This is a genomic window from Aliivibrio sifiae (assembly GCF_002954705.1).
Taxonomy (GTDB): Bacteria; Pseudomonadota; Gammaproteobacteria; order Enterobacterales; family Vibrionaceae; genus Aliivibrio; species Aliivibrio sifiae_A.
Genome location: NZ_MSCO01000001.1, coordinates 32,757 through 90,427, shown reverse-complemented (window position 1 = coordinate 90,427; position 57,671 = coordinate 32,757). Strand labels below are relative to the sequence as shown.

The following is a 57,671-nucleotide window of genomic DNA, read 5'->3' as shown; positions in this document are numbered from 1 at the left end:
TTTGATGCCGGTATTTTACCTTATTACCTTCATGTATTAGATAAGGTTCAGGGAGCTGCTCACTTCTTTATTTCTGATAAAGAAGCAAAACGATTGATGGGAGAATTAATCGAAAATGTATCAGGCTATCTTGTACCAACATTAGCAAGAGAAATCGGTGGTCGTAAAAGTAAAACACCACTCGACTTATATTTAGAATAAAGCAAGCATTAAGAATAATACATTAAGATAGTCCCTAAATTTCAGGCATAAAAAAACCGAAGCCTAAAACTTCGGTTTTTCTTTTATAGCTTCAAGATATTCTTAGATTAGAATAACTCTTCCGCTACTTTATAAAGATCTAGCTTCTCAGGACGACGCATATTTTCAATCGCATCGATAATATCATGATGAACAAGCTGCTCATTTTGAATACCAACACAACGACCACCATGACCATCAATTAGAAGCTTAACGCCATAGTTACCCATACGAGACGCTAAGATACGGTCGAATGCACCAGGCTGACCGCCACGTTGAATATGACCAAGAACCGTAGCACGAGTCTCACGACCAGTATCAGCTTCAATTTCTTTTGCTAATGCATTTACATCAGTCATTAATTCAGTGATAGCAATAATTGCGTGTTTTTTACCTTTCGCAATGCCGTCTTGAATATTTTGAATTAGTGCTTCTTTGTTTAAGCCAGTCTCTGGAGTAATCACATACTCACAACCGCCCGCAATTGCAGCCATTAATGTTAGATCGCCACAGTGACGGCCCATAACTTCTACAATAGAGATACGTTGGTGAGAAGACGATGTATCACGTAAACGGTCAATGGCATCAATAACAGTGTTTAATGCCGTTAAGTAACCGATAGTGTAATCTGTACCTGCGATATCATTATCGATAGTACCAGGAAGACCGATACATGGGTAACCCATTTCAGTTAGCTTCTTAGCACCCATGTAAGAACCATCACCACCGATAACGATTAACGCATCAATGTCATGTTTCTTAAGGTTTGCAATCGCTTTTTCACGAACAGCTACTTCTTTAAATTCAGGAAAACGTGCTGAACCTAAGAATGTACCGCCGCGGTTGATCATATCAGATACGCTATGGCGCTCTAATTTCTCGATACGATCTTCAACAAGACCTAAGTAGCCATCATGAATACCAAATACTTCTAGGCCTTCCGTTAATGCTGTACGAACAACACCACGAACTGCCGCATTCATACCCGGCGCATCGCCACCACTTGTTAAAACACCAATCTTCTTGACCATGGTTACCCTCTAATATGGTTGGGAATTTCAATTTCAATTTCTAATACAGCAAGCAGACTCCCTAATCTGCTCACCATTAATAATCTGTAATTTTTTTTCTTATGTAAGAGTATTACCATTTTACTGAAAAAGTTCGTTGATTCACATCAGAATCAATCACGACTATTTCATTTTTCTGTTACGAAAAAACAATAATTGCTAATAATACTACTAATTCTTACTGGAACTGAATTTGCTCTCTGTCTGAGTCTAGCACAACTGAAAGCGGGTCTTGATGAATAATAATATCAGAATGTGGGAAAACTGTTAAAAGTTCATCTTCTACTTTGTCAGCAATTCGATGCGCTTCAACCAATGGCATTTGATCTGGAAGCTCTAAATGCAGCTGAATAAATCGAGTCGGTCCTGCAAGGCGGGTTCTTAAATCATGAATACCTTTTACTCCGTCAACACGACAGCATGCTTCTCTAATCTGCTCTAATTCTTCTTTTGGTAGTTGTCTATCTAATAGTAATTGAATTGCTTCATATGCCATCTTAAAGGCACTAATTAAAATATAAACACCAATAATAAGAGCAAAAATAGCATCTGCTTCGTGCCATCCATACCAGCTTAGTGCTAAAGCTAGCATGATTGCGGCATTCATAAATAAATCGGTTTTATAATGCAATGAGTCCGCTGCAATTGCTTGGCTGCCCGTTTGCTTTACTACCCATTGTTGCACCATCACAAGGCCAAAGGTTAAAACAATCGCAAAACCACTCACATAAACTCCGAGTTCAGGAGCGATAACATCTTGAGGACGGAAAAAACGTTCTACACCATTCAATAATAAGAAACAAGCAGAGCCAGAGATAAACATCGCTTGAGCTAATGCCGCTAATGATTCAGCCTTACCATGACCAAAGCTGTGTTCTTCATCAGCCGGTTGCAATGCATAACGAACCACTAAAAGATTGGTAATAGACGCCCCCATATCAAGCAGAGAATCCACCAAAGATGCTAAAAGACTCACCGAGCCTGTTACCCACCAAGTCCCTAATTTGAATAACATTAATATCGTCGCAACAATGGTTGCAAGCCATGCCGCCATTGTGACTAAAGAAGCGTATCGTTGGGTCATCTTTTTTCCATTACCTAAAAAATCAACCCTTAGTATAAAGCCTTAATTCAATAATCGTTATTCCAATTGTTAATATCTCTTCAACAAAATTATAATATAAAAAAACGAGCCTCTATTTCCATAAAGGCTCGTTCTTATCTATTTCTGATTAAATCTAATTATTTAGCACAATCTGCGATGTATTTATCTTGGTTTGCTTTAAATTCTGTTTTTTGCTCTGGTGTTAAAATATTCATCATCTCATGACGTTTCTTCATCATTTCTACACGACGATCAATTTGACGCTCTGACATTTTTTCAGCTAATGAACGCACTGCTTGCTCATCAAAATTATCCGCTAACATCAAATCTTGCATTGCTTGATGATCCGCTTTCATTTCAGCCGTTGGTTGACGTTTGTGACCTTTTTTAGCTTTGTGTTCAGCTTTACGTGCATCACGCATTGCATCAAATTGGTCTTCTTGTGCATCAGTTAGGTCTAAATCTTTGAACGCTTTCTTATTAGCTTTCATCATGCACTTACTTCCGTGCATACCTTCACCGCCTTTCATTCCACCTTCATGATGGCTACCACCCGCTGCGAATGCAGAAGCAGAAGCGAAAAAAAGAGGAAGTACTACTGCGCCTAAAATCATTTTTTTCATCATATTCATTGTGTCTATCTCCGTGGCAGAAAATTCAGTGTAATTAAATGCAGTTCACTTTCGTGCTGCTTGGTATGGACTAAGAATAGCGCAAGCAAAGTAAATGAGTGTCTTTTGAGCGTAAATCAACGTAAAGAGTATTTTGAAGGTTGGTATTCACCTGTTTATTTGGCGATACTATATCCATAAGGTATTACGCAGGTGAATAATAATGGCAAAGATTTTATTAGTTGATGACGATGTGGAGCTAACCGCATTACTTAAAGATATTTTAAGCTTAGAAGGCTATAACGTTGTTGAAGCCAACAATGGGATAGAAGGATTAGCCGCAATTAGTGATGATCTTGATCTTATCTTACTTGATATTATGATGCCAAAAATGAATGGCATGGACATGCTACGTAAATTACGTGAGACCAATGAAACCCCCGTATTGATGCTAACAGCTAAAGGGGAAGAAATTGATCGAGTAATTGGCTTAGAACTTGGCGCGGATGACTATTTACCAAAACCTTTTAGCGATAGAGAGCTGCTTGCTCGCATTCGTGCAATTTTACGTAGAACACAAAGCAAAACTAAAGAAAACCACAATAGCAGCAGTATTAAATATCAAAACATTGAAATATTCATAGGTAAACAAGAAGCCTATCATAATGGTGATTTATTAGATTTAACAGGAACAGAATTTGGATTACTGTCTCAGTTTATTCAAAAGCCTGGAGAAATCATTTCAAAAGAAGACCTCAGCTTAGAAGTGCTTGGAAAACGTCTTGCGCCTTTTGATCGTGCCATTGATATGCATGTATCTAATTTACGTAAAAAACTGCCACCACTGACAGAAGGTAAGCCTCGCATTAAAACACTACGTGGTCGTGGCTATTTATTTGTAGAGGGATAACTCTTGTTTGCTAAGAAAATGAAATTTCCTTTAATCTCAAGTTTATATGGTCGTATCTTTGCCATTTTTTGGTTCACCTTATTACTCGTATTAATAGGGGTTGTTATTGGCCCTAATTTTGATCCACGTGCTCGCCACAATATTGCAACAGAGCATCTAACTAAGATGACGCAAATTGCGGCTTATATTACTGGAAAATACTCAGAACGAGATGACCTCAAGGCCACGTTAAGAGTTATCAGTCATAAAGCACATAAACACGACGAAAATCTAGACCTGTTTTTTACAACACCAACTGGTGAAATTTTAGATAAACCAAAAGAATTACGAGGCAGAAAAAAAGCATTACTTAATTTTTTGACCTTATCTGATGATCCAAAGCTACCACAACAAAAGCTCTATGGTAGAACGATGATGGCAGGTCCGTTTGATATTGTGATCGCTCATGAAACTGTTTATATGTATGTAGGAAGATATTGGAAAAAGCCTCCTCCCTTTATCCTTCGTATTTTAGATAAACCAATACAGCTTTTATTAGTGACCATGCTCGTTAGTACCCCATTTCTATTATGGTTAGCTTGGGCATTAAGCCAACCGGCAAGGCGATTGCAAAAAGCGGCCGAACGGGTTGCCAGAGGTCAATTCGAAAAAGACGAAGCTTTAGAGAGAGGCCCTAAAGAATTCAGAAAAACAGGACAAAGCTTTAACCAAATGGTGGGCTCATTAAACACCATGATTTCAGGTCAACAGCGATTACTTTCTGACATTTCACATGAATTGCGTTCACCATTAACTCGCTTACGAATGGCCACCGCACTTGCTACCCGTAAACAAGGAGAAAGCGCTGAATTATCTCGTATTGATATGGAAGCAGACCGACTTGAACAGATGATTTCAGAGTTATTAGAGCTATCTCGTATTCAAGTGAACAGCCACCAAGAACGAGAGAAGACAGATGCTTATACGCTTTGGTTTGATATCTTAGAAGACGCTAAATTCGAAGCAGAGCACATGAACAAAACACTCTCATATGTTGGGTTAACAGAAACGCCTATTTTTGGGAATCCAAACCTACTAATGAGTGCGATAGAAAACGTAATAAGAAACGCGATAAAATATGGTAATGATGTCATCACGATTCATCTCGCCGTACACGATAATTCACTTGTTATTCATGTTGATGATAATGGTGAAGGTGTACCAGAAGATGAGTTGAATGATATTTTCAAACCTTTTTACCGAGTTTCAACTGCCAGAGACAGAAGCAGCGGTGGTACAGGCTTAGGTCTTGCCATTACTGAGAGTGCAATGCACCAACATAGCGGAACCATCATTGCAAGCAAAAGCCCTCTTGGTGGATTACGAATGACGATTACTTTGCCTATCGAACAATAATAACCTCAGACAACATGGCTTATCTCAAAGTAAGCCATGTTGTTACGAGTACGCTCTACCCCGATACCAATCAATTAGATATACTGCGTTTAATTTCCGTTTATTCAAGAGTTCATTATGTTTGAGATTGCGCTGTACGAACCTGAAATCGCCCCAAATACAGGTAATATTATTCGACTGTCTGCTAACTGTGGTGCAAACCTGCATTTAATTGAACCATTGGGATTTGATTTAGAAGAGAAGAAACTTCGCCGAGCAGGGTTAGATTATCATGACTTAGCTCATGTAAAGCGCCATAAAGATTACGCTGCTTTTCTTGAGTATTTAGAAAATGAAAGCGAAGACGAACACCGTATTTTTGCTTGTACCACCAAAACCACCGGGCACCACACAACACCAAGCTACCAGAAAGGCGACGTATTATTGTTTGGCCCAGAAACGCGTGGCCTACCTGCTGATTTAATCGATGCTCTACCTATGGAGCAACGCGTTCGTATTCCAATGATGCCAGACAGCCGCAGTTTAAACCTATCAAACTCTGTTGCTATCATCGTATTTGAAGCATGGCGTCAAATGGGGTTTGAAGGCGGGTTATAAATTCAATTTTTTATTCTCGCATACAAAAATAGCCACTATTCAGTGGCTATTTTTATACATATCAAGGATAGAGTTTATTAAATTCCATCACCCGAAATAAACGTCTGAGATTTACCATTGAACTGCTGGTCCATATCGAAAGACGGTTTTTCAGAACTAGGACGTCCAACAATTTTAGCCGGAACCCCAGCTACCGTTGTATGAGGAGGAACGGCCTGAAGTACTACAGAACACGAACCAATCTTAGCCCCGACACCAACTTCAATATTACCTAAAATCTTAGCTCCAGCCCCAATCATCACGCCTTCACGGATCTTAGGATGACGGTCACCACACTCTTTACCTGTACCACCTAAGGTTACATCTTGGAGAATAGAAACATCATTTTCTACCACAGCCGTTTCACCAATAACGATACCGGTAGCATGGTCAAACATGATCCCTTTACCTATCGTTGCTGCAGGGTGAACATCCACCTGACAAGCGACTGATATTTCATTCTGCAGATAGGTAGCTAAAGCAACACGCCCTTGCTTCCAAAGCCAGTTGGATACTCGGTAGCCTTGCAATGCATGATACCCTTTTAAATACAGTAAAGGCATTGAGTACATAGAGACGGCAGGATCTCGTGTTACCGTCGCACAAATATCGCAAGCCGCGGCATCAGTAAGAGAAGGGTCAGAGGCAAATGCTTCTTCAACCACCTCTCGTACCGCCATTGCTGGCATCGATGCTGTCGCTAATTTATTAGCAAGAATATAACTTAATGCCGCAGCAAGGTTTTCATGTTTAATAATGGTGGCATGATAAAAGCTTGCAAGCATGGGTTCTTGTTCTGATTGCTCACGCGCTTCTCGAACAATACATTCCCATACTTGATGTTTTTTACATTCTTTCATTTTCATACCATCCTTGAATTATGATTCTGATTTCTTATCTCGTGCTAGTAAATCCTGCGCAGCAACTCTTGCATCTTTTCCTTGATACAATACTTGATAAATTTGCTCAACTATAGGCATTTCTACGCCCATACGTTCTGCAAGTAAAAACACTTCTTTAGTATTTCTATAACCTTCAACGACTTGACCAATTTCAGCTTGAGCACTTTCTACGTCACCACCTTGACCTAAAGCCAAACCAAAGCGACGGTTACGAGATTGGTTATCGGTACACGTTAATACTAAGTCACCTAAACCAGCCATACCCATAAAGGTTTCCGCTTCGGCACCCAATGCAACACCTAAACGGGTCATTTCAGCCAAACCACGAGTGATCAATGCCGTACGAGCATTAGCTCCAAAACCAATGCCATCAGACATACCTGCGCCGATAGCAATCACATTTTTCACAGCACCGCCTAGTTGCATACCAGTGAAATCGTTATTCGCATACACTCGGAACGTTTTTGAACAGTGAATCTTCTCTTGAAGATCTTTAACAAATTGCTGATCAGGTGACGCGACAGCAATCGCTGTTGGCATACCAGAAGCAAGTTCTTTAGCAAAAGTAGGTCCAGAGAGCACAGCCAGAGAATGAGATTCTCCCAATGCTTCTACTGCCACTTCTTTTAATAAACGACCTGTTTCAGGCTCTAGCCCTTTTGTCGCCCAACATACTCGTGAATCTTCACGTAGGAATGGTTTTACATTCCCTAATACCAAACCAAACACATGGCTTGGAACAACAACAAGTAAATCACGGCTCGCTTGAACTGATTTCTCAAGATCCGTCGACATAATCAATGATGGTGGAAAGGCAACACCAGGTAGAAACTCTTCATTTGCACGATCCGCTTCAAGGCGAGCCATATGTGCTTCTTCGTGGCCCCATAAAATCACTTTTGCACCGTTACGAGCAAGAGATATAGCAAGAGAAGTTCCGTATGAACCAGCACCAAGTACGGTCATTGAAATATCAGAGTAATCAGTTTGTGTTGTCATTGTGACCATCCAAAACAAGTATCAAAAGATACAGTAGTAATAAAAACAAAATGCACTTGTTATCAAAATATAGAAGCTATACAAAAATATAGAACCATATTAGATAAAAAAGTGCATTTATTCTCTACAAATTAATCAATAGCGCAATGCCATCAATTCTTCATATCCAAAAGAATTACGCTTGAGCTGGTGCTTCTGCGTTTTCTTGAGCTTGGTTTTGTAGGTAATTCATGAACAATGCGTCAAAGTTAACTGGCGCAAGGTTAAGTTGTGGGAACGTACCTTTAACAACTAAGCTAGAGATTGTTTCACGAGCGTATGGGAAAAGAATGTTCGGGCAGAACGCACCTAGGCAATGTGCTAGTTGAGCTTCTTCCATTTGGCCAGCAGTAAAGATACCGCCTTGTTGAACTTCACATAGGAATGCATTTTCTTCTTCGTTCTTAACGGTAACCGTTAGACGTAGAACTACTTCATAAACACCTTCACCTAGTTCACGGCTTTGAGTATCAAGATCCAGTTTAACATCTGGATTCCACTCTTTTTGGAACATAGTTGGTGAGTTAGGCGCTTCAAAAGATACGTCTTTTAGGAAGATACGTTGAATTGCAAAGTTTTGTTGTTCTTGTTGTGCTGCTTCAGCCATGGGAAAAGTCCTTTATATTTAAATATGTATGAATGCAGAATAACGATGTGATATTACTCTGCATTCGTGATATCTAAAAAATGAGCCAGATATCACATCAAAATGAATCAATTGCTTAGGAAATGGGCAATTACTTTTTGTTTTTTACCGACTTCGCTTTTACTAACGGTAGGTTAGCTTCATTCCAAGAGATCAAACCGTTCTTAAGAAGTTTAACTTGCTCAAAACCAGCTTTATGCAAATCATTTGCTGCCGCTTGAGCTGTTTGACCTGTTTTACATACAACAATAATTGGGGTAGTTTTTGAGTTTTCAAGACCAGATAAGTTACCTGCTTTGATGTCACTTGGTAAAATGTGACGAGCATCCGTAATATGACCTGATTTATATTCATCTTTAGAGCGAACATCTACAACAATCGCATCTTCGCGGTTCATCAGCATCGTTGCTTGTGCTGAATCTATTTCTTGGTAGCCAGATGTTTTTTGTTTTACTACGTTTTGAATTAACGCAACAATAATACCAACCCAAACAACGGCTAAAATCATGTTGTTGGTTACAAAATCGATGATTGACGTTTCCATATTCTTTATCTCTGATTTTTTGGATAACCACATGTCATTAGACAGTTCAGTTACCATAGGCGCTAAAATTAAGGCGAAAGTATACCCTAGGGTTTCTTTTGAAACTAGCGAGGATAAAAAAACAGCCGAATACAGCTAAAATGCTGTGATATTGGTTTTACAATTGAGACCAAACACAAACTCTGTCTAGTCAGGACCCACTCTATCTGAAATAATGCTGCGATGAACATATCCCTTTCAAATACGTTTTTTTCTTTTCGTAAAATCTGTACGACGGCGTTAGTGTGCCTGACATTTAGCTTTCCTCTAACCTCTCATGCTAATGACGCAGAATTAAAGGGAATGAAACAAGAAATATCTCGCCAAAACTCACTATTAAGTAAACAGAAAAAAGAACTCTCTAGTCTGCAAACTAGTTTGAAAAAACATGAGTTATCCATTGCGAACGCGTCTCAAAAAACGCGCAACGCAGAGCGAGAACTAAATTCATTAAAAGTATCGATCGCTGGGTTAAAGCAACAGCAATCCGAGCTAACCCAACAACAAGTAGGTCAGATTGAAATTCTGAAAGACTTGTTAGTTAACTACTACCTCACGAGCCGAAACAATCAACTGTCTAACGTTTTGAGCGGTGATGATGTTAATAAAATCGATCGTATGACTCAATACGCTCAACGTTTATCAGAAGCCAGGGTAGGTGCTATCTCTCAATTAGAGTTCACCACAATGCAACTGAAAGAGAAAGAAGCGTCTTTACTTGAGCAACAGCAACGACAAAGTGACCTGCTTGCCCAGTACACTAAAGAAAAGCAGACACTACAAACATCTCAAAATAAACGTAAGAAAACCGTCTCAAGTATTAAAAATCGTATTTCAAGTGAAAGTGGTTATTTAAACGAGCTACAACAAAATGAAAAACGCTTAAAAGTTGCTATTGCAAAAGCCAAAGCAAAAAACAACGTCCCTATGGATGGAATTGCGCGTCAAAAAGGTCGTCTACCTTGGCCAATCGATAATCCTAAAACATTGCATAGTTTTGGCACTAAACAAACCGGTCAATTAACATGGAAAGGCATGGTATTAGCCAGCCAATACGGAGCACCAGTTAAAGCCGTTGATTCAGGCAAGGTCGTTTTTGCTGATTGGCTACGTGGTTATGGATTAATGATCCTTATTGACCATGGTAAGGGCGATATGACCTTATATGGCTACAATCAAAGTTTAATGAAAAAAGAAGGCGATAAAGTACGTGCAGGTGAAACCATTGCAGTGGTTGGTGACAGTGGTGGTCAAGACAGACCTTCTCTGTACTTTGAAATCCGTCGCAACAGTAAAGCGCAGAACCCCCGTTCTTGGTTAAAGCGTTAATCATTACTTAATTAATCAGTAATTCAGATATTAAAAAAGCCGCGTTATCTCTATTTAGTAACAGGATAACGTGGCTTTTTTTATTCCATTCATATAGCGAATAAATTATTTTAAGGTTTTGTTTGGATCATCTTCTTTACGTTGAAATTCACCTTCAAATACATCACCTTGCTGATCATTCTGATTTGCTTGATCAAATGGGTTACCTTGATTAAACGGACCATTTTGATCAAAACCACCACCGAAACCTGCATGAAAGCCACCTTGGGATGCTCCTATGCCATTCACTTTTACTCGGCTCATTAATTGTTTTGCTAAGTAGGCTCTTGGTGCAGGTAATAAAACCAACATACCTAGCGCATCGGTCATAAAGCCAGGAACAAGTAATAGTACACCAGCAACCGCAAGCATCATGCCTTCTACGATTTGTTGCGCTGGTAATTCACCTTGCTGTAATTTTGATTGTACCGACATCAAGGTTTGGATCCCTTGGCTTCTAACTAATGATGCTCCAACAAAAGCGGTGATAAGCACCAAACCAAGTGTCGGCCACATACCTAACATGCCCCCAACTTGCACAAACAGTGCAATTTCAATAATGGGAACAAAAATAAACATCAGTAATAAAATAGGAAACACAACACACCTCGATTGGATTTAATACGATCTTTCACTTTATATATCTTATTTAGTGTAGCAGGCATTAACCGCAAACCACTTTTTCTCTCTCTATTATGATAGATGCGGCACATCCCCTCGATTTTCAAGAAAGAACTCTGTAAAAGAGTGTAAACAGCCATCAAATTCATTAACTCAAGTAGCAGTTATATAACCTATAAAGTAAAGATATTAACAACTAGTGAGAGCATTATCTCAATTTGAAATATTTTGCAAAAACTAGACTTAAAAAGTGATCAAGTTAACACTTTTACCACTAAAGAGGTGTATGATGACGTTAAAACAAGGCATCAGGTACGATATTGATCACCCTCTGACGAACGGACTCTACTCGCAGATATGATCACTTGGACAGAATCCAATAATTAAAATATAGAACCTTAAAGGCTTACTATGACTCAGATGCTTGATTTAGAAAAAACGAATACTGCAACTCGTATTGAAGAAGATTTGCTAGGTGAACGTCACGTTCCTGCTGAAGCTTACTACGGTATTCATACCCTTCGCGCTATGGAAAACTTCAACATTTCAAATGTAACTATTTCTGATGTTCCTGAGTTTGTTCGTGGCATGATCTACACTAAAAAAGCAGCCGCTTTAGCTAACAAAGAATTAGGTGCTATCCCTTCACAAGTTGGTGAGTACATCATCAAAGCATGTGATTTAATTCTTGAAACTGGCAAGTGCATGGATCAATTCCCATCAGATGTTTTCCAAGGCGGTGCTGGTACTTCAGTTAACATGAATGCTAACGAAGTTATTGCTAACGTTGCTCTTGAACTTATGGGTAAAGAGAAAGGCGAATACGACATCATTAACCCTAATGATCACGTAAACCGTTCTCAATCAACTAACTGTGCATACCCAACAGGCTTCCGTATTGCTGTATACAACAGCATGATGAAACTGATCGAAGCGATTGAATACCTAAAAGGTGCATTCGATCTTAAAGATCAAGAATTCCGTAACGTTTTGAAAATGGGTCGTACTCAGCTTCAAGACGCTGTTCCAATGACTGTTGGTCAAGAGTTCCACGCTTGGGGTGTTCTACTTCAAGAAGAAGTGAAAAACCTTAACTACACAGCGCAACTTCTTTTAGAAGTAAACATCGGCGCGACAGCAATCGGTACTGGCTTAAACGCTGCGACTGGTTACCAAGAAGCAGCGGTTCGTCATCTAGCTGAAGTAACAGGCCTAGAGTGTGTTGCTGCTGAAGACTTAATCGAAGCAACGTCTGACTGTGGTGCTTACGTTATGATCCACGGTGCGCTAAAACGTACTGCGGTTAAAATGTCTAAAATTTGTAATGACTTACGTCTTCTTTCTTCTGGTCCTCGTGCTGGTCTTAATGAATTGAACTTACCTGAGCTTCAAGCTGGTTCTTCAATCATGCCTGCTAAAGTGAACCCTGTAATCCCTGAAGTTGTAAACCAAGTTTGCTTCAAAGTAATCGGTAACGATACTACAGTGACTTTCGCTGCTGAAGCAGGTCAACTGCAATTAAACGTAATGGAACCAGTAATTGGTCAAGCTCTTTTCGAATCTATCGAAATCTTGAAAAATGCATGTGTGAACTTACGTGACAAATGTATCGACGGTATCACGGTAAACAAAGAAGTATGTGAAGCTCACGTATTTAACTCTATCGGTATCGTTACTTACCTAAACCCATTCATTGGCCACCACGAAGGTGACATTGTTGGTAAGATTTGTGCTGAAACAGGCAAAAACGTTCGTGATGTAGTTCTTGAGCGTGGTCTTCTAACTGAAGAGCAATTAGATGACATCTTCTCTGTAGAAAATCTAATGCACCCGCAATACAAAGCAAAACGTTACGATTAATCCGTAACACCTCAAATAGCGAGCTCACTGAAGCTCGCTTTTTTTTATACTAAAAAATTTACTGACAAACAGGTCAAGTAATCATTCATACTTTTATTGATTTGCTGTATATAGCTATGCAATAAAAATCTGAATAATTATTTTAAATTTAAACTTAAACATTGGAGTTATATTATGATTGCTGTACAGCTTCTTGTCGTACTGCTGTTCATCTATTTAGGTGCACGTATCGGCGGTATTGGTATTGGTTTTGCGGGTGGTGCGGGCGTTCTTGTCCTTACCATGATCTTAGGTTTAGACGCGGGCTCTATCCCTATCGATGTTATTTTAATCATCATGTCTGTAATCACGGCTATTGCTGCAATGCAAGTGGCTGGCGGTATGGATTGGTTGGTTGACCTAGCAGAAAAATTCTTACGTAAAAACCCAAAACGTATTACTTTCTACGCACCTATCGTGACTTATTTCATGACGATGCTAGCAGGTACAGGTCACACTGCATTCTCTACACTTCCTGTTATTGCAGAAGTTGCTAAAGAACAAGGTGTTCGTCCTTCTCGCCCACTTTCTATCGCTGTTGTTGCTTCTCAAATTGCAATTACTGCGTCTCCAATCTCTGCGGCAGTTGTTTTCTTCTCTGGTATCCTTGAGCCTCTAGGTGTGGATTACTTAACACTATTAGCAGTATGTATTCCATCAACATTCCTAGCATGCATGGTTGGTGCGTTCGTTGCTAACTTCCTAGGCTGTGAACTGAAAGACGATGTGGTTTATCAAGAACGTCTTGCAAAAGGCCTAATTAAGATGAACGGCGCTGGTAAACGTGAAATTTTACCAACAGCAAAAGCATCTGTTTATATCTTCTGTGTTGCTATCGTCGCTGTTGTTGCTTATGCAACGATGATCAGTGGCAGTGTTGGCCTGATTGAACATCCAACAATTGGCCGTAACGAAGCTATCATGGCGCTAATGCTAACAGCGGCAGCGGCTATCGTTACTTTCACTAAAATTGATGCATCTAAAATTGCTAACGCAGCAACATTCAAATCAGGTATGAGTGCTTGTGTGTGTGTTCTTGGTGTTGCATGGCTTGGCGATACTTTCGTTTCTTCTCATATTGGTGAAATCAAAGAGTTCTCAGCTGAGATCCTTGCACAATACCCGTGGATGCTAGCGATTGTTTTATTCTTTGCTTCTATGCTTCTTTACTCTCAAGGCGCAACAACAACAGCATTAATGCCTGCAGCATTAGCAATTGGTGTTGCACCAATTACTGCGGTTGCTTCTTTTGCGGCAGTGAGTGCATTGTTCGTACTTCCTACTTACCCTACGCTTCTGGCGGCGGTTGAGATGGATGATACTGGCTCAACACGAATTGGTAATCTTGTATTTAACCACCCATTCTTCATTCCGGGTGTTGCAACGATTTCGACTTCTGTTGCACTAGGCTTTGTATTTGGCGGTATTATTCTTTAATTAAGAAAATGCACATATACCACCAAAAATGGCAGCTAATTTAGCTGCCATTTTTTATGTCTTTTAAGTTATGACGTAATCGGTACAACCAATATATCAATAGGAGAGTGATGAATGAGAGGTCGAGAATACGAAATAATTTTACTCAAAAAATCATGGTGATGACCACAAATCAATAGGTCAATTTCATTATCTTTAACCGCTGCCTCAACTTTATGACTAAGATCTCCAGTTCCTACCCAAAAGCTCTCAATCGGAAAATCAGTATACTGCTGAAAATCAGCCAGCCATTTATTTGAAGGCTCATTAAGCGGTTTACGTTCAGGCTCTGCTTGTATATCGACAAGCTCTGGATAAATCTCTCCATGAGTCCCATCAATATGAATATAAGACACTTTTGCACCGACTAAACCAGCCATAGAAACCGCTCTATCAATCAGAACATGACTCTCTTTTGACAGATCCAATGCCACAAGGATATGTTTGTATTTCATCACAACGCCCTCTTCGTCTATTAATAGAATAAGCATAGTTTTAGTCAGGTAAAAATAGTGTCGTAGAGATCTCGAAACCGCAACAAATCAAAAATAATTACCTAAGTGTCAAAAGAGAAATGAGCAGATCATTACTGCAATTGATACTATACTTGTCGAACTCTTGACCATTTCGATAGTCATACCCGTATCTATTTTTATAAAGACTTCCACATGACGAATTTACTCCGATTTCGAGCTGCCCTTTTATCATTCTTCATTCTGTTTATCTCTTTCGCTCCACAAGCTTTGGCTGCGTTTGATTTAACTAAATTACAAAACCAACAAGATTCTTCTTTTGTAACGGTAAATGAAGCGTTTCCTTTTAATTTTATGCAACAAGGGGATCGAGTTTATTTAGATTGGCAAGTAAAGCCTGATTACTATTTATATCAACAACGTATCTCAGTCTCCTCTAATGGGGCTGAAATTGCGGATTTAGTTATGGAAGAAGGCACACCTCATAACGATGAATTTTTTGGTAATGTGAATATCTACACAAAGCCACTGACCATTACGGTGCCATTAATTTCTGTTAGTGATAATGCAGAATTAACCGTTCGTTACCAAGGTTGTGCAAAAGCAGGATTCTGTTATCCACCAGAGATCCGTAAAATTCCATTATCAGCATTAACTGCATCAAGTTCATATCAAGATGAAACGGCAAATACACATGTTGTAGCTAAAAGTGATAGTGCACCCGTTAGCATAGAAAAGAACACATCATTAGATCCTGAACCAAAAGTCATATCTCAAACGCAGCAACAAGAGCTGGCTGATAATCTAGGTGACGCTTGGTGGACACCGTTCTTATTCTTAGCACTTGGTATTGGTCTTGCGTTTACACCTTGTGTATTACCTATGTACCCTATTCTTACGGGTATTGTTTTAGGTGGCGGAAAGCTCTCTCACGGTAAGGCTTTCAAGCTTTCTTTTGTTTACGTTCAAGGCATGGCATTAACCTATACCTTACTTGGGTTAGTGGTTGCTTCGGCAGGTATGCAATTTCAGGCAGCATTACAACATCCTTATGTGTTAATTGGCTTGAGCATCATGTTTGTGCTGCTCGCTCTGTCGATGTTCGGTGCTTACACCATTCAATTACCAAGTAGCCTACAAACCAAACTTAATGACATCAGTAACCAGCAAAAAGGCGGAAACTTAGGTGGTGTGTTTGCCATGGGTGCTATCTCAGGTTTAGTCTGCTCACCATGTACGACTGCACCATTATCAGGAGCACTGCTTTACGTAGCAAAAAGTGGGGATTTACTTACTGGTGCCGTTGCTCTGTATGCTTTGGCTATTGGCATGGGTATTCCATTAATTCTAGCGGCAGTATTTGGTAATAAATTACTACCAAAAGCAGGCGTATGGATGACGCATGTGAAGACGCTGTTTGGCTTTATTCTTCTGGCTGTTCCTGTTTTCTTACTAGAGCGAATTCTTCCTCATAACATCACACCATTTATTTGGTCTGCTCTTGGAATTGCAGCATTTGGTTGGTTATATCATGTCAAAGCGACCATGCCTCAATCATGGAAAACAAGCATTGCTGGCATTATCGCTATTTTAGGTATTGTCGGTTCTGCAATCCCTGTTATTGATGCAATTTCAGGTAAGACGAATACCGAAGTAAGAACGACAACTCAAGCTGTAACATTTAAAAAGATAAGTACGATTGAAGACTTAAACCGAGAATTGGAAGCCGCAAAAACACAAGGCAAACCAGTGATGCTCGACTTCTATGCAGACTGGTGTGTAGCGTGTAAAGAATTTGAAAAGTACACCTTTCATAATAAAAAAGTTGAACCACTTTTAGGTGAGTTTATTTTGCTGCAAGCTGACGTAACAAAAAACAGCCCAGAAGATATCGAACTGCTTAAGCAACTGAAAGTCCTTGGCTTACCCACTATCGATTTTTGGAATGCGAACGGTGAATACTTATCAGCATCGCGCCTAACTGGATTTATGAAAGCAGATCCATTTACTCAGCATTTAAAGCAAAGTGTGAGCTTGGTTAAATAATATGGTCCTTTATTGACCAAAATCATTAGCATTAGCATCGCACTTATTTTACAATGCGAATTAACGCAATTAAGCAAACTATTACATTAATTTTTTGAGGTATATGATGAGACTTATTCCATTAAACCAAGCAGAACAAGTAGGCGCATGGTCAGCACAGCACATTATTAACCGCATCAATGAGTTTAACCCAACAGCAGATCGTCCATTCGTTCTTGGTCTTCCAACTGGTGGTACTCCTCTTAATACTTACAAAAAGCTAATCGAACTGCATAAAGCTGGCGAAGTGAGCTTTAAGAATGTAGTAACATTCAACATGGATGAGTACATTGGCCTTGATGCTAACCACCCAGAATCTTACCGTACTTTCATGTTTGAAAACTTCTTCAACCATGTAGATATTCAAGAAGAAAACATTAACCTTCTAAACGGTAATACTGATAACCACGAAGAAGAATGCCAACGTTACGAAGACAAAATTAAGTCTTACGGTCGCATTAACTTATTCATGGGTGGAGTGGGTAACGATGGTCACATCGCATTCAACGAGCCAGCGTCTTCTTTAGCATCTCGTACTCGTATCAAAACATTGACTGAAGACACTCGCATTGCTAACTCTCGTTTCTTTGATGGCGACATCAACCAAGTACCTAAGTACGCATTAACTATCGGCGTAGGTACTCTGCTTGATTCAGCTGAAATTATGATCCTAATTACAGGTCACAACAAAGCACTTGCTCTACAAGCTGCTGTTGAAGGTTCTGTAAACCACATGTGGACAGTATCAGCACTTCAACTTCACCCTAAATCAGTAATCGTTTGTGATGAACCTTCACAGCAAGAACTGAAAGTGAAAACAGTAAAATACTTTAAAGAACTAGAAGCTGAAAATATCACTCACGTATAATTTTCTACTTTAATTAAAATATCAAAAGGAGAGCGTTAGGTTCTCCTTTTTTATTAATCGCATTAATCACATCACCTAAAACATTTCGTCTGTCTTATCTCCCCACGACCTACCTTTTAATAGAATTTTCTTTTTTATTACAAACCAATCTTATTATTTAGGGCACATCAAACATGATCCCCTCACCCTTTAGTAGTAATTATATCTGTAATAAAATTCCATTTTAAAGCGTTGACTATCAAGCGATTTAATTCGAATCGTGAAAGAAATAACAAAGTGAGATCTAGATCTGATTGGGATTTTATTATTTAAATATAAATTCAACATAAGTGATAAGGATCACCTTTTTGGTATTAACTAAATATCAAAAAGTATGATATTGCGCATTTAATTATTATTGACAATTTCAAATTACAATATTTGTTGTAAATTTTCATATCAATAACGTTATATAGATCTACTTTATTTGAATTAGTTGCTGAGGTTTTGTGGAGAGAGTCACGAATTTCCCGTTATCGGTTCTATTAAAAAATCTATGGTAAATTACATCTGTACTTAGAAATTAACCAATGGCTTTGGCGAGCCATTTTTAAAAAATTTAATAAAACCTCAAACGGGGAATCACTTATGATATCACCAGATGCAAAGATCAAGATACAAAATTTTGGTCGTTTTTTATCAAATATGGTAATGCCTAATATCGGTGCGTTTATCGCATGGGGCTTTATCACGGCTTTATTTATCCCAACAGGTTGGATCCCTAACGAAGCGTTAGCGAAACTTGTTGGGCCAATGATTACTTATTTGCTTCCACTACTTATCGGTTATACCGGTGGTAAATTAGTCGGTGGCGAACGTGGTGCTATCGTTGGTGCGATCACTACTATGGGTGTGATTGTTGGTACTGATATTCCCATGTTCATGGGGGCTATGATGGTTGGTCCTATGGGTGGACTAGCGATTAAAATTTTCGATAAAAAAGTCGATGGAAAAATCAAAAGCGGCTTTGAAATGCTCGTAAACAACTTCTCTGCTGGCATTATTGGTATGCTGTGTGCAATTGTTGCTTTCTACTTTATCGGCCCTTTTGTAAAAGTACTGTCTGCAGGTCTTGCTGGAGGGGTAAATTTCTTAGTAGAAGCAAGCCTTCTTCCACTGACTTCTATTTTTGTTGAACCAGCAAAAATTCTATTCTTAAATAACGCGATTAATCACGGTATCTTCTCTCCTCTTGGTATCCAACAAGCAAACGATGTTGGTCAATCTATTTTCTTCTTAATTGAAGCAAATCCAGGCCCAGGCTTAGGTATTCTTCTTGCTTACATGTTCTTTGGTAAAGGATCCGCAAAACAAACCGCTGGTGGCGCATCTATCATTCATTTCTTTGGTGGTATTCACGAAATTTATTTCCCATATATTTTAATGAATCCACGTTTAATCCTTGCCGCTATTGCGGGTGGTATGACGGGTGTATTTGTCCTAACTCTATTTAATGCAGGTATGGTTGCTCCAGCATCTCCTGGCTCTATCTTTGCCATTTTATTATTAACACCGAAAGCATCAGCTGTTGGCGTTATCTGTTCAATCTTATCTGCAACTGCCGTTTCATTTACTGTTGCAGCAATCCTAATGAAAACTCAAGCGACATCAGATGAAGACGACGGTACTTCATTAGATGATGCGACATCAAAAATGCGTAATATGAAATCTGATTCAAAAGGTCAACCTTCTGGTATCACAGCTGAAAAAAATAACTCAACAAAATTCAATAACATCCAAAAAATCATCGTAGCGTGTGACGCGGGCATGGGGTCAAGTGCCATGGGAGCAGGACTTCTTCGTAAAAAAGTTCAGGAAGCAGGCCTAAATATCAGCGTAACAAACTGTGCTATTAATAACTTACCTACGGATGTCGATATTGTGATTACTCATAAAGATTTAACGGATCGTGCACGTAAGCACGCAGAAAATGCTGAGCATATTTCATTAACAAACTTCTTAGACAGTCATATCTACAACGATTTAGTCGCACGAATTATGGCATCAACTTACCCAGAAGCAGCGAACGATGATGAAATACCACAAATCTCTCCAGTGGCTGCAAATGATGAATTTTTTGCCCCGCAAAATGCACAACCATTTAAAATAGAAGCAAAGAACATCCATCTTGGATTAACGTTTAAAACTAAAGAAGAAGCGATTCAATACGCAGGTGAACAACTTGTGTCTCTTGGATACGCAGAACCAGAATATGTAGCGGCGATGTTTGACCGTGAAAAACTAGTACCAACCTACCTTGGTGAGTCTATTGCCGTACCACATGGAACAATAGAAGCCAAAGACCGTGTAATCAAAACAGGCATAGTCATCTGTCAGTATCCATCAGGTGTTCAATTCACTGAAGACGAAGATGATGTAGCTAAATTGGTTATAGGTATCGCAGCTAAAAATGACGAGCACATACAAGTAATTACATCAATTACCAATGCGCTTGATGAACCTGGTGCCATTGAAAAACTAACATCCACTAACAGCGTTAGTGAAATCTTAGAAATTCTTTCGGGCGAACAAGCAGCATAACGATCACATAGAAAACATAGGTCAACTTTCCCCCTATAGGGTTGATCTATCTCCTAATATCAAATTGAAGGTAATTATTATGAAAGCAGTACATTTTGGCGCAGGCAACATCGGTCGTGGTTTTATTGGTAAAGTTCTTTCTGACTCAAACGTCGCTGTTACATTCGCAGATGTTGATGCTCCGTTGGTAGATCAACTTTCACATGACCAATCATACAAGGTAAAAGTAGTTGGCTCTGAGTGCCAAATAGAGACAGTTACACACGTTACAGCCGTTAACTCTACCAGTGATGACGTTATTGAACGCATTGTAAAAACGGATTTAGTAACCACAGCAGTCGGTCCTAACGTGTTGGATATTATCGCAAAAACCATCGCAAAAGGTTTAGCAAGACGTTTCGATGCAAACAATGAATCACCCTTAAATATCATCGCTTGTGAAAATATGGTTCGTGGTACAACTCATCTTAAAAATGAAGTGTATTCACACCTTGATGAGTCTTATCATGCTCGCTGTAATGAGTTGGTTGGTTTTGTAGATTCAGCAGTAGACCGTATTGTTCCACCCTCTGAATCAGCTAATGATGACTTATTAGAGGTAACTGTTGAAAGCTTTAGCGAATGGATTGTTGATGAACAACAGTTCAAAGGTGGCGCTCCTGAAATTGCTGGAATGGAAAAAACAAACAACCTCATGGCATTTGTTGAACGTAAACTTTTCACACTGAACACTGGTCACTGTATTACTGCTTACCTTGGTTCATTAAAAGGACATGAAACAGTACGAGACGCAATTCAAGACCCTGAAATCAGAGCTGAAGTAAAAACGGCTATGGAAGAAAGTGGAGAAGTATTAATCCGTCGCTATGGTTTTGATAAAGAATTGCACGCAGCTTATATCGAAAAAATTCTAGGCCGCTTTGCTAATCCATATTTACGAGATGAGATTGATCGCGTTGCACGCCAACCAATTCGCAAATTAGGTAAAAATGATCGCTTAATCAAACCCTTATTAGGTACAATAGAATACGGCACTGAGAACAAAATGCTATTAAAAGGTATTGCCGCCGCGTTTAAATACGTAAATAACACTGATCCACAAGCTGTAGAACTACAAACTCGTTTATGTGAATCAGGTTTAAAAGCAACACTTGCGTATTACACAGGATTAACTGAAAACAGTTCAGAAGCGAAAAAGATTGAAGCGATCTTTAATACATTAAATTAATAAAAAACAATTAGAGAGGTGTAATGCCTCTCTCTTTTTATGGCTATTTTATGACAGAAGTAATAAATGAATCTAACATCATTGAACGACTAGACGATGCACCTTCTGTGCGTGGTTTTTTCATCATTGCTGTCGATATTCTTAATGAATCTATCGACGGCTTAATTCAGCGCATTTTTCGTAAAGATGATTTTGCAGTTCAATCTGTTATTGGCCCATTACTTCAAGATTCCGGTCCATTAGGCGATTTAAGCGTAAGACTTAAACTCCTATTTGGTTTAGGTGTATTACCAAATAATACTTATCATGATATTGAAGGACTAATACAACTACGTAATAAATTGAACTTAGAAATGAATGAACTTCAATTTACCGATCCGCAGGTTATCACACCAATTAATGCACTCAATCTTGTAAAAAGAATGGGAATGATTCAATTAGAAATCACTCCTCTTAATGACGATACTGATTTGGCTTTTTATCAAATGCAAATTGATAGACAAAAGCAAATGATTCGTTCTGGACTTTCACTTGCTATTGTTGATATTTGCTCTGAATTACAAAAAGAAAGTCCATTTTAACGACTTTCTTTTACTCACTTTCTGCTTTAGGTAACTTTACCGATATCAACGTAGTTAGCACCAAGAAACCAAACGATACCCACAAACACGCCGAAAATCCGGCTAATTGAAATACCAATCCAGATAAAACAGTACCTACTAAACGTCCCATTGCATTAGCCATATAGTAAAAACCAACATCCATAGAGACGCCATCGCCTTTGGCATAGCTGACAATTAGGTACGAATGCAGTGAAGAATTAATCGCAAATACTGCACCAAAAATAAGTAAACCAATCACAATCGTATATTCAGCTTGCCATTCAATCTGAACCAGATAAGCGATAATCCCTGTCACGACTGTAAGTAATCCTACCCACCATAAAGCAGACCTACCATCAGGTGTTCGACCTTGTGCTTTTCCCGTGATTTTAGGAGCAAAGCCTTGCACAAATCCATATGCGATAACCCATAACGCTAAGAAACCACCGACAAGAGAATGACCCCAACCAAAGACACTGCCTAAGTAAATTGGTAACGCGACGACAAACCACACATCTCTCGCACCAAATAAGAATAATCGTGCAGCTGATAAGGTATTAATCTCCTTAGATTTAGAAAATAGCTGAGTAAATTTAGGCTTTGATTTTGCTTTTCCCATGTCACCATCAAGCAAGAAAACACTGCCGATAAAGACAACGAAAAGAACACTCGCCATCGCTATAACAGCCAATTGAAATCCGATGGTTGTTAAGAGTAAGCCACCAAGAAAGAACCCTGCGCCTTTGAGTGCATTTTTAGACCCAGTAAGAATCGCTATCCACTTATAGAGCGCCCCTTCTTGATCGCTCGGAACTAAGGTTTTAATTGCACTTTTAGCGCTCATTTTATTGAGGTCTTTTGCAACTCCAGATAATGCTTGTGCAGCCATAACCCACGGAATCGTTAACCAAACACTCGGTAATGCCAACATTAACAACGCAAATACCTGCATTATTAAGCCAACATTCATGGTTTTATTTAACCCTAACCGAGCGCCTAACCACCCCCCCAATAAATTAGTCACCACACCAAAGAATTCATAAAACAAAAAGAGAGACGCAATGACTAAAGTACTGTATCCCAAATCATGAAAATAGAGCACCACCAACATACGCAACGCGCCATCAGTAATGGTGAAGTTCCAATAATTAAAGGTCACAATCATGTATTGACGTACACTATGGCTTAATTGAGAGAGCATAAAATAGAGAACCTAAATGAGATTAAGCCATCTCAGAAGTATAATATTCTCCTGAGATAACCTTAACGCTGATTATTTGTAAGCAATAGAATTTATATATTCTATTTGCACTGGCTTAGTAAAAGCACCTGGACGTAACGCTTGGACTTGTTGTTTAATTACATCTAAATCCCAACCTAAATCCAACAGTAAATGTCCTGCAAGTAAACCTGTACGACCTGAACCGCCCATGCAATGCATTGCTACTTTGCCATTATTTTCTAACACTTGTTGTAATTCAGGCGTCGCTGCTTTCCATTCTGCTGCAAATTTATCATCAGGTGCACAATCGTCTTCAATTGGAAGGTAAAACCATTTCATTCCTAGACGCTGTACTTCTTCACCAAGAGAACCAACGCCTTTTTCTGTTAGCTCATCTTGACTTAATGCAGTGACAATCGCAGCTACACCTTGTGCTTTTAGTTGCGTTAAAGATTCAATTAACTCAACGCCTTTTGTGCCAGGACAAGGCGTCAAAATCAATGCGCCATAAGTGTCAGTAACGGGTAACTCCCAAGTAGGATGTGTCATTTCAGATTCCTCAATGCTTAAGCCAAACCAACATTTCTAACTAATTCCGCAGTACGAGTGGCGTAACCCATTTCATTGTCATACCACGCATAAATCTTCACCATACGTTTACCAACAAGCATAGTAGACAAAGCATCGACAATCGTTGAACGTTGGTCTCCTTTATAATCAATAGAGACAAGAGGGCGCTCTTCGTAACCTAAAATACCTTTTAGATCACCATAAGCCGCATCCTTTAATAACTGATTTACTTCTTCAACAGTCGTATCTCTTTTCACTTCAAAGATAATGTCAGTCAGTGATGCGTTCGCTAAAGGAACTCGTACCGCATGACCGTCGATTTTATTTTTAAGCTCAGGGAAAATCTCAACAATCGCTTTTGCAGAACCTGTTGTAGTAGGGATTAGGCTCATTCCACACGCTCGCGCACGGCGAAGATCTTTATGAGGTGCATCTAAAATGGTTTGTGTATTGGTCAAATCATGAATGGTAGTAAATGCCGCGTTTTCGATACCCAACTCACTATTAATAACTTTAACAATTGGAGCGAGGCAGTTTGTAGTGCAAGATGCCGCAGTGACGATTTGATGAACAGCAGGATCAAAAATATCGTCGTTCACACCAACCACAATATTCGCGACACCGTCTTCTTTTACCGGAGCAGAAACAACAACACGTTTAACGCCCTGCGCTAAATATTTATCTAAAAATGAACGTGTGCGATGCACGCCCGTAGCTTCAATAACGACATCACAACCGGACCAATCGACAGCATCAATGTCTTTTTCTTGAGTGGTTATTAGCTTTTGTTCACCGATGATCATAGTTCTTCCATCGGTGGTCACTGCATGGTTCCAACGTCCTTGAATTGAATCAAATTCAAGTAAATGCGCTAAAGTATGTGCATCTCCCGCGACGTCATTTATTTGCACAAATTCCAATTCTGGCCAATCGTATGCCGCTCTTAATGCCAAACGTCCAATACGACCAAATCCGTTAATCCCTACTTTAATTGTCATCGTTTTTCCCCTAAATGAAATTAGCAACACGTTTTTATGGCGTTTAATTTATCTGTGTCTTTTTGATATTGAGCTTGTAAACAATTTGATTGCTTCAAACCTTCAATAATTTTGTTTAACCAACCTGGTAGTTCAGTACTCACTTGGTAATACACCCACTGTCCTTCACGAGTATCAATCAATACACCTGACTGGCGTAGCTGCGCTAAATGCCGAGAGATCTTTGGCTGACTTTCACCTAATGCTTCCGTCAATTGGTTTACACATAAACGACCTTCGCGCGCGATAAGTAGTAAACAACGGATCCGTGTTTCATCAGAAAGCAGTTTGAAAAATTGATGAGGTAACATAATGAACCTTAAATATGAATATATGCATTTCCATATATCATATGCACTATAATACAAAAATCAATAGAAAAAATAGCGATTCAGCAATCACTTTTCTAAACTAAAAGATAAATAGTGTGGTTTTAAACTTAATGCAATGAAATTAACATTTAATAATGATAGTTTTATAACTATACAAAATTTAAATAATAGCCGCTTTACATGGATGTGCGTATGACAGCTTTCTTTACTTCTCGTTTTAATTCACAAGACAGCATAATTGACCTATCAAAATGGCAAGAGCTTGCAGATTTAATTGTTGATATTTTTGGCGCAGATTGTGGCGCTATTATTGAGTTTACAGGTCATTCTTTTCATACTCTTGTAAGCAGTAATAATGAAACAAGCTTTCTTCACCAAGGCTCTCAATGGTCCTGTGACAATAAAAGTTTTTGCCGTACGATTGTTGAAACAGGCAAAGAACTATATGTTCCTAATGCATTAAAGAGTGAATATTGGATTAACGCACCAGCCGTTAAAGATGGCCCAGTAAGATCATATTGTGGGGTTCCCGTCTTTCACCCTAACGGTTCTATTTATGGCACTGTCTGTGCGATAGATACAAAAAATACCGATTATGAAAATGCATTAATTAAACTATTACTCCACCTTTCAAAACTAATCACTGCTGACTTAAAAATGGCAGAAGAAGCTGAGCAGCATAAACAAATGGCTCTTACTGATTCAATGACTGAATTACTTAATCGTCGAGGATTAGGAATTTTAGGTAAACAAAAACGAAAAGACGCGAAACGATACCAAGACAGTATCGGTATTCTTTATCTTGATATTGATAATCTAAAGCAGGTAAATGATAACTTTGGTCACTCAACTGGAGATCAATGCATTCAAATTTTAGCTAATATTCTAAAAAATGAAGTCAGAGAATCAGATCTTATCGCTCGTACTGGTGGTGATGAATTTATTGTCTTAACGTTATTAAATAAAGAACAAGAAACCGAGCTAAGCGCCCTTTCATTACGTATTCGTCAACATTACCAAGAGAAAACACAATATCAGTCAGGCTTGAATATCAGTAATATCAGTATTGGTCAGCATCTTGAACCTCATAACTCAACAACCACGCTAAAAGACATGTTTATGAATGCTGATGCCTCTATGTATAAAGAAAAGGAACAGAAAAAAAGCATCACTGATGCAAACAAAAACGGCAGCCTTATTTAAGGCTGCCGTTTTTTATTTCAATCTTATAAGTAAACTTACTCTACCGTTACCGCCTTCGCTAAGTTACGAGGCTGATCGACATCCGTTCCTTTAATTAAAGCAACATGATAAGACAATAATTGCATCGGAACCGTGTAATAAATAGGTGCAGTAATATCACTTACATGAGGCATAGTAATTATCTTCATGTTCTCATCCGCTTCAAAGCCTGCTTGTTCATCGGCAAACACATAAAGTAATCCACCACGGGCACGAACTTCTTCCACATTAGATTTTAATTTTTCTAATAAGTCATTAGTAGGAGCAACCACGACAACTGGCATTTCTGCATCAATAAGCGCTAATGGACCATGCTTTAGCTCACCAGCCGCATACGCTTCAGCATGAATGTATGAGATTTCTTTTAGCTTCAAAGACGCTTCAACGGCAATTGGATAAAACTCACCACGACCTAAAAATAGCGTGTGTTGCTTATCAGCAAAATCAGGCGCTAAAGCTTCAATCTCTTTATCAAACGCCAATGCTTTTTCAATTTGTGCAGGCAGAGCATGTAGAGCTTCAACTATCTCTTTTTCTTTCTCTTTTGAGATACGATTTTGTTGTTTACCTAGAGCTGTCACTAACATCAATAATGCAGCAAGTTGTGTGGTGAAAGCTTTCGTTGATGCCACACCTATCTCTGTTCCTGCACGAGTCATGAAGGCAAAATCAGACTCACGAACCAATGATGAACCCGCTACGTTACATACCGTCATTGCCCCCATGTAACCACGCTCTTTTGCAAGACGAAGGGCAGCTAAGGTATCAGCCGTTTCCCCTGATTGAGACAAAGTAATTAATAAGCTATTTGGGCGAGTAACAAATTTACGGTAACGGAACTCAGAAGCAATTTCGACATCACAACTCACACCTGCCAATGATTCGAACCAATAGCGAGCCGTCATACCTGCATTATAAGAGGTCCCACACGCAATGATTTGCACGTGTTCAACTTTATTTAAAATCTCAACGGCATTAACACCAATACTCTCAGTAACAACAGAGTCGTGAGTAATACGCCCTTCCATTGTATTGATTAACGCTTTAGGCTGTTCAAACACTTCTTTCTGCATGAAGTGACGGTATTGACCTTTATCACCCGCATCATGCTCAGCGTTTGATTCAGTCACTTCACGTTCAACTTGCTCACCATTTGCATCAAAGACAACAACATCACGACGTGTAATTTCAGCAACATCGCCTTCTTCAAGATACATAAAACGACGAGTAACATTTAATAATGCCAATTGATCAGACGCTAAAAAGTTTTCACCTACACCACGACCAATAACAATTGGGCTACCAGAACGAGCGACAACCAAACGGTCAGGATCACGTCGGTCCATTGCTACCGTTCCATACGCACCATCAAGTTGAATCGCTGTTTTTTGTACCGCTTCAATAAGTGAATTCGACGAGCGCAACTCCCACTCAACAAGATGTGCAATCACTTCTGTATCGGTTTGAGAGACAAACACATAACCACGCTCTTGCAATAAAGAGCGCAAAACTTCATGGTTTTCGATAATGCCATTGTGAACAATCGTAATATCACCAGAAACATGAGGGTGAGCATTAATTTCAGAAGGTTCGCCATGAGTAGCCCAGCGGGTATGAGCGATACCTGTACCGCCAACGACATGGGATTCTTCAACTGCACTCGCTAATTCTTTTACTTTACCCAAACGACGTAAACGTGTGTAGTTACTATCGGCATCAACAACCGCAATGCCTGCTGAATCATAGCCGCGATATTCTAAACGACGTAATCCTTCCACTAAAATTTCAGCTACGTCTCTTTGTGCAACTGCACCAACGATTCCACACATGGCAATACTCCAATTATTCTAATCTTAAATTCTTATCGTTTAAGAAACGGTTTCCGTTCCTTGGTAATAACCGCTGATTGGCAGCAAAATATCAGCGGTATAAGGGCTTATTAACCCTAATTAAATCACTGAGCTCTAATAACTCTTACACTATGTGATTCAATTTTTTGTTGGTGTTCTTGGCTTAAATCGTTATTGGTAATCAACACGTCAATGCTGTCCCATGGCAATTCCACATTAGGAATTTTTCGGCCAATTTTTTCTGATTCAACCATTAAAATAACTTCACGGGCGACTTCAGACATCACTCGACTTAACCCGACTAATTCATTAAAGGTGGTTGTTCCGCGTTCTAAATCAATACCATCAGCACCAATGAACAACTGATCAAAATCATAGGATCGTAATACAGATTCTGCCACTTGACCTTGGAATGAGTCCGAATGGCTGTCCCACGTACCCCCTGTCATTAATAACGTAGGTTCGTTCTCAATTTCTTGCAACGCATTGGCTACAGGTAGCGAGTTTGTCATTACCACCAATCCATTTCTCTTTGAGAGTTGATTAATCAGTGCCGCAGTTGTACTCCCGCTATCAATAATGATCCTGTTATGATCTTTAATGAGTTCAACGGCTGAAATTGCCAAAGACAACTTTCGATTCGAAACTTCTTCACAAGTATCTTCTTGGATAATATTCGAAGGCATTAATACCGCTCCGCCATACTTACGCATTAGCAAACCATTCTTCTCTAACTCAGTTAGATCTTTACGAATAGTCACTTCTGAGATATCAAAAAGCTCAGAAAGCTCTTCGACAGTAACTTCTCCCTTCTCTATTAATAAAGACAGGATCATATGACGGCGTTGTTTTGTGTTTCTCTTCGACATAAAAAACTCATTAAGTTTCGATTTGAAAGAAGTTTAGTTTCGTTTTAATTGATTGTCTAGAGCTAGAAATTAATTCGTTTTAAATATTAAGATCTCGAGATCTGATCTTATTTAATGAAAACGAGAAATGAGTTAGAGATACAGCGCAGACTTTAGCGTCTAAAAATTGCTCAAAAGACGGTTAGATGTTAATTTTATTAAATAACTTATGAGGAATATTGTAGCCATGGACGATAACTACACCATTATTATTGCGGATGATCATCCCTTATTTCGCAATGCACTTTTTCAATCAATTCACATGGCTATCAGCGGTGCGAACCTACTCGAAGCCGATTCTCTTAGTGCGTTACTTAACGTACTAGAAAAAGAGCCTGATCCTGATTTACTGCTTTTAGATTTAAAAATGCCTGGCAGTAATGGAATGTCTGGGTTAATACAACTTCGTTCTCAGTACCCTGATTTACCTATTGTTGTTGTCTCTGCCAGTGAAGAACCTAGTATTATCTCTCAAGTTAAGAGTCATGGTGCTTTTGGTTTCATTCCTAAATCAAGTGACATGCGTTCACTAATATCAGCACTAAATCAAATTTTATCTGGCGATTCCTATTTTCCAGAAGGCTCAATTAAGAACTCAGCGGCCTGTGATGATTTAGCGACTAAAATTACGAGCCTTACTCCGCAGCAATATAAAGTTCTCGGAATGCTTTCTGATGGATTGCTAAACAAACAAATCGCTTATGACTTAGAAGTATCTGAAGCAACAATAAAAGCACACATGACTGCCATTTTTAGAAAGTTAGGGGTAAAAAACAGAACTCAAGCCGTTATTTTATTGCAACAGACTGAAAGTTAACCTTGATATAACACACTAGCCTATAAATTAAGGTATATTACCCGTTCATTTTATCCCTCTGTTTAACCTAACTCTGGGAGAGTTCATGATAAGCATCCTCGTTACTCAATTCGTTGTTCTTTGGGCTGTTATCGATCCTATTGGTTCTGTACCTGTCTATCTTTCACAAACTCAACACCTATCTGCTAAGCAACGTAAAGTTGTTGCTTTGAAGGCCGTTGCTATTGCGACCGCCGTACTATTATTCTTTCTTGTCATTGGGCAATTATTGCTAGAAGCAATGCAAATCCCATTACCAGCCTTTCAAGTAGCTGGTGGCTTGGTCTTGTTGATCTTCGCTTTAACTATGATTTTTGGCGAAAGCAAACCAGAGCAAGAGCAGAAATTAAGTGAAGATATTAGCCACTCTGACCTTGCAGATTTAGCCGTTTACCCTTTAGCTATCCCATCAATTGCGTCACCAGGTGCAATGATGGCAATTGTGATGTTAACTGATAATTCTAGGTATTCTTTTTTAGATCAATCAATTACCGCAGCTGTCATGATTGTTGTTCTCGTGATTACTCTATGTTTACTTCTTGGTGCAACCTTCATTCATAAAATAATAGGAAATGTGGGGGCCGCAATAATTAGTCGTGTTATGGGGTTAATTCTGGCGGCAGTTGCGGTTAATAACTTATTACTTGGCATCAAAGATTTCTATTTTTAAGCATATATCTAAGGTAAATACTTTAGACCTTGGTATCAATTAACATAACGCTAACACAATAAAATCGATACATACCTCACATAAAACGCTCATATTTCGAGCGTTTTTCTTTATCTGCTCGACTAAAGTTGCACTGTTTTCTTCCTTTCTCACTGCTAATCTCTTTTTGGTTACATATTATTAACATTAAAAAGGAGCCAGCTATGGCGTTCGAAACAAAAGAACAAGCACAAGCCTATTGGAAGGAAAATCTAGGAATAATGGGTGGACTACTCTTCGTCTGGTTTGCTGTCTCATTTGGTGCAGGCATTTTATTTGTCGATGTTCTGGATACGATTCAAATTGGGGGCTTTAAATTAGGCTTCTGGTTTGCACAACAAGGTTCAATTTATACCTTTGTTGCCCTGATCTTTATCTATGTGATTCGCATGAATGCACTAGATAAAAAATACAACGTACAAGAAGACTAGAGGAATTAGCATGGATATCCAAACTTGGACGTTTATATTAGTAGGTATCACTTTTACCCTTTATATCGGGATAGCAATATGGGCTCGCGCGGGATCAACCAGTGAGTTCTATGTTGCTGGTGGTGGGGTTCACCCTGTCGCCAATGGTATGGCAACCGCCGCAGACTGGATGTCGGCCGCATCATTTATTTCCATGGCAGGTATCATTTCTTTTGTTGGTTATGATGGTGCTGTTTATCTAATGGGTTGGACTGGCGGCTATGTTCTTTTAGCCTTATGTCTTGCTCCTTATTTACGTAAATTTGGTAAGTTTACTGTGCCAGATTTCATCGGTGAGCGTTACTATTCAAAAACAGCACGTATGGTTGCAGTGTTCTGTGCCATCTTTGTTTCTTTCACTTACGTGGCAGGGCAAATGCGTGGTGTCGGCGTAGTATTCTCTCGATTCCTTGAGGTTGATATTAACCTCGGTATCATCATTGGTATGTGTATCGTATTTTTCTATGCGGTATTAGGTGGCATGAAAGGCATCACTTATACGCAGGTCGCTCAATTCTGTGTCCTCATTTTCGCCTTCCTTGTTCCTGCCGTTTTCACTTCAATCATGATGACAGGTAACGTATTCCCTCAAGTTGGTATGGGCTCAACCATTACTGGCTCTGAAGTTTACTTGCTGGATAAATTAGATGGGTTAACAACAGAACTTGGCTTCACACCTTATACTGACGGATCTAAGAGTATGGTTGATGTGTTTTTCATCTGTGCAGCTCTTATGGTTGGTACTGCTGGCCTGCCTCATGTAATCATTCGTTTTTTCACAGTTCCTCGCGTTAAAGATGCACGTATTTCTGCGGGCTGGGCATTATTGTTTATTTCATTCTTATACACCACAGCACCTGCTGTTGCCGCATTTGCTCGTGTGAATATGATTGAAACTATCAATGGTCCAGATAGCCTAGGGGTTGCTGCTGCTGATGCACCTAGCTGGTATAAAAACTGGGAAAGCACCGGTCTTGTTGGTTGGGAAGATAAAAATGGCGATGGCAAGATGTTCTACTCTGGTGATGACCGAAATGAAATGGACATCAACCGAGATATCATCGTATTAGCCTCTCCTGAATTAGCAAGTTTACCAAACTGGGTTGTTGCACTATTAGCTGCCGGTGGTTTAGCCGCTGCACTATCAACGGCTGCCGGTCTATTACTGGTTATCTCTACCTCAATTTCTCACGATTTATTGAAGAAAGGGATAAAACCTAACATGACAGATAAACAAGAGTTACTCGCCGCCCGAGTAGCAGCAGCTGTCGCCATTGTTGGTGCTGGTTATCTAGGAATAAATCCACCGGGCTTTGTTGCACAGGTTGTCGCCTTCGCCTTCGGGTTAGCCGCTGCATCCTTCTTCCCTGCCATCATCTTAGGTATTTTCTATAAGAAGATGAATAAAGAAGGGGCAATTGCGGGCATGGTTTCAGGTGTGGTATTCACTACGGCTTATATTGTTTACTTCAAATTCATTAACCCAACAGCAAGCACCCCTGATAACTGGTGGTTTGGTATTAGTCCTGAAGGGATTGGTACGCTAGGTATGTGTGTGAACTTCATTGTTTCAATTGCAGTAAATAAAGTAACCGCTGAAGTACCTCAAGATGTGCAAGATATGGTTGAATCAATCCGTTACCCTAAAGGTGCGGGTGAAGCTCACGACCACTAAACTAAGATATGAATAACAATAAATAACGTCAGAAATAACAGCTAAAATTAAAAGGAGTTAGTCATTACTAACTCCTTTTTTTATATTATTTATCAATACCTAAGAGCTAACATGGCGATTCAACACGGCTCTTAACTTTAATGGTTTTACAGGTTTAGCAATAAATCCAAAGCCATTGCTTTTAATGCTTTCTAATAAGTCATCGGTTTTATCTGCACTGATCATTACCCCTTCAAAACGATTCCCTAAACGCAGGCGACATTGTTGTAATACTTCTAATCCCGTCCTGTCATTATCCAATCGATAATCAGAGAAAATAACATCAGGACTCCAATCATTTTCCAAGCAATGTAAACTACTAAACAAATCAGTGGCGGTTTTCACCTCACAGCCCCAACGTTGTAATAAAGATTCCATTCCTATCAGAATATCTGGTTCATTATCCACACATAACACGCGTAGCGAACTTAATGGTAATTCTGGCTTTTGTGCTACCGTAGGCATTTCCCTTTTTAACTCAACGCCATGATCTAATGTGACAGAAAATACCGAACCTTTATTTACCCACGAACGCAACGAGATAGTATGTCCAAGTACATGAGATATCCCACGAGCAATCGCCAATCCCAAGCCTAAACCTTGATCGGCCCGGCTCTGATCAACTCGAGTAAATTCATCAAAGATAGCTTGCTGTTTTTCTTCGGGAATGCCTATACCACTATCCCATACATCGAGACGAATTTTTCCCTCAACTCTTCTTGCCCCCAATACGACTTTTCCTTGAGGATTATATCGAAAGGCATTGGTTAGGAAGTTTTGCAGTACTCGACGTAATAATTTTGGATCAGATTCCACCACTAAATTAGAATGTATAACGTTAAAATCTATTCCTTGTTGCTTGGCTAATGCACCAAACTCCGCTTCTAAATTTGACAACATTGAGTTGAGTGAAAAACCATATACGTTTGTTTCTAACTTACCCGCTTCTAAACGAGAGATATCCAGTAAATCACCTATTAACTCTTCTGCCGCCCCTAATGCACTTTCAATATGCCCTGATATTTTCTTTGTCTCACCATCTTTAGTGACTTCGCTTAATGAAGAAGCAAACAAGCGTGCCGCATTCAGTGGTTGCATTAAATCATGACTCACCGCTGCCAGTAATCGTGTTTTTGAATGCGAGGCTTTCTCTGCACTTTGGGTTGCGCCAACCAAGCGTTGATTTAATTTTTCTAATTCTCTGGTTCGCTCATGAACCCTAGACTCTAAAGTCTCATTAGTTTCTTTTAATGCTTTTTCTGCCTGTCTAAAAACGGTGATATCGCTAAAACTCATCACAAACCCGCCATTTGGCATCGGATTACCTTGTACCTCAATAACCTGACCATCCGCTCTTATCCGTGAAGATACATGACGCGTTCCTCGCTCTAAATGCTCTACTCGTCGTTGAACGTGTATTTCAGGATCACCCGGACCACATAAACCTTGCTCTGCATTGTGGCGGATAACATCTGCAATTGGTCGCCCTACTTGAATCAGTCCAGAAGGAAAGGTAAATAATTCTAAATAACGCTGATTCCATGCCACTAGCTTCATTTGCTTATCCACCACGGCAATCCCTTGACTGATATGCTCAATGGCACCTTGCAATAAACCACGGCTAAAGTCATACAACTCAGAGGCTTCATCTACAATCGTTGCTACCTCCTCAAGCTGCATATTTCTTCCCTGTAATGCCGAGGTTAATACCAACCGAGAAGAAGACGCACCAAAGACTCCAGCGAGTACACGCTCTGTATGCCTAATTAATTGAGAACTCGCTTGTTGTTGTGGAAGTAACTCTTCACTCTGTTGCTCTGCGAACTGACGAAATGCTTTTCGTGCTCTTTTCCGCCCAACAAATCGAGAAGCCAACATTTCAAGCTCACCAACCGTAACCCGAGTTTGATATACGCTGACATCTTCACTCTCAGGCAAAGGTGCTCCAACAAAGGCGGCGGCTTGTAAGCGCTCACTCAGTGAAGCTCTAGTAACAAAAGAAACCACAATAAATAAGACAGCATTCAAGCCTAAACTCATCATCATTCCCCAATCAGAAGCTTTTACTTCTAATTGCTGTAGCCATTCCGGCGGAGTAATTATCCATAGTAAAACGTTATTTTCAGCACTTCCTGCCAACATTTGAGTTTGGCTCATTAAGGTAATTAACCAAACCATAAAACCTATCGCTAATCCGGCATAGACCCCTTTTTTATTGCCTTGTCGCCAATACAAGCCACCAATTAATGCAGGAGCAAATTGAGCGATAGCCGCAAATGCCAATAAACCAATTACCGATAAAGATTCTATCGAATCAAGAGCCTGATAAAACCCCCAAGCCCCAACTAATAACAAAACTATCAACAAGCGTCGAATGGTCACTAATAAATTAGAAAAATGACCAAACGTTCGAGCCGTTGTTTTTACTCGACGCAATAACAAAGGCAGAACAAGATCATTCGAGACCATGATAGCAAGTGCAATAGTAGAAACGATCACCATACCACTTGCTGCGGAGGTGCCTCCGACAAACGCTAATAGCGCCATGTGATCTGCACCAATAGAAAGCGGAACGCTAATGATAAAACCATCACTAGCAATATCACCAGAAAGCAGAGCTTGCCCTGCCCAAGAGATAGGAAGAACAAACAACCCCATCAATAATAAATAGAGAGGAAATACCCACCGTGCTGTACGTAGATCTTGAGCTCGTTCATTTTCAACTACGATAGTATGAAACTGCCTCGGCAAACAAATGATAGCCGCCATTGTTAACAAAGTATGAAACAATAACGTAATTAGATTTGGTGACTGATACGTCTCTTTTGCAACCGAAATAAGATCAATACTTGGCTCTGAATAAGCCAAATAAACAATGAACCCACCAACAGAAAAAAAAGCAATAAGTTTAACGATAGATTCAAACGCGACAGCCATCATTAAGCCTCGATGATGCTCTGTGGTATCAATATGTCGAGTTCCAAAAAGAATAGTAAAAATAGCAAGTGCCCCACCAACAAACCAAGAGATATGACCATCTTGATACCCTAAATCTTGAGCTAAATTAGGAGCAACAAGATCTAATCCCATTGTTATTCCCCTCAATTGCAACGCAATATAAGGAAGGATACCAATCACTGCGATGATAGTAATCACACCAGCAAGACCTTGAGATTTACCGTAACGAGCCGCAATAAAATCGGCAATAGAAGTGATGTGCTCACGCTTTGCAATTAAGATAATTCTGGCTAAAAAACGCCATGCGAAGACAAAAACAAAAATAGGAGCAAGGTAGATAGGAAGGAAAGCCCACGGGTTATTAGTGGCTTGGCCCACGGTGCCATAAAAGGTCCATGAGGTACAATAAACGGCAATAGAAAGACTGTAAATCCATGAGCGATAACGAGCTAACCACCCTTTTTGACGATCACCATACCAGGCAATTAAAAACAATAATCCTAAATAGGCCAACGAAACTGGCACTACAATCCATCCTTGTGTCATCACTCATCCTTGGTGATACCACTCTAGTGCCATAAAAAAACGCTAGAAGGGTACAAATACTCTGTAGCACCATTCTAGCGTTTTATTACTGCTTCGTTTTTATACAAGCCGACAAATGTGATTAGGGCCTATTTATCTTTTACTTTGTCTAATTTAATCATCAGAGCAAAAATACCCATTGCCGCCATTATCCAGAAAATATTTGCGCCCCACGCTTCATAACCCCAACCACTTAATGTCGTCATTAAGGCGATAAACGCACCAAGAGGAATTGCATTATATAACGCTTGCAGTGGTATCATTTTGTTTTGAGGGAATTTTTGAATGTATTGGATCGCCGCTAAATGCGCCATAGCAAAAGTCACACCATGCAATGCTTGAACAAGTACCAAGGCAAATAAATCAGTCGTAGCTGCCGTTAGGCCCCAACGAACCATTACCCCTACCGCCGCCACTTTAAATAACGTTGATATTTTCCATCCTGCAAATAATTGTTTACTGAAAGCAAATATCATTACTTCTGCTACCACACCCAGGCTCCATAAGTAACCGATAGTACTCTCTTGATACCCTGATTCTTTCCAATAAATAGAGCTAAAACTATAATACGCAGCATGACTACCTTGGATTAATGACACTAAAATAATAAATTTTAAGACCGGCGTTTCACTCAACAGTGAAAGTAATTTTGGTCGTGTTTGATCTTCTTCAGCAACCGACACAGGCATTGGATTAGGATTACGCATGACTAAGAATAGTGCAGCTAATATCCCTGCAATCGCAGTATAAACGATCATATCAGTACCAAAACCTGATACTAGATAACCAACAACCGTAGATCCCGCAATAAAACTCACAGAGCCCCATAAGCGCGTTCGACCATAATCCAATAAATTATTTTTTGCATAGTAATTTGTCATCGCATCTGACAAAGGAACGGCTGGCCCGCATGACAAATTAAATAATACGGTGACAAATGCCATCCACCAGAAATTACCGCCATTAATTAAAAACAAACCAAGCGCAACTAAGGAGGCGAGCGTCAATACTCGTAATGCAGGGATCAAATATTCCACTTTATGCAAACGAGGAGTTATCACTAAATTCGCAACACAACGCGTCGCAAATCCTAAACCAATTAAGACACCGATATCTCCAGCTGATACCCCTTGGTCTTCAAACCACAACGCCCAAAAAGGTAAATACACGCCGTAGGCAAAAAAGAATCCACCAAAATATTGAGAGATCCAAGCAAAGGGAGATACGCGAAACATGATAATGTCCAAAAGGAAATAAAAAGAGGTGAGCATTATGGCATCGTATTGATTTATAAAAAGGGAAAACAAGACAGATGAAAACTGCACCTTTTAAAATGTGACTTCGACTTCAATTTTTAATCAATTAATAAGAGACCTAGACTAAAGTCGTCTTCATTACTTAGTGATTTATAGTGAAAATAAGATCACTAACCTAGGTAAGGATGGAGCTATGCCAAGTGAACTCAATGTCTCAATTGCTCCATTTAATACACTAACGACCCTAGAAAAAGAGCAGCTAACTCGTCATATCGATATAGCCTATTTCCGAGCTGGGGATACATTACTGCATGAAGGACAAGCGCCTGATAATGTCTTCATCATTATAAAAGGCGTTGTTGAAGAGCGTTCAAATAGCAATGGAGAGATCTATGCACATTATACCCATGATGATCTTTTTGATATCCGATCTCAATTTGAAGGCTCCGCCAAACACTCCTATCACGCAATCGAAGATACATTATGTCATCTTCTTCCTAGCTCTGTTTTTCTCTCTTTATATGAAAATAATCATGCTTTTTCTGCCTATTTCAATAACAGCTTAGCCAAACGAAAAGCATTAATTACACAAGCACACCAACAACAAAACCTCGCCGAATTTATACTCACTAAAGTAGATAATGATACGATTCAAGAATGCCTCGTTGTCGATGGAAATACATCATTAAAACACGTCACGCATTTACTCAAAGAACATAATGCAGACGCTTTATTTGTAGAATTGAATCAATACGACAAACGACATCAAGCAACCAGCAACCACTTACCTTTTGGCATTATCACTCGTACCGACTTATTGCACGCCTTAATGCTTGATGGGCTTGCTCCTAATCACCCCTCGGGACCAATAGCAACTTACCCTATTGTTCATATCAATAAAGGGGACTATCTCTTTAATGCCATGACATTAATGACTCGCCATCGAGTAAAACGCGTTGCTGTTCTCGAAAATAATCAACTCATTGGCATGTTAGATATGACTCAGGTCTTGAGTCTTTTTTCTACTCACTCTCATGTTCTTACATTACGGATCGCCAGAGCACAAAGTATTGAAGAGCTTGCGATAGCCGCCAATAGCCAAACACAACTAATTGAAACCTTAATTAATAACGGTATTCGCACTCGATTTATTATGGAATTAATTTCAACCGTTAATGAACAAATTATTGAAAAAGCATTTAGTTTGGTTGTGCCTAAAAGCCTACATAATCATTGCTGCTTCATAGTCATGGGATCGGAAGGTAGAGGTGAGCAGGTTCTAAAAACCGATCAAGACAATGCCTTAATCATTAAAAATAACGTTGAGTGGCCTAATATCCATACTCTGATGAAAAACTTAACTCAAACTCTACAACAGTTAGGTTACCCATTATGTAAAGGAAACATAATGGTAAGTAATCCTCATTGGGTAAAAACAGAGGGGGAATGGCTACATTATATTGAAAAAATATGCACCGAGCATAACGGTAATAATATGATGAATTTAGCTATATTTTCTGATTCTCAAGCGATTGCTGGTAATCGTCAGTTACTTTCTCCCTTAAAAAAATGCATAACTAACAAGCTCAAAGATAATGATCTAATCCTCAGTGTTTTTACTCGTCCGGCTCTTCAATTTACCGTCCCATTAACCTTGTTTGGCAATATAAAAAATAAAAAAGAAGGCATTGATATCAAGCAAGGCGGTATTTTTCCAATTGTTCACGGGATCCGAGCATTGTCATTAGAGCAAGGGATAGATAAAACCAACACTTTCCAACGTATTGACGAGTTACGCCTACGAAAAATACTAGAACCATCTACCGCAGATAATTTAAGTGAGGCATTAAAATTATTTTTCAAATGGCGCTTACGCCATCAATTACAAGAGAAAACAACTCAACTCACGAATCATATTCACATAGAGCGACTTGATAGAACTGAACGGGATTTATTGCGCCACAGTCTACACATAGTTAAAAAATTCAAAGAATGGCTTGGTTATCATTATCAGATCAGGGATTAATAATAATGAATCGACTGCAACGTCACTGGTGGCACTATAAATTACGAATTCACCCACACCGTGAGTTATTTACTCAATATTCTGGAGATGAATTAGTTTCGATTGATTGCGAAACCACTAGTCTAGATCCTAGTCATGCCGAATTGGTCTCAATTGCCGCCATCAAAATAAAAAATAATAAAGTACTCACAAGCCAGAGCATACATTTAAAATTAAGGCCTCCACAGAACCTTACTTCTGATTCAATAAAAATACATCAACTAAGGCACCAAGATTTAACTCATGGGATATCAGAAAAAGAGGCCCTTGAGCAACTCATTCAATTTATTGGACGCCGCCCAATCGTTGGGTACCACATTCATTATGATAAGAAGATTTTAGATCGCGTCAGTCTACGCCACTTCAGACACCCCCTACCAAACTCACTCATTGAAGTGAGCCACCTTTATCATCATAAATTAGAAAGATTATTACCTAATGCATATTACGATTTAAGCATTGAAGCTATTTCTCGACATTTAGACCTGCCACAGGCCGAACGCCATGATGCTCTTGAAGATGCCATTGCCGCTGCTCTTATTTATGTACGCTTAACTTATGGAGATTTCCCTGAACTACCTAAAATAAGAAATGCCCATAGTTACTGATCTGTCTCTCAAAAACCAACTCTTATCTGTTCAAAAATTCAGTAAACCCTTCTTTCTCTGACTAAAGTCTAATTGTTGAAAACGCATTTCTAGCAGAAAGTAATATCAACCCTACTAATAAAAAAGCAGAGCCAATGAAGGCGCTGCCATAAATCCAGCGACATACTAATCTGGATATTTGCTGTATTCACAAGGAGAACCAACATGAGTGACATTCACGTATACCCAGTCAATCAAGACATCGCAAAACATGCACATGCTGATGAAGATAAATACCGTGAAATGTACCAGCAATCCGTTATTAACCCTGAGGGGTTTTGGCGTGAGCATGGACAAATAGTCGATTGGATGACTCCTTACACTAAAGTAAAAAATACCTCTTTTGATACTGGTCACGTAGACATTAAATGGTTTGAAGATGGCGAGTTAAATGTCTCAGCAAACTGTATTGATCGCCACCTTGCTACTCGTGGTGACGACGTTGCGATCATCTGGGAGGGCGATGATCCTCAAGATGATGCCTCAATTACATTCAACGAGCTTCACGAACAAGTATGTAAATTCTCAAACGCACTAAAAAGCCAAGGGGTACGTAAAGGTGATGTGGTCTGTATTTATATGCCAATGGTCGCTGAAGCTGCTGTAGCTATGCTTGCTTGTACTCGTATTGGTGCAGTTCACACGGTTGTTTTTGGTGGTTTCTCTCCAGAAGCACTGGCGGGTCGCATTGTCGATTCAGATGCAAAAGTAGTGATCACCGCTGACGAAGGCGTTCGTGGTGGGCGTACCGTCCCTCTAAAGAAAAACGTCGATGATGCATTAAATAATCCTGAAGTAACCACCATTGAAAAAGTGGTTGTATTCCAACGTACAGGTAATGATGTAGATTGGAATGAAGGACGCGATGTATGGTGGCATGAAGCGACCGCTGTTGCTTCTGCACATTGTGCACCTGAAGCAATGAATGCTGAAGATCCTCTTTTCATTCTTTACACCTCCGGCTCAACAGGTAAACCTAAAGGCGTATTACACACCACTGGCGGCTACCTTGTTTATGCAGCAATGACCTTTAAATATATTTTTGATTACCAAGAAGGCGAAGTGTTTTGGTGTACTGCCGATGTAGGTTGGATAACAGGTCATACTTATCTAATTTATGGGCCGCTGGCCAATGGAGCAAAAACCATTTTATTTGAAGGTGTGCCAAATTACCCAAGCATAAGCCGCATGAGCGAAGTGGTGGATAAGCATAATGTAAATATTCTTTATACTGCACCAACGGCTATCCGAGCATTAATGGCTCAAGGCAATGATGCTATTGAAGGAACATCAAGAACATCATTACGAGTCATGGGTTCTGTTGGTGAGCCAATTAACCCTGAAGCATGGGAATGGTATTACAACACCATTGGTGATGCCCGTTGCCCTATCGTTGATACGTGGTGGCAAACGGAAACGGGCGGGATTTTAATCTCTCCACTTCCTGGGGCAACCGCATTGAAACCAGGTTCTGCAACTCGCCCTTTCTTTGGTGTTCAACCAGCTTTGGTTGATAACATGGGCAACCTTATTGAAGGCGCTGCCGATGGAAACTTAGTTATTACTGACTCTTGGCCGGGACAAATGCGTACCATTTATGGTGACCACGAACGTTTTGAACAAACCTATTTCTCAACCTTTAAAGGCATGTATTTCACGAGTGATGGCGCTAGACGTGATGAAGATGGTTATTATTGGATTACTGGACGTGTCGATGATGTATTAAATGTATCAGGTCACCGCATGGGTACGGCTGAAGTAGAATCTGCTCTTGTTGCTTTTGATAAAATTGCCGAAGCGGCCATTGTCGGTGTTCCACACGATATTAAAGGCCAAGCTATTTACGCATACATAACATTAAACTCAGGTGAATACCCAAGTGCTGAATTACATAAAGAAGTAAAAGATTGGGTAAGAAAAGAAATTGGTCCTATCGCTACACCGGATTTCTTGCATTGGACTGATTCACTACCCAAAACACGTTCAGGTAAAATTATGCGTCGTATTCTTCGAAAAATCGCAACAGGCGACACCTCTAATTTAGGTGATACTTCTACACTTGCAGACCCTAGCGTGGTCGATAAACTCATTGAAGAGCAAAGAAAAATTGCTTAGATAAAATAAGAATCTAACCTCCCCAAAGCCGCTATTAATCATAATAGTGGTTTTTTTATTGTGACTCTTAGCTCAAATTGACAGATCTTTTCCTAACAACCTTCTTTGAAGCTAATAAACAAAATAAAAAACCGTATAATTGCTCTACAAGTTGAAAGTATTTGTTAACTAACGGATAAAATCACTGAACTTAATACTACTCAACTATTCTAATTATCATATCTAAGCCAAAAAATGTTTTATTACCGACAGCAAGGATGAAACTTAGAGCTGATAAGACCAGTATTTTGCTGCGATTTGCTGTGATATTGTCTATAATTGCTTTTTATGAGCATTCGCAAGACAAAAATTGCAAAAGCTCATCGAATCTAATATAAAAGATGTGCTTTTTTTACTTTAACCGTAAAAATAAGGAATTTAGCATCACAATGTCTACTCAATCGCGAATTTTAGTTCTCAATGGTCCGAACCTTAATTTATTAGGTCTTCGAGAGCCAGCACATTACGGCAATCAAAATTTAGAACAGATTGTTAACGCTCTGAGCATTCAAGCCGATACATTCGGTATTGAACTCGAGCATTTACAATCAAATCGTGAATATGAGTTGATTGAAGCTATTCATAATGCTTATCAACGTATTGATTTCATTATTATCAATCCTGCCGCATTTACCCATACGAGTGTCGCTTTACGTGATGCACTGCTTGGGGTTGATATTCCTTTTATTGAAGTACACTTATCTAATGTCCATGCGCGCGAACCTTTCCGCCACCATTCTTATCTTTCAGATAAAGCGGTTGGTGTGATTTGTGGGTTAGGTGCCGATGGTTACGAATTTGCTTTGAATGCTGCAATAAAACGCCTGCGTTCAAATTGATCACTGAATATAAACAGAAGAGATTACATAATGGATATCCGCAAAATTAAAAAACTGATCGAACTAGTTGAAGAATCTGGTATTGCAGAACTTGAGATTTCTGAAGGTGAAGAATCTGTACGTATCAGCCGTGCGGTAGCGCCTATGGCTCAACTTGCACCAATGCAAGCAGTTGCAGCTCCTGCTCCTGTGGCAGCTCCAACAGCAGCACCTGCTGTAACGGCTCCTGTTGCTGCTCCTGCTGAAGTAACAGGCCATACTGTTTGCTCTCCAATGGTTGGTACTTTCTATGGCGCTTCAAGCCCTGATGCAAAACCATTTATTAAAGTTGGTCAACAAGTTACTGCTGGCGATACGCTATGTATCATCGAAGCAATGAAAATGATGAACCAAATCGAAGCAGATAAATCAGGCGTAGTTACCGCAATTCTAGTTGAAGACGGCAACCCGGTTGAGTTTGATCAACCTCTTGTTATCATCGAATAATAGAGGTCTTTATGTTAGATAAATTAGTTATCGCAAACCGTGGTGAAATCGCACTACGTATCTTGCGCGCATGTAAAGAACTTGGCATTAAAACGGTTGCAGTTCACTCTACAGCTGACCGTGATTTAAAGCACGTTCTTCTTGCCGATGAAACGATTTGTATTGGTCCAGCTCGTGGTATCGACAGTTACCTAAATATTCCTCGTATTATCAGTGCAGCAGAAGTAACTGGTGCTGTTGCCGTTCACCCAGGCTATGGCTTCCTTTCTGAAAATGCAGATTTTGCTGAGCAAGTTGAACGCTCTGGCTTTATCTTTGTTGGTCCAAAAGCGGAAACTATCCGCATGATGGGTGACAAAGTATCTGCAATCACTTCAATGAAGAAAGCTGGCGTACCTTGTGTACCTGGTTCTGACGGCCCATTAGATGATGATGCAGCTAAGAATAAAGCTCACGCAAAACGTATTGGTTTTCCTGTAATCATCAAAGCCTCTGGTGGCGGCGGTGGTCGTGGTATGCGTGTTGTTCGTACAGAAAAAGATCTTGTTGAAGCAATCGCTATGACTCGTGCAGAAGCAAAGGCATGTTTCAATAACGACATGGTTTACATGGAAAAGTTCCTTGAAAACCCTCGTCATATTGAAGTTCAAGTTCTTGCAGATGGCCAAGGCAATGCTATTCACCTTGGTGAACGTGACTGTTCTATGCAACGTCGTCACCAAAAAGTAGTTGAAGAAGCTCCAGCTCCGGGTATCACTGAAGAGATGCGTAAATACATCGGTGACCGTTGTACTCGTGCGTGTATCGAAATTGGTTACCGTGGCGCTGGTACGTTTGAATTCCTATACGAAAATGGCGAATTCTACTTCATTGAAATGAATACTCGTATCCAAGTTGAACACACGATTACTGAAATGGTAACGGGTATCGACCTAGTAAAAGAGCAACTGCGTATTGCTGCTGGTCAACCATTATCTTATACACAAGATGATATTAAGCTACGTGGCCACTCTATTGAGTGTCGTATTAATGCTGAAGATTCAGTTAAGTTCCTACCATCTCCAGGTAAGATCACGCGCTTCCATGCTCCAGGTGGTATGGGCGTTCGTTGGGAATCTCACATTTATACGGGCTACACAGTACCACCACATTACGATTCAATGATCGGTAAACTAATTACTTACGGTGAAAACCGTGATGTTGCTATTGCTCGTATGAAGAACGCGTTAAGTGAAATGATTGTTGAAGGTATCAATGTAAATACTTCTCTTCAACTGTCAATCATGAACGATGAAAACTTCCAACACGGCGGTGCTAATATTCATTACCTTGAGAAAAAATTAGGTCTTCAATAAGACGTCAATTTGATTCTTTAAACTAAAGAAATAAATAAAGGCCGTGAGTGATTACACTCACGGCCTTTTTCTATGGTAAAATTCGCCGATATTTTCAACTAAACAAAGTGATCCCCATGCCTTGGATTCAAGTAAAACTAAACGCTACCTCTGAAAATGCTGAACAAATCAGTGACATGCTAATGGAAGAAACTGGTGCTCTTTCTGTAACATTTTTAGATGCCAAAGATGTTCCTATTTTCGAACCTCTTCCAGGAGAGACTCGTTTATGGGGCGAAACGGATATTGTTGCTCTTTATGATGCGGAAACCGACATGGATTTAGTGGTTACACAGTTGAAAGCAAGTAACGCGCTAGACGATAACTTTGCTTATAAAGTTGAGCAACTGGAAGACAAAGACTGGGAACGTGAGTGGATGGACAACTTTCATCCAATGAAATTTGGTGAACGTTTATGGATCTGTCCAAGCTGGCTTGAAATCCCTGAACCTGACGCGGTTAACGTCATGCTTGACCCAGGTTTAGCATTCGGTACTGGTACTCATGCAACAACAGCACTTTGCCTTGAATGGTTAGAAAGTATCGATCTTGAAGGTAAAACAGTTATCGATTTTGGTTGTGGTTCTGGCATATTAGCGATCGCCGCGATCAAACTAGGTGCTGCAAAAGTGGTAGGGATCGACATTGATCCTCAAGCGATCACAGCATCAAAAGACAACGCTGCTCGTAATGGCGTAGCTGATCAACTTGAATTATTCCTACCTCAAGACCAACCAGAAAACCTTGTAGCTGACGTTGTAGTCGCTAATATTCTTGCCGCTCCTTTACGTGAACTCTCAAGCATTATTACAGCTCACGTTAAGCCTGAGGGTGTCTTAGCAATGTCTGGCGTACTTGATACTCAAGCGCTTGATGTCGCTTCATACTACTCAGAGAACTTCACTCTTGATGCAATTGCAGAACAACAAGAATGGTGCCGAATCTCAGGATTTAAGAAGTAACGTCCCCTCAGACTTACTCTTCCTAGAAAAAACTTCAATGCCTCAATACTAAATTTGAGGCATAAAACCGTCTAATTGACTGAAATATAAACAAATTGAACAAACAATTTGTAAATGCTCAAAATTTGGTCTTTTCAGACGAGCAAAAAATGCGTAAAATGCGCGCCCTTGCTGACACAAACGTGTGTGGATGTTTTGCAGATAGGTAAATATACATTAAACAACAATCTTATCGTTGCTCCTATGGCTGGTGTTACCGATAGGCCTTTTCGTGAGTTGTGTATGTGCTACGGCGCAGGCATGGCTGTGAGCGAAATGATGTCTTCTAATCCAAAACTGTGGAAAACATCTAAGTCCCAAAATCGCATGGTACATGAAGGTGAATCTGGTATTCGCTCAGTACAAATTGCAGGGGCAGATCCAAAGTTAATGGCGGAAGCGGCGCAACACTGTGTTGAGACCGGTGCGCAAATCATCGATATCAATATGGGATGCCCTGCAAAAAAAGTGAATAAGAAGCTTGCGGGTTCAGCGCTTCTACAACGACCAGATTTGATTGAAGAGATCTTACTGGCTGTTGTAAATGCGGTTGATGTTCCTGTCACTCTGAAAACTCGCACAGGCTGGGATCCAGACAATAGAAACTGTGTTCAGGTTGCAAAAATGGCAGAACAGTGTGGCATTCAAGCGTTAGCGCTCCATGGGAGAACTAAAGCTTGTATGTACAAAGGTGATGCTGAGTACGACAACATTAAAGCGGTAAAAGAAGCGATTTCTATTCCGGTTATTGCGAACGGTGATATCGACTCACCGGAGAAGGCTCGCTTTGTGCTTGATTACACAGGCGCAGATGCTTTAATGATCGGCCGTCCTGCACAAGGTAGGCCATGGATTTTTCAAGAAATCCAACATTATTTAGAAACGGGCGAACTTATGCCACCTCTTCCAATTGAAGAAGTGAAGGCCACTTTACTTGGCCACGTTCATGCGCTTCACCTATTTTATGGTGAGTTTTTAGGCCCTCGCATTGCTCGTAAGCATGTGGGTTGGTACTTAAAAGAGCACGAGCAAGCAAATGAGTTCCGCCGCAGCTTTAACGCGATAGAGGACGCTTCACAGCAACTCCGTCAGCTTGAAAGCTATTTCGACCACGTTGCATCATAATAACAGAAGAGCTAAACAGAATATGTTCGATCAATCTATGACTTCAGAAGCATTAACAGTTACAACAGTTACAGCACAAGACCAAATTACTCAGAAACCACTACGTGACTCTGTTAAGGCTTCGCTGAAAAACTACTTAGGCCAATTAAACGGTCAAGAAGTTAACGACTTATATGAATTAGTATTAGCTGAAGTAGAGCAACCTCTACTAGACATGATCATGCAGCATACTCGCGGCAACCAAACAAAAGCAGCAAACATGATGGGTATCAACCGTGGTACGCTTCGTAAGAAACTTAAAAAATACGGCATGAACTAATATAGACTCATATCTTATTGAAAATAAAGCCGTTTATCTTAATTGATAAGCGGCTTTTTCGTTTTATGTACCCCAATATGTACCCAGAGTTTTTTCCTTTATCCCTATAGTTCCCCATATCATCAACCTTCTTTGATATAAAAGGATTAGTAAATGTTAAAGAATATTCATGTTCTCATTGCTCCTAAATCGGATGAGAGTTTGCTTAATAACAGTGACCCCCACCGTTTGAGAAACATCCATAAAAAAATCCAAGTGCATAAAATACACTTGGATTTTACATCTAAAAAGGATTGGTCAACCGATCATATTTATCTTAAATGATTGGTATTAGCCACTATGGGCCGTCATATTAGCGCTCAGATACAACAAAGAACTCTCTACTTTTACTAATAATAAATTATGGGCGAGGTCCGTAATTTTGAATAACCGTGGCCTGGTAACAATAATTGTCTCCAGGTTCTCTATCTGACATAGCTGATATTGTATGTTGACCTCCATAATAAACATCTTGATTACATAAGAATCTATCACCATTACTAGAAGCTAAAAAGAAATTTACCTTATCTTCATATAGGAACAAACCATTATTTGATGTGTAATTTATTGTTTCGGAAGAATAAGGAGTAAGACCTCTACTTTGAGTTTTTATTTCACCAGTTTCAATGTTCTCAACATAAAGCGTTAACGTTTCACCATCAGGTCTTCTTGAATCAGTATGATAAACACCAAGGTTAACTGCATGATATGGTGTTTGTACATGCTCAATACATGAATTATTTTTATATTCAAAAATTCGCACACTGCCAGAAATCACATCATCGGCACAAACTTTTACTTCGCCAAATTGGTCAATAAATCCAACGCTATAACTATTTCCTTTTTTAATGCCTAAATTCTTTAGGATCGTTGATGATGCATCATGAGAAACTCTATTATTGATGAGCCAACCTAATTGACTATCGGCTGAAAACTCACCTCGATTCTTCACGGCAGAATATACAGGAGAAGAGCTATCATTGATAAAATGGATACTGTCAGCAAAAGCCATTGCTGAAGTGAATAAAGCCACAGGCGCTAGTAATATTTTTTTCATTGTTAATTTCCAACTGATGTTTATTATCTATAATTATTCACTCATAATATGACCAATTAAAAAGGTTGTATTTAGTTGTATGCATATTATGTGAACTGAGACAACATAACGTTCATATCAAGTTCATTGGTATCAAATAATAATGTCTGCTTTTAATGTATTGGGATAAATATTTTTATATGAGTAGGTAATTCTGCAAAGAAATAAGCAACTAAACATAATTACCAAACTAGAACTGCAAAGGCAGCTAAAATTTATGAGGTTGTTACAAAAAATTAATTTCTAACAGAAAATTCCTCTCTATTCACTTAAACTGGGCTTGTTGCAAATAATCTGAATAGATAAATGAGGCCTACAATAATTTCATTATTATTGTAAAATGACCTCAACATTGAAGAGACGATTAATGAAAGCTGAACTCTCCCGTGCTATTGTTTTTTGTCTATCGTTAAGCAGCCAAAAATCAAATTGTCCCTTATTTAACATCCGTAATGATTCAAATCCTTGAATTATTGACCATGCTCATTTTCTAACTTTGAAACCACCGGTAGCTACGATCAATTTTTTAACTGAGGCCGGATCTAATTCAATGCCATTCTTGAGGTATTTTATTTGCCGTTGATTTACATCTGCGCGTAACAAGCCTTCTTCTTTTTGGCGAGTAATGGCATTAGCATATGAGGAATGCTTATCTGTGTTTAACGTTTTAGGTTGATTGTCTAAGCGATACGGCCTTAAACAACGCTTAATGAATTGATAAGCGGATTCTTAGAGAGATAAAAATCAAGGGTTTCACCTTATTTATTAATAGCTAAATAACCACCTCATTAATAATGTTGTTCATTTTATACACGTTTGCCCAGTTTTTGTGATTGTCGACAGGTATTTTGATAAATTAATTTTATTAATTGTACATGAATGAGTATCATCTCGACCTTAGGCTAGGCAACAATAGAGTAATAAATATGAATATAAATAAAAAATTCGCTTTAATTGCAGCAATAACGATGTCCTTTAACGTTATTGCTGAAGAACAAAATAATGAATCTATTCTTTTTTATGAATCAAAAGACACACAGGCAACCGAAAGAGTAGCACTGCAGCCGTATCAATATCTTTCCGAGAATATAAATACACCTACACGTGTTCATGTCAAAAACACAGGCGTATATTCAGGGGATATATACCTTGAATACTATTCGAAAGGGAAGCTCGTCTCTCAAAATGCGTTCTATCATGTTAATTACCATAGATCTTTTGATGTACCTGGTGATGCTTATTTTGTAAGGCTCAGGCAAAATCGCCTTACTGGGAGTTTGTTTGAGATACCAGATATTTACTCTATCAAATTATGTCAGGAAAACAATATATACCGTGAGCACGGAGATGCGAAAAACGCGTTGCAAATAAACACGTGGGGAACATCGCTGCACCCTAAATGGAATTTTGGTCAGCCCAACGGGACATACAAATTCCGTAATTCTGGGGCTACTTGTGGTTCAACGTCTTTAATTGTTTACACCGGCTATGATGCTTCTGGCGCATACCGCAGCATAAGCAGTGACGTTCCAAATTTGGATAATTTTAATAATTCAATATCCTCTTTTTCCATACCCGACAATTGGACCGTCCGCTTTTATGAAGGCGAAAATTATACTGGCAGATATTACACAAGAAAAGGCAATGATAGATACTTTGAAAATGCTAATGACTTCAACGATACAGCTCGCTCCATAAAAATAATAAGTAAAGGTTAAAATGCCTCGTCCTAAAATACGTTGACAATTGTTAATTGAAAGCCAAGTGCGTACGCACTTGGCTTTTTTGTATACTCGATAGCCTTTTTTAACTAAAGCTAACTTCTTACCATACCCCTTTGGTTGCCAACAGGCGACTTTTTTTGAGCGTCCTCACACTTTTATTCAAATTTAGCTAAAATTAGTCATAACTTCATTGTCATGTGACATTAAGGCAGACCCTAATGTCATTAGGTGGAATGAGGTAAGCTGCAAGAGAAAGAACGAACACTGTTCGTTCTGCCCTTTGCTTTTCCTTAATGTGATAGAAGTGCCAATAGTTTTGTTAATGGATAAATATTTTTCTTGATGATTTTTTTTGTGATAACATATAGACTATAATCTATATTGATGGTTTGGTTATAATGTGGACTGTATTAACAACGGACATTTTCGATGAATGGTTTGATTCTCAGTTAGAAGATGCACAAGAAAAAATATTAGCTGGTTTAATGGTATTGAAAAATGGTGGCCCAAGTATTGGACGGCCTCTAGTTGACACCGTTAATGCTTCTAAATATAAAAATATGAAAGAAATCAGAATACAGCATAGAGGTGAACCAATTAGAGCTTTTTTTGCTTTTGATCCGTTACGTCAAGCTATCGTACTCTGTGCCGGTAATAAAGTAGGTAATGAAAAGAGATTTTATAAAGTGATGATCCCTGTTGCTGATCGAGAATTCACTAAGCATCTTTCTGAATTGGAGAATTGATAATGGCTAGAAACTTAAATGACATGATGGCGTCTCGTTCAGTTGAAAGTCAGAATAGAATTTCTGAAATGGCTGAGGAAATGTTGCTAGAAGTAAAACTTCAATCTCTTCGTGAAGAGCTCGAATTTACGCAATCAGAATTAGCTAAAAATATGGGTATAAGCCAACCATCGGTTGTTGCTATTGAGCAGCGTGGAAGTGATGTGAAACTTTCAACGATGAAAAGATATGTTGAAGCTATGGGGGGTAGAATGAGTATTGATATTGAACTACCAACAGGTAAGCATGTTGGTTTTAATATTTAAAAGAGATCGCCAATTGGCGGTCTCTTTTTTTGAGGTTGTTGCAAATAATTCAGTTTAACGCCAAGCTCCCACAATCCTTCATACCATTTCGTTGCCAATGACCAATCCTGAATTCAAATGGAAACACTTTGCCCCTGATATTATTCTTTGGTGTCTTCGCTGGTATGGTTCGACCCCAATGAGCTACGCAAATCTCAGCGACATGCTGGCGGAGCGAGGGATTTCAGTGAATCGTTCGACCATTTACCGATGGTTTATTGAGTATTCCCCAAAACTACGTAAGAAGTTACGTCGGTATCAATTCACGACTACTGATTCTTCATGGCAACTTGATGAAACATACGTTCGAGTAAAAGGTAAATGGCTTTATCTTTATCGAGCTATTAATAAACAAGGTGAAACCCTTGATTTTTATTTCTCTCATAAGAGAAATAAAGAGTCCGCCTATCAATTCCTTAAGCGTTGTTTAAGGCCGTATTGTTTAGACAATCAACCTAAAACGTTAAACACAGATAAACATTCCTCATACGCCAATGCTATTACTCGCCTCAAAGAAGAAGGCTTGTTACGCGCAGATGTAAACCAACGGCAAATAAAATATCTCAATAATGGCATTGAATCAGATCATGCCCCAATTAAGAAATTGATCGTAGCTACCGATGGTTTCAAAGTTAGAAAACGAGCATGGTCAACAATTCAAGGATTCGAATCATTACGGATGTTAAATAAGGGACAATTTGATTTTTGGTTGCGTAACGATAGACGAAAAACAATAGTACAGGAGAGATCCGCCTTCATTAATCGTCTCTTCAATGTTGAGGTCATTTTACAATGATAATGAGCCCATTGTAGGGTAATGCCAGTCAGTTAAGCGAACATCAATAAAAACAAGGGCTTCAGACGAATTTATTACAATCATTCTGGAGCCCTTGTTGTATCTATCTTTCACTCTCTTAACGGGTACTTTGCCATATCTATTAGACATTGAATAAATAGTGCATAATTACTCAATAAAGTGACTAACTGATCGGCATTACCCATTGTAGGGCTCATTTATCTATTCAGATTATTTGCAACAAACCCCTTTTTGTTTAGAACCGCTTTTAAGTGTTTATCGTATAGTTTTGCCATAGCCACCTCTCAAAGGGTACATATTCATTTCTATGTACCCCCATATGTACCCCGAGATCATGATAAGACTAAAAACAAACAAAAACAAATAGAGACAAAAATAAATGTAAACCTTTAATTTAAAAGAAAAATAAATACAGAACAGAAACAATGAAAAACATATCAAAACATCTACTTTTTTCATACGGCATGAACTAATCAGCCTTATTAAAAATTCAAAGCAGTGTTAAGTAATTAACGCTGCTTTTTTTATACCGAAAATAAGTACACTCATGCCTTTCTACGGACAATAAGTATAAAAAAGCCGATACTGCATTTCTGCAATATCGGCTTTTAAATCTATCACCGACTATGGCGGCCAAGCTCGTTTCTTACCACCACCAGCGCCAGCACCAGAACGAATAAGCTCGACTGCTTTTGCTGTTTTCTCTTCAATTCCTTTCAAACGCTCATCAAGTTCACTTAAATCAGCTGAGGCTCCTGCTGTACTCGCTCCTTGAGCACCTCCACTATCAATCATTTTCGCGATTTTAGCATTCTGAGCTTCAATACGCTTAATGCGAGCATCAAGCTCCATTACTGCTTTCCCTTGCTCACTGATTTTTCTATCGATAACTTTCAGAGCGGAAAGCAATTTCATTACGTATTGTTTTTCCATTAATTGGCTCTCACCTAATTTTTGCTCGTGTTCTTATACATTAACTATCGACCATTTTATCAACATCTTTAATAAACAGTCACAATAAATTACGCTTTTTTCTCTTCTAAATCAGCCAGTGCGGAAAGAATTGAACAATGTGAAGCATCGTCATCAATATGACCACAACACGCATCATTAATGCTTTTCAATGCAGTGCGTATGTCCGTTAGTTGTGCAATCTTTTCATCTATAATCGTTAGCTTCGTTTGTGTAATGGATTTAACTTCTGCACAGCTGTGTTTGGTTGCCTCCAAACGAATCGCAAGCAACTCTTTAATCTCATCAAGAGTTAGACCTAATTGCTTTGCTTTTAAAATAAAACGGATTTGCGCTAGGTTTTCTTCATTATAAAGACGATAACCACTAGCACTTCTTCCCGACGGAATGAGTAATCCATTTTTTTCATAAAAACGTAATGTATCACTGGTTACATTACAGTGTTTTGCCAATTCACCAATTAAATACATTTTCATTAACTCTAATCCCTCTTTGTTAGTGCCTATTTTCATTCTTTTTTAATAAAAAGGGCATCTTTTTTTGAGAATGCAATCGATTGCGGAAGCTTTTTTGTTTAACTTTAGTTAGAATATGCGCCATTACGTTGATCTGATGTTTCGCGCTTAACTCTTTATTAGGGTATTTCCCAAAACTGGCCAATTGCTGTTTGTTGTCTTTATCATTAAGAATGACAAACAGAACAAGTTCATTTTTGGCAAAAATCCTAACTTAATTCTAAAGGAAGAAAGTAGCAATGAATAACCCACGTCCGATCCGTCGCGCGCTAATTAGCGTATCTGATAAAACTGGTATTGTAGAATTTGCTCAAGCACTGACTGAACGTGGTGTTGATATTTTATCTACTGGCGGCACAGCTCGCCTGTTGGCAGAAAAAAATATCCCTGTAACAGAAGTATCTGATTACACAGGCTTCCCTGAAATGATGGATGGCCGCGTTAAAACTCTTCATCCTAAAGTTCATGGTGGTGTTCTTGGTCGTCGCGGTCAAGATGATAACATCATGGCTCAACATGGTATCAACCCAATCGATATTGTTGTTGTTAACCTTTATCCATTCGCTGAAACCGTAGCAAAAGAAGGCTGTACGTTAGCTGATGCTGTTGAGAACATCGATATCGGTGGTCCAACAATGGTTCGCTCTGCGGCTAAAAACCATAAAGACGTCGCTATTGTCGTTAATGCTCACGATTACGATCGCGTAATTTCTGAAATGGACGCTAACGACAAATCACTGACTCAAGCAACGCGTTTTGACCTTGCGATTGCAGCATTTGAGCACACCGCTTCTTACGATGGCATGATCGCTAATTACTTTGGCACTATGGTTCCATCTTACGGTGAGAACAAAGAAGGTGATGAAGAGAGTAAGTTCCCACGTACTTTCAATCAGCAATTCGAGAAAAAACAAGACATGCGCTACGGTGAGAACAGTCATCAAGCAGCTGCTTTCTATGTCGAAGCAAATCCTGAAGAAGCATCAGTATCAACGGCTCGTCAGATCCAAGGTAAAGCGCTTTCTTACAACAACATTGCAGATACAGATGCCGCTCTAGAGTGTGTGAAAGAATTCGACGAACCTGCATGTGTTATCGTAAAACACGCAAATCCATGTGGCGTTGCCCTAGGTAAAGATATTCTTGAAGCTTATGACCGCGCTTTTAAAACAGATCCAACGTCAGCATTTGGCGGTATCATCGCATTTAACCGCGAACTAGATGCAGCAACAGCAACTGCAATTACTGAGCGTCAATTCGTTGAAGTTATCATTGCTCCTTCTGTTTCTGCTGAAGCAATTGAAATTGTTGCAGCTAAGAAAAATCTTCGCCTACTTGAATGTGGTGAGTGGACAACTAAAACAACTGGCTTTGACGTGAAACGCGTTAACGGCGGTTTACTAGTTCAAGATCGCGATCAAGGCATGGTATCGGAAGATGAGCTTAAAGTGGTTTCTAAGCGCCAACCAACTGCTGAAGAACTAAAAGATGCATTGTTCTGCTGGAAAGTAGCAAAATACGTTAAATCTAACGCGATTGTTTACTCTAAAGGTGACATGACTATCGGTGTCGGCGCAGGCCAAATGAGCCGCGTTTACTCTGCAAAAATCGCTGGCATTAAAGCCGCTGACGAAGGTCTTGTGGTTGAAGGCTGTGCAATGGCATCTGATGCGTTCTTCCCATTCCGTGATGGTATTGATGCTGCTGCTGAAGCAGGCATTAAATGTGTTATCCAACCGGGTGGTTCTATGCGTGATGACGAAGTTATTGCTGCTGCCGATGAACATGGCATGGCGATGATCTTTACCGGTATGCGTCACTTCCGTCACTAGAAAAAACAGTAACGAGAGCGCTTCGCTTCTAGAAACTAGAACGCTGCGCTCCTATAAGAGCAAAAAAGATCACTATGTAAGCTTAATATTGCTCTTATAGTTTCTCACACACTGAACTTTGTATTCTCCGATTTATATAATTTATTCCCATTACAATATGGTATTAAGGATTAAAAGATGAACGTATTGATCATCGGCGCAGGCGGTAGAGAGCATGCTTTAGGCTGGAAAGCAGCACAAAACCCAAACGTTGAAACGGTATTTATCGCTCCAGGTAATGCAGGTACAGCGCTTGAACCAAAATTAGAAAACGTGGCGATTGATGTTGAAGACATTACTGCTCTTGTTGCGTTTGCTAAAGAAAAAGAAATTGAACTGACTATTGTTGGTCCTGAAGGTCCATTAGTAATTGGTGTGGTTGATGCGTTCCGTGAAGCGGGATTACCTATTTTTGGCCCAACAAAAGCAGCAGCACAACTGGAAGGTTCTAAAGCGTTTACTAAAGACTTCTTAGCTCGCCATGATATCCCAACAGGTTACTACGCTAACTTCACTGAAATTGAGCCAGCATTAGCTTATGTCCGTGAACAAGGTGCACCGATTGTCGTTAAAGCCGATGGCCTTGCTGCGGGTAAAGGCGTTATTGTTGCAATGACACTTGAAGAAGCTGAAGATGCGATCAAAGACATGCTTTCTGGTAACGTTTTTGGTGAGGCAGGTAGTCGTGTCGTTATTGAAGAGTTCTTAGAAGGTGAAGAAGCAAGCTTTATCGTAATGGTTGATGGTGCTAGCGTACTACCAATGGCAACTAGCCAAGATCACAAACGTGTTGGCGATAAAGATACAGGCCCTAACACTGGTGGTATGGGGGCATACTCTCCAGCCCCTGTAGTTACTCCTGAAATTCATAATCGTATTCTAGAAGAAGTTATCTATCCGACAGTGCGCGGTATGGACGCGGAAGGTGCACCTTACACAGGTTTCCTATACGCTGGTTTGATGATTGATGCTGATGGTACTCCGAAGGTAATCGAATATAACTGTCGCTTTGGTGATCCAGAAACACAACCTATCATGATGCGTATGGAATCAGATCTTGTTGAACTATGCCTAATGGCTATCGACGAGAAACTAGACGAAGCTGAATCAAAATGGGATCCACGAGCTTCTATCGGTGTTGTTCTGGCTGCTGGCGGTTACCCTGCTGATTATGCAAAAGGAGATGTAATTTCTCTTCCTACCACAGAAGTTGAAGGCCAAAAAATATTCCATGCAGGGACGACAAACAACGACGCAGGAGAAGTAATGACTAACGGCGGACGTGTACTTTGTGCCACTGCACTTGGTAATACCGTCTCAGAAGCTCAAGAGCGTGCGTATGAGCTAACTAAACAAGTTAGCTGGAATGGAATGTTTCACCGCAATGACATTGGTTACCGTGCCATTGCTCGTGAATTAGAAAGCAAATAAGCATTACTTTTCTACAAGCAACAAAAAGGCGCTGTATAGTT

At 39.5% G+C, this 57,671-nt stretch carries 52 protein-coding genes and 1 pseudogene (1 of these 53 only partly in view); 32 read left to right on the top strand and 21 right to left on the bottom strand.

The window, feature by feature from the left end; all coding sequences use genetic code 11:
* Positions 1–201: the final stretch of an EF-P beta-lysylation protein EpmB gene (gene epmB, locus BTO22_RS00430; protein ID WP_105053850.1), read on the top strand. Its footprint begins 822 nt before the window's first position; the window shows 201 of its 1,023 coding nt (coding positions 823–1,023); its start codon lies off the left edge, out of view; its stop codon occupies positions 199–201.
* Between the two features lie 107 nt (positions 202–308).
* On the opposite strand, the gene pfkA is transcribed toward epmB, so the two are convergent.
* From pfkA to BTO22_RS00415, 3 genes are all read right to left on the bottom strand, one after another.
* Positions 309–1,271, bottom strand: coding sequence for a 6-phosphofructokinase (gene pfkA / locus BTO22_RS00425; RefSeq protein ID WP_060992676.1), 963 nt, complete (start codon positions 1,269–1,271; stop codon positions 309–311).
* A 217-nt stretch (positions 1,272–1,488) separates the two neighbouring features.
* A complete protein-coding gene (gene fieF / locus BTO22_RS00420) occupies positions 1,489–2,394 on the bottom strand; it encodes a CDF family cation-efflux transporter FieF (RefSeq protein ID WP_060992677.1) in 906 nt (301 codons plus the stop codon).
* Between the two features lie 158 nt (positions 2,395–2,552).
* Entirely contained in the window at positions 2,553–3,047 is a 495-nt protein-coding gene (locus tag BTO22_RS00415; protein WP_105053849.1) for a CpxP family protein, read from the bottom strand.
* Positions 3,048–3,249: 202 nt separating this feature from the next.
* Here BTO22_RS00415 and BTO22_RS00410 point away from each other — a divergent pair, with 202 nt between their 5' ends.
* The 3 genes from BTO22_RS00410 (at position 3,250) to trmL (ending at position 5,928) form a co-directional block, all read left to right on the top strand.
* The gene (locus BTO22_RS00410; protein ID WP_060992679.1) at positions 3,250–3,936 is read left to right on the top strand and encodes a response regulator; all 687 of its coding nucleotides are present in this window, start codon (positions 3,250–3,252) and stop codon (positions 3,934–3,936) included.
* A gap of 18 nt (positions 3,937–3,954) precedes the next feature.
* A complete protein-coding gene (gene cpxA, locus BTO22_RS00405; RefSeq protein ID WP_060992680.1) occupies positions 3,955–5,331 on the top strand; it encodes an envelope stress sensor histidine kinase CpxA in 1,377 nt (458 codons plus the stop codon).
* Positions 5,332–5,448: 117 nt separating this feature from the next.
* Positions 5,449–5,928: a tRNA (uridine(34)/cytosine(34)/5-carboxymethylaminomethyluridine(34)-2'-O)-methyltransferase TrmL gene (trmL, locus tag BTO22_RS00400; RefSeq protein WP_061037430.1), complete on the top strand. Its 480-nt coding sequence runs from the start codon at positions 5,449–5,451 to the stop codon at positions 5,926–5,928.
* Positions 5,929–6,005: 77 nt separating this feature from the next.
* Here the strand turns inward: trmL and cysE are convergent, their stop codons facing one another.
* The 4 genes from cysE to BTO22_RS00380 all read right to left on the bottom strand — a co-directional run bounded on the left by cysE (position 6,006) and on the right by BTO22_RS00380 (position 9,097).
* Positions 6,006–6,827 carry a serine O-acetyltransferase gene (gene cysE / locus BTO22_RS00395; protein WP_060992682.1) on the bottom strand — a complete coding sequence of 274 codons (822 nt, stop codon included), beginning with the start codon at positions 6,825–6,827 and terminating at the stop codon, positions 6,006–6,008.
* 18 nt (positions 6,828–6,845) lie between these two features.
* Entirely contained in the window at positions 6,846–7,877 is a 1,032-nt protein-coding gene (gene gpsA, locus BTO22_RS00390; RefSeq protein WP_105053848.1) for an NAD(P)H-dependent glycerol-3-phosphate dehydrogenase, read from the bottom strand.
* 166 nt (positions 7,878–8,043) lie between these two features.
* The gene (gene secB, locus BTO22_RS00385) at positions 8,044–8,514 is read right to left on the bottom strand and encodes a protein-export chaperone SecB (protein WP_060992684.1); all 471 of its coding nucleotides are present in this window, start codon (positions 8,512–8,514) and stop codon (positions 8,044–8,046) included.
* A 130-nt stretch (positions 8,515–8,644) separates the two neighbouring features.
* Positions 8,645–9,097 carry a rhodanese-like domain-containing protein gene (locus BTO22_RS00380; protein WP_060992685.1) on the bottom strand — a complete coding sequence of 151 codons (453 nt, stop codon included), beginning with the start codon at positions 9,095–9,097 and terminating at the stop codon, positions 8,645–8,647.
* Between the two features lie 222 nt (positions 9,098–9,319).
* Between BTO22_RS00380 and BTO22_RS00375 the strand changes: the two genes are divergently transcribed.
* Positions 9,320–10,465 (top strand): murein hydrolase activator EnvC family protein, encoded by a 1,146-nt coding sequence (locus BTO22_RS00375; protein ID WP_061030592.1) that lies wholly within the window; start codon positions 9,320–9,322, stop codon positions 10,463–10,465.
* Between the two features lie 105 nt (positions 10,466–10,570).
* Here the strand turns inward: BTO22_RS00375 and BTO22_RS00370 are convergent, their stop codons facing one another.
* The gene (locus BTO22_RS00370; RefSeq protein ID WP_060992687.1) at positions 10,571–11,104 is read right to left on the bottom strand and encodes an FxsA family protein; all 534 of its coding nucleotides are present in this window, start codon (positions 11,102–11,104) and stop codon (positions 10,571–10,573) included.
* Positions 11,105–11,536: 432 nt separating this feature from the next.
* On the opposite strand from BTO22_RS00370, the gene aspA reads away from it, so the two are divergent.
* Together aspA and BTO22_RS00360 are read left to right on the top strand one after the other, a co-directional pair.
* Positions 11,537–12,985, top strand: coding sequence for an aspartate ammonia-lyase (aspA, locus tag BTO22_RS00365; protein ID WP_105053846.1), 1,449 nt, complete (start codon positions 11,537–11,539; stop codon positions 12,983–12,985).
* 174 nt (positions 12,986–13,159) lie between these two features.
* Entirely contained in the window at positions 13,160–14,461 is a 1,302-nt protein-coding gene (locus tag BTO22_RS00360) for an anaerobic C4-dicarboxylate transporter (RefSeq protein ID WP_060992689.1), read from the top strand.
* Between the two features lie 68 nt (positions 14,462–14,529).
* Here BTO22_RS00360 and BTO22_RS00355 read toward each other — a convergent pair whose 3' ends face one another.
* A complete protein-coding gene (locus BTO22_RS00355; RefSeq protein ID WP_060992690.1) occupies positions 14,530–14,955 on the bottom strand; it encodes a universal stress protein in 426 nt (141 codons plus the stop codon).
* Between the two features lie 213 nt (positions 14,956–15,168).
* On the opposite strand from BTO22_RS00355, the gene BTO22_RS00350 reads away from it, so the two are divergent.
* The 5 genes from BTO22_RS00350 to BTO22_RS00330 all read left to right on the top strand — a co-directional run bounded on the left by BTO22_RS00350 (position 15,169) and on the right by BTO22_RS00330 (position 22,315).
* Positions 15,169–17,019 carry a protein-disulfide reductase DsbD gene (locus tag BTO22_RS00350; protein ID WP_060992691.1) on the top strand — a complete coding sequence of 617 codons (1,851 nt, stop codon included), beginning with the start codon at positions 15,169–15,171 and terminating at the stop codon, positions 17,017–17,019.
* Positions 17,020–17,125: 106 nt separating this feature from the next.
* Positions 17,126–17,926: a glucosamine-6-phosphate deaminase gene (gene nagB / locus BTO22_RS00345; RefSeq protein ID WP_105053845.1), complete on the top strand. Its 801-nt coding sequence runs from the start codon at positions 17,126–17,128 to the stop codon at positions 17,924–17,926.
* 627 nt (positions 17,927–18,553) lie between these two features.
* Positions 18,554–20,506 (top strand): PTS mannitol transporter subunit IICBA, encoded by a 1,953-nt coding sequence (locus BTO22_RS00340; RefSeq protein ID WP_105053844.1) that lies wholly within the window; start codon positions 18,554–18,556, stop codon positions 20,504–20,506.
* A 79-nt stretch (positions 20,507–20,585) separates the two neighbouring features.
* Positions 20,586–21,734, top strand: a complete 1,149-nt coding sequence (locus BTO22_RS00335) for a mannitol-1-phosphate 5-dehydrogenase (RefSeq protein WP_181044526.1) — start codon at positions 20,586–20,588, stop codon at positions 21,732–21,734.
* Positions 21,735–21,784: 50 nt separating this feature from the next.
* Complete coding sequence (locus tag BTO22_RS00330) at positions 21,785–22,315, top strand: MltR family transcriptional regulator (RefSeq protein WP_061012953.1); 531 nt, start codon at positions 21,785–21,787, stop codon at positions 22,313–22,315.
* Positions 22,316–22,325: 10 nt separating this feature from the next.
* On the opposite strand, the gene arsJ is transcribed toward BTO22_RS00330, so the two are convergent.
* The 4 genes from arsJ to BTO22_RS00310 form a co-directional block, all read right to left on the bottom strand.
* A complete protein-coding gene (arsJ, locus tag BTO22_RS00325; RefSeq protein ID WP_105053843.1) occupies positions 22,326–23,537 on the bottom strand; it encodes an organoarsenical effux MFS transporter ArsJ in 1,212 nt (403 codons plus the stop codon).
* A 72-nt stretch (positions 23,538–23,609) separates the two neighbouring features.
* Positions 23,610–24,107, bottom strand: a complete 498-nt coding sequence (locus BTO22_RS00320) for a phosphatase domain-containing putative toxin (protein ID WP_105053842.1) — start codon at positions 24,105–24,107, stop codon at positions 23,610–23,612.
* Positions 24,108–24,124: 17 nt separating this feature from the next.
* Positions 24,125–25,126, bottom strand: a complete 1,002-nt coding sequence (locus BTO22_RS00315) for an ArsJ-associated glyceraldehyde-3-phosphate dehydrogenase (RefSeq protein ID WP_105053841.1) — start codon at positions 25,124–25,126, stop codon at positions 24,125–24,127.
* A gap of 20 nt (positions 25,127–25,146) precedes the next feature.
* A complete protein-coding gene (locus BTO22_RS00310) occupies positions 25,147–25,476 on the bottom strand; it encodes a metalloregulator ArsR/SmtB family transcription factor (RefSeq protein WP_105053840.1) in 330 nt (109 codons plus the stop codon).
* 213 nt (positions 25,477–25,689) lie between these two features.
* Here BTO22_RS00310 and BTO22_RS00305 point away from each other — a divergent pair, with 213 nt between their 5' ends.
* Complete coding sequence (locus tag BTO22_RS00305; RefSeq protein ID WP_258132404.1) at positions 25,690–26,700, top strand: sensor domain-containing diguanylate cyclase; 1,011 nt, start codon at positions 25,690–25,692, stop codon at positions 26,698–26,700.
* 35 nt (positions 26,701–26,735) lie between these two features.
* Here the strand turns inward: BTO22_RS00305 and glmS are convergent, their stop codons facing one another.
* Entirely contained in the window at positions 26,736–28,568 is a 1,833-nt protein-coding gene (gene glmS / locus BTO22_RS00300) for a glutamine--fructose-6-phosphate transaminase (isomerizing) (RefSeq protein ID WP_105053838.1), read from the bottom strand.
* Between the two features lie 125 nt (positions 28,569–28,693).
* Positions 28,694–29,458 carry a DeoR/GlpR family DNA-binding transcription regulator gene (locus BTO22_RS00295; RefSeq protein WP_061005678.1) on the bottom strand — a complete coding sequence of 255 codons (765 nt, stop codon included), beginning with the start codon at positions 29,456–29,458 and terminating at the stop codon, positions 28,694–28,696.
* 226 nt (positions 29,459–29,684) lie between these two features.
* On the opposite strand from BTO22_RS00295, the gene BTO22_RS00290 reads away from it, so the two are divergent.
* The 4 genes from BTO22_RS00290 to BTO22_RS00275 all read left to right on the top strand — a co-directional run bounded on the left by BTO22_RS00290 (position 29,685) and on the right by BTO22_RS00275 (position 33,207).
* Entirely contained in the window at positions 29,685–30,314 is a 630-nt protein-coding gene (locus BTO22_RS00290) for a response regulator transcription factor (protein ID WP_061030588.1), read from the top strand.
* An 85-nt stretch (positions 30,315–30,399) separates the two neighbouring features.
* The gene (locus BTO22_RS00285; RefSeq protein ID WP_061005676.1) at positions 30,400–31,023 is read left to right on the top strand and encodes a MarC family protein; all 624 of its coding nucleotides are present in this window, start codon (positions 30,400–30,402) and stop codon (positions 31,021–31,023) included.
* A gap of 203 nt (positions 31,024–31,226) precedes the next feature.
* Complete coding sequence (locus tag BTO22_RS00280; protein WP_061005671.1) at positions 31,227–31,493, top strand: DUF4212 domain-containing protein; 267 nt, start codon at positions 31,227–31,229, stop codon at positions 31,491–31,493.
* A 10-nt stretch (positions 31,494–31,503) separates the two neighbouring features.
* Complete coding sequence (locus BTO22_RS00275) at positions 31,504–33,207, top strand: sodium:solute symporter family protein (protein WP_061005669.1); 1,704 nt, start codon at positions 31,504–31,506, stop codon at positions 33,205–33,207.
* Between the two features lie 99 nt (positions 33,208–33,306).
* Here BTO22_RS00275 and BTO22_RS00270 read toward each other — a convergent pair whose 3' ends face one another.
* Both BTO22_RS00270 and BTO22_RS00265 read right to left on the bottom strand, forming a co-directional pair.
* Positions 33,307–36,750, bottom strand: a complete 3,444-nt coding sequence (locus tag BTO22_RS00270; RefSeq protein ID WP_105053837.1) for a PAS domain-containing hybrid sensor histidine kinase/response regulator — start codon at positions 36,748–36,750, stop codon at positions 33,307–33,309.
* 128 nt (positions 36,751–36,878) lie between these two features.
* Entirely contained in the window at positions 36,879–38,024 is a 1,146-nt protein-coding gene (locus BTO22_RS00265) for a 3-phenylpropionate MFS transporter (protein WP_061030585.1), read from the bottom strand.
* Between the two features lie 214 nt (positions 38,025–38,238).
* On the opposite strand from BTO22_RS00265, the gene BTO22_RS00260 reads away from it, so the two are divergent.
* The 9 genes from BTO22_RS00260 to fis all read left to right on the top strand — a co-directional run bounded on the left by BTO22_RS00260 (position 38,239) and on the right by fis (position 48,075).
* Positions 38,239–40,071, top strand: a complete 1,833-nt coding sequence (locus BTO22_RS00260) for a DUF294 nucleotidyltransferase-like domain-containing protein (RefSeq protein ID WP_105053835.1) — start codon at positions 38,239–38,241, stop codon at positions 40,069–40,071.
* 5 nt (positions 40,072–40,076) lie between these two features.
* Positions 40,077–40,718: a 3'-5' exonuclease gene (locus tag BTO22_RS00255; protein WP_061030583.1), complete on the top strand. Its 642-nt coding sequence runs from the start codon at positions 40,077–40,079 to the stop codon at positions 40,716–40,718.
* Between the two features lie 204 nt (positions 40,719–40,922).
* Positions 40,923–42,872, top strand: coding sequence for an acetate--CoA ligase (gene acs / locus BTO22_RS00250; RefSeq protein ID WP_105053834.1), 1,950 nt, complete (start codon positions 40,923–40,925; stop codon positions 42,870–42,872).
* 428 nt (positions 42,873–43,300) lie between these two features.
* Positions 43,301–43,750 (top strand): type II 3-dehydroquinate dehydratase, encoded by a 450-nt coding sequence (aroQ, locus tag BTO22_RS00245; RefSeq protein ID WP_181044525.1) that lies wholly within the window; start codon positions 43,301–43,303, stop codon positions 43,748–43,750.
* Positions 43,751–43,780: 30 nt separating this feature from the next.
* The gene (accB, locus tag BTO22_RS00240) at positions 43,781–44,236 is read left to right on the top strand and encodes an acetyl-CoA carboxylase biotin carboxyl carrier protein (protein WP_105053832.1); all 456 of its coding nucleotides are present in this window, start codon (positions 43,781–43,783) and stop codon (positions 44,234–44,236) included.
* 11 nt (positions 44,237–44,247) lie between these two features.
* On the top strand, positions 44,248–45,591 hold the full coding sequence (gene accC, locus BTO22_RS00235; protein ID WP_105053831.1) for an acetyl-CoA carboxylase biotin carboxylase subunit: 1,344 nt from the start codon (positions 44,248–44,250) through the stop codon (positions 45,589–45,591).
* 116 nt (positions 45,592–45,707) lie between these two features.
* Positions 45,708–46,592: a 50S ribosomal protein L11 methyltransferase gene (prmA, locus tag BTO22_RS00230; protein ID WP_105053830.1), complete on the top strand. Its 885-nt coding sequence runs from the start codon at positions 45,708–45,710 to the stop codon at positions 46,590–46,592.
* Positions 46,593–46,787: 195 nt separating this feature from the next.
* On the top strand, positions 46,788–47,756 hold the full coding sequence (gene dusB / locus BTO22_RS00225) for a tRNA dihydrouridine synthase DusB (RefSeq protein WP_181044599.1): 969 nt from the start codon (positions 46,788–46,790) through the stop codon (positions 47,754–47,756).
* A 22-nt stretch (positions 47,757–47,778) separates the two neighbouring features.
* Positions 47,779–48,075 (top strand): DNA-binding transcriptional regulator Fis, encoded by a 297-nt coding sequence (gene fis / locus BTO22_RS00220; RefSeq protein ID WP_005421285.1) that lies wholly within the window; start codon positions 47,779–47,781, stop codon positions 48,073–48,075.
* Between the two features lie 400 nt (positions 48,076–48,475).
* Here fis and BTO22_RS00215 read toward each other — a convergent pair whose 3' ends face one another.
* Together BTO22_RS00215 and BTO22_RS00210 are read right to left on the bottom strand one after the other, a co-directional pair.
* Positions 48,476–49,171, bottom strand: a complete 696-nt coding sequence (locus BTO22_RS00215) for a hypothetical protein (RefSeq protein WP_105053828.1) — start codon at positions 49,169–49,171, stop codon at positions 48,476–48,478.
* A 369-nt stretch (positions 49,172–49,540) separates the two neighbouring features.
* Positions 49,541–49,989: pseudogene (locus BTO22_RS00210) on the bottom strand (DDE-type integrase/transposase/recombinase); the annotation flags it as partial.
* A 147-nt stretch (positions 49,990–50,136) separates the two neighbouring features.
* Between BTO22_RS00210 and BTO22_RS00205 the strand changes: the two are divergent.
* The 4 genes from BTO22_RS00205 (at position 50,137) to BTO22_RS00190 (ending at position 52,820) form a co-directional block, all read left to right on the top strand.
* Positions 50,137–50,928, top strand: a complete 792-nt coding sequence (locus tag BTO22_RS00205; protein WP_181044524.1) for a peptidase inhibitor family I36 protein — start codon at positions 50,137–50,139, stop codon at positions 50,926–50,928.
* 404 nt (positions 50,929–51,332) lie between these two features.
* A complete protein-coding gene (locus tag BTO22_RS00200; RefSeq protein WP_045104663.1) occupies positions 51,333–51,680 on the top strand; it encodes a type II toxin-antitoxin system RelE/ParE family toxin in 348 nt (115 codons plus the stop codon).
* A gap of 2 nt (positions 51,681–51,682) precedes the next feature.
* Positions 51,683–51,985: a helix-turn-helix domain-containing protein gene (locus tag BTO22_RS00195; protein WP_045104662.1), complete on the top strand. Its 303-nt coding sequence runs from the start codon at positions 51,683–51,685 to the stop codon at positions 51,983–51,985.
* Positions 51,986–52,082: 97 nt separating this feature from the next.
* Entirely contained in the window at positions 52,083–52,820 is a 738-nt protein-coding gene (locus tag BTO22_RS00190; protein ID WP_105053826.1) for an IS6 family transposase, read from the top strand.
* A gap of 645 nt (positions 52,821–53,465) precedes the next feature.
* On the opposite strand, the gene BTO22_RS00185 is transcribed toward BTO22_RS00190, so the two are convergent.
* Together BTO22_RS00185 and zntR are read right to left on the bottom strand one after the other, a co-directional pair.
* Positions 53,466–53,774, bottom strand: coding sequence for a hypothetical protein (locus BTO22_RS00185; RefSeq protein WP_060992715.1), 309 nt, complete (start codon positions 53,772–53,774; stop codon positions 53,466–53,468).
* An 89-nt stretch (positions 53,775–53,863) separates the two neighbouring features.
* A complete protein-coding gene (gene zntR / locus BTO22_RS00180) occupies positions 53,864–54,283 on the bottom strand; it encodes a Zn(2+)-responsive transcriptional regulator (RefSeq protein ID WP_105055523.1) in 420 nt (139 codons plus the stop codon).
* A 284-nt stretch (positions 54,284–54,567) separates the two neighbouring features.
* Between zntR and purH the strand changes: the two genes are divergently transcribed.
* Together purH and purD are read left to right on the top strand one after the other, a co-directional pair.
* Entirely contained in the window at positions 54,568–56,160 is a 1,593-nt protein-coding gene (gene purH, locus BTO22_RS00175; protein ID WP_105053825.1) for a bifunctional phosphoribosylaminoimidazolecarboxamide formyltransferase/IMP cyclohydrolase, read from the top strand.
* 177 nt (positions 56,161–56,337) lie between these two features.
* On the top strand, positions 56,338–57,630 hold the full coding sequence (purD, locus tag BTO22_RS00170; protein ID WP_105053824.1) for a phosphoribosylamine--glycine ligase: 1,293 nt from the start codon (positions 56,338–56,340) through the stop codon (positions 57,628–57,630).
* Positions 57,631–57,671 lie beyond the last annotated feature (41 nt).

Excerpts from the sequence above, each read along its gene's own strand:
- BTO22_RS00265 (WP_061030585.1), bottom strand. The coding sequence starts at position 38,024 with ATGTTTCGCGTATCTCCCTTTGCTTGGATCTCTCAATATTTTGGTGGA.
- BTO22_RS00410 (WP_060992679.1), top strand. The coding sequence starts at position 3,250 with ATGGCAAAGATTTTATTAGTTGATGACGATGTGGAGCTAACCGCATTA.
- BTO22_RS00260 (WP_105053835.1), top strand. The coding sequence starts at position 38,239 with ATGCCAAGTGAACTCAATGTCTCAATTGCTCCATTTAATACACTAACG.
- BTO22_RS00320 (WP_105053842.1), bottom strand. The coding sequence starts at position 24,107 with ATGACACATCCTACTTGGGAGTTACCCGTTACTGACACTTATGGCGCA.
- BTO22_RS00340 (WP_105053844.1), top strand. The coding sequence starts at position 18,554 with ATGATATCACCAGATGCAAAGATCAAGATACAAAATTTTGGTCGTTTT.
- BTO22_RS00295 (WP_061005678.1), bottom strand. The coding sequence starts at position 29,458 with ATGTCGAAGAGAAACACAAAACAACGCCGTCATATGATCCTGTCTTTA.
- cysE (WP_060992682.1), bottom strand. The coding sequence starts at position 6,827 with ATGAAAGAATGTAAAAAACATCAAGTATGGGAATGTATTGTTCGAGAA.
- BTO22_RS00335 (WP_181044526.1), top strand. The coding sequence starts at position 20,586 with ATGAAAGCAGTACATTTTGGCGCAGGCAACATCGGTCGTGGTTTTATT.
- BTO22_RS00275 (WP_061005669.1), top strand. The coding sequence starts at position 31,504 with ATGGATATCCAAACTTGGACGTTTATATTAGTAGGTATCACTTTTACC.
- gpsA (WP_105053848.1), bottom strand. The coding sequence starts at position 7,877 with ATGGTCACAATGACAACACAAACTGATTACTCTGATATTTCAATGACC.
- glmS (WP_105053838.1), bottom strand. The coding sequence starts at position 28,568 with ATGTGTGGAATCGTTGGTGCAGTTGCACAAAGAGACGTAGCTGAAATT.
- accB (WP_105053832.1), top strand. The coding sequence starts at position 43,781 with ATGGATATCCGCAAAATTAAAAAACTGATCGAACTAGTTGAAGAATCT.
- BTO22_RS00195 (WP_045104662.1), top strand. The coding sequence starts at position 51,683 with ATGGCTAGAAACTTAAATGACATGATGGCGTCTCGTTCAGTTGAAAGT.
- BTO22_RS00360 (WP_060992689.1), top strand. The coding sequence starts at position 13,160 with ATGATTGCTGTACAGCTTCTTGTCGTACTGCTGTTCATCTATTTAGGT.
- accC (WP_105053831.1), top strand. The coding sequence starts at position 44,248 with ATGTTAGATAAATTAGTTATCGCAAACCGTGGTGAAATCGCACTACGT.
- BTO22_RS00255 (WP_061030583.1), top strand. The coding sequence starts at position 40,077 with ATGAATCGACTGCAACGTCACTGGTGGCACTATAAATTACGAATTCAC.
- fis (WP_005421285.1), top strand. The coding sequence starts at position 47,779 with ATGTTCGATCAATCTATGACTTCAGAAGCATTAACAGTTACAACAGTT.
- BTO22_RS00380 (WP_060992685.1), bottom strand. The coding sequence starts at position 9,097 with ATGGAAACGTCAATCATCGATTTTGTAACCAACAACATGATTTTAGCC.
- nagB (WP_105053845.1), top strand. The coding sequence starts at position 17,126 with ATGAGACTTATTCCATTAAACCAAGCAGAACAAGTAGGCGCATGGTCA.
- fieF (WP_060992677.1), bottom strand. The coding sequence starts at position 2,394 with ATGACCCAACGATACGCTTCTTTAGTCACAATGGCGGCATGGCTTGCA.
- arsJ (WP_105053843.1), bottom strand. The coding sequence starts at position 23,537 with ATGCTCTCTCAATTAAGCCATAGTGTACGTCAATACATGATTGTGACC.
- BTO22_RS00375 (WP_061030592.1), top strand. The coding sequence starts at position 9,320 with ATGAACATATCCCTTTCAAATACGTTTTTTTCTTTTCGTAAAATCTGT.
- BTO22_RS00305 (WP_258132404.1), top strand. The coding sequence starts at position 25,690 with ATGACAGCTTTCTTTACTTCTCGTTTTAATTCACAAGACAGCATAATT.
- acs (WP_105053834.1), top strand. The coding sequence starts at position 40,923 with ATGAGTGACATTCACGTATACCCAGTCAATCAAGACATCGCAAAACAT.
- trmL (WP_061037430.1), top strand. The coding sequence starts at position 5,449 with ATGTTTGAGATTGCGCTGTACGAACCTGAAATCGCCCCAAATACAGGT.
- aspA (WP_105053846.1), top strand. The coding sequence starts at position 11,537 with ATGACTCAGATGCTTGATTTAGAAAAAACGAATACTGCAACTCGTATT.
- BTO22_RS00350 (WP_060992691.1), top strand. The coding sequence starts at position 15,169 with ATGACGAATTTACTCCGATTTCGAGCTGCCCTTTTATCATTCTTCATT.
- BTO22_RS00280 (WP_061005671.1), top strand. The coding sequence starts at position 31,227 with ATGGCGTTCGAAACAAAAGAACAAGCACAAGCCTATTGGAAGGAAAAT.
- BTO22_RS00415 (WP_105053849.1), bottom strand. The coding sequence starts at position 3,047 with ATGAATATGATGAAAAAAATGATTTTAGGCGCAGTAGTACTTCCTCTT.
- purD (WP_105053824.1), top strand. The coding sequence starts at position 56,338 with ATGAACGTATTGATCATCGGCGCAGGCGGTAGAGAGCATGCTTTAGGC.
- BTO22_RS00315 (WP_105053841.1), bottom strand. The coding sequence starts at position 25,126 with ATGACAATTAAAGTAGGGATTAACGGATTTGGTCGTATTGGACGTTTG.
- secB (WP_060992684.1), bottom strand. The coding sequence starts at position 8,514 with ATGGCTGAAGCAGCACAACAAGAACAACAAAACTTTGCAATTCAACGT.
- BTO22_RS00290 (WP_061030588.1), top strand. The coding sequence starts at position 29,685 with ATGGACGATAACTACACCATTATTATTGCGGATGATCATCCCTTATTT.
- BTO22_RS00215 (WP_105053828.1), bottom strand. The coding sequence starts at position 49,171 with ATGAAAAAAATATTACTAGCGCCTGTGGCTTTATTCACTTCAGCAATG.
- cpxA (WP_060992680.1), top strand. The coding sequence starts at position 3,955 with ATGAAATTTCCTTTAATCTCAAGTTTATATGGTCGTATCTTTGCCATT.
- BTO22_RS00285 (WP_061005676.1), top strand. The coding sequence starts at position 30,400 with ATGATAAGCATCCTCGTTACTCAATTCGTTGTTCTTTGGGCTGTTATC.
- pfkA (WP_060992676.1), bottom strand. The coding sequence starts at position 1,271 with ATGGTCAAGAAGATTGGTGTTTTAACAAGTGGTGGCGATGCGCCGGGT.
- BTO22_RS00205 (WP_181044524.1), top strand. The coding sequence starts at position 50,137 with ATGAATATAAATAAAAAATTCGCTTTAATTGCAGCAATAACGATGTCC.
- BTO22_RS00355 (WP_060992690.1), bottom strand. The coding sequence starts at position 14,955 with ATGAAATACAAACATATCCTTGTGGCATTGGATCTGTCAAAAGAGAGT.
- zntR (WP_105055523.1), bottom strand. The coding sequence starts at position 54,283 with ATGTATTTAATTGGTGAATTGGCAAAACACTGTAATGTAACCAGTGAT.
- BTO22_RS00190 (WP_105053826.1), top strand. The coding sequence starts at position 52,083 with ATGACCAATCCTGAATTCAAATGGAAACACTTTGCCCCTGATATTATT.
- BTO22_RS00185 (WP_060992715.1), bottom strand. The coding sequence starts at position 53,774 with ATGGAAAAACAATACGTAATGAAATTGCTTTCCGCTCTGAAAGTTATC.
- aroQ (WP_181044525.1), top strand. The coding sequence starts at position 43,301 with ATGTCTACTCAATCGCGAATTTTAGTTCTCAATGGTCCGAACCTTAAT.
- BTO22_RS00330 (WP_061012953.1), top strand. The coding sequence starts at position 21,785 with ATGACAGAAGTAATAAATGAATCTAACATCATTGAACGACTAGACGAT.
- prmA (WP_105053830.1), top strand. The coding sequence starts at position 45,708 with ATGCCTTGGATTCAAGTAAAACTAAACGCTACCTCTGAAAATGCTGAA.
- BTO22_RS00270 (WP_105053837.1), bottom strand. The coding sequence starts at position 36,750 with ATGACACAAGGATGGATTGTAGTGCCAGTTTCGTTGGCCTATTTAGGA.
- purH (WP_105053825.1), top strand. The coding sequence starts at position 54,568 with ATGAATAACCCACGTCCGATCCGTCGCGCGCTAATTAGCGTATCTGAT.
- BTO22_RS00310 (WP_105053840.1), bottom strand. The coding sequence starts at position 25,476 with ATGTTACCTCATCAATTTTTCAAACTGCTTTCTGATGAAACACGGATC.
- BTO22_RS00200 (WP_045104663.1), top strand. The coding sequence starts at position 51,333 with ATGTGGACTGTATTAACAACGGACATTTTCGATGAATGGTTTGATTCT.